Origin of the sequence: Arthrobacter caoxuetaonis (genome assembly GCF_023921125.1) — a bacterium.
In the GTDB taxonomy this organism is placed as follows: Bacteria; Actinomycetota; Actinomycetes; order Actinomycetales; family Micrococcaceae; genus Arthrobacter_B; species Arthrobacter_B caoxuetaonis.
The window spans coordinates 1,889,570-1,946,565 of the sequence record NZ_CP099466.1; the positions used below are offsets into that span (position 1 = coordinate 1,889,570).

The window sequence follows — 56,996 nt, forward strand, 5'->3', positions numbered from 1 at the left end:
GCGCCAGGTGCCGACCGGTATGTCGGTCCTGGAAGCCCGGCGGATCGCCGCGGAGGCAGGGACCGGCACCGCACTGGTGGTGACTGCCGCAACCGGCAGGCCGGAAGCCGTCGTCGACAGCGGCGCACTCTTCGCCGTGCCGGCGGAATATGCCGCCGGGACACCGGTGGATGCTGCGGCACGCGCACTGGCTCCCGGTGCCTACATACCGAACGCGGCTACGGGCCAGGAACTCATCCAGTACCTCTCCAAGCTCTCCGGCAGCGAGTACGCCGTCATCGACAAGGAAGGAACGGTGGTGGGACTGCTCCGGCAGGCCACCGTCGTTGCCGCCATTACCGGGCGCCGGCCGAAAACCGTCCGGCCCTAAGACTCCGGGCGGAACAGCACGCTGACTCCGCCGAGACTATCGACCAGCCACACACGAAGGACAGTGACAGATGAACAACCCGGGTACCCCCGCCTCCTCCGCAGCACACGGAGCGGACATGCGCCGCGGCCCCCTGCGTCCGGGCGAGCGCGTCCAGCTCACCGATGAAAAGGGGCGCCGGAACACGATCACCCTTACGGAAGGTGGTGCCTTCCACACGCACCGGGGCTACCTTCCGCACGAAAGCATCATCGGAGTTCCCGAGGGCACGATCGTCACCAATACCACCGGGCACCAGTACCAGGTCCTGCGCCCGCTGCTGTCCGACTTCGTGCTGTCCATGCCGCGCGGTGCCGCCGTCGTCTATCCCAAGGACGCCGGACAGATTGTCACCATGGCGGACATCTACCCCGGCGCCCGGGTGGTGGAAGCGGGAGTTGGCTCCGGTGCCCTGAGCATTTCCCTGCTGCGCGCCGTGGGGGACAAGGGTTCCCTGCATTCCTACGAACGCCGCGCGGAGTTCGCGGACATTGCCCGCGGCAATGTCGAGACCTTCTTCGGCGGCCCGCACCCCGCATGGGACATCACCCTGGGTGATTTCCAGGACGAAGTCGTCAAGAACCAGGAGCCCGGAAGCGTCGACCGGGTAGTGCTGGACATGCTGGCGCCCTGGGAATGCGCTGACGCCGTGGCCACGGTACTGGCACCGGGAGGCGTGTGGATCTCCTATGTCGCCACCGTCACCCAGCTTTCGCGCACGGCGGAAGCCATCCGGGCAGATGGCCGTTTCACCGAACCCGAAGGCTGGGAGTCGATGGTCCGCGGCTGGCACCTGGAAGGACTGGCTGTCCGGCCCGACCATCGGATGGTTGCGCACACCGGTTTCCTGCTGTCCGCCCGCCGGCTTGCCGAAGGCGCCACCGGACTGGTGGCCAAGCGCCGGGCCTCAAAGACTGACTTCAGCCAGGAGGATCTCAACGCCTGGACACCCGCTGCAGTGGGGGAACGCGAAGTCTCGGACAAGAAACTCCGCCGGGCGGCCAAGGATGCCAGCTCCACCGTGCAGCGCGGTGCCCTGCTCAATGCCGAGCGTTTCCAGGAAGAGCACGGGCCGGAGTAAGACCCATAATGCCCTAGCCGCAAAACACAAGACTCCTGGCCCGGTGTATTGCTGGCCCCGCTACGTTATCGTCAAACGAAGGGACCTTAGCAGTGAAGGTGGTCAGAGAATGGTTGACGCGGAAAACACCAGTGGAACCGGGGTTGAAGGTACCCGCAGCGAGTACGGAACAGCCAGCGCGGAATCGCGGCAGCTCAATGTCCTGAGGGACAAGCTGCGCAACGTTGACCGCCAGCTGGCGGCCCTAACCCACAACAACGCCCGGCTGGTTGCCATGCTGGAAACGGCCAGGGCGGAGATCATCAGGCTCAAGGACGCACTGGAGAAGGAAGGCGCGACTCCGTTCAGCTTCGGAACAGTGCTCGCCGTTAACAGCCGGACCGAACCCGAGCCCGGGGTTTCCACCACGGCCACCGTCCAGGAGAGCGTGGACATCATCCAGTCGGGACGGAAGCTCCGCGTTGCGGTGAGTCCGTTGCTGGACCTCGGGCAGATCGTGCCCGGCCAGGAAGTCCTGCTGAACGAATCACTCACGGTGGTTGCGGGCCTCGGCTTCGAGAAGGCAGGGGAGCTCTTCACCGTCCAGGAACTCCTGGACGGTGACCGGGCGCTGGTGGTGGGCCGGGCCGACGACGAGCGGGTGGTCCGGCTCAACGGCCCCCTGGTCGAAGAGAAGGTCCGGGTCGGAGACGCCCTCACGGTGGATACGCGGATCGGCTATGCACTGGAGAAAATTCCCCGCAGCGAGGTCGAGAACCTTGTCCTCGAGGAAGTTCCGGACATCTCCTATTCCGATATTGGCGGGCTGGGGCCGCAGATCGAAGCGATCCGCGACGCCGTCGAACTGCCCTTCATGCATCCGGACCTCTACCGCGAACACGGGTTGAAGGCTCCGAAGGGAATCCTGCTCTACGGCCCTCCAGGCTGCGGCAAGACCCTCATTGCCAAGGCAGTGGCCCATTCGCTGGCCGCACGGGTCATGGAACAGACCGGCATCTCGGGAACCCGCAGCTACTTCCTGAACATCAAAGGCCCGGAGCTGCTGGACAAGTACGTCGGCGAGACCGAACGGCACATCCGGCTCATCTTCGCCCGGGCACGGGAGAAGGGATCCGACGGCAGCCCCGTCGTGGTCTTTTTCGACGAAATGGACTCACTGTTCCGCACCCGCGGCACAGGTGTCTCCTCCGACGTCGAAACCACCATCGTTCCGCAGCTGCTGAGCGAGATCGACGGAGTCGAGAAACTTGAGAACGTGATTGTCATCGGCGCCTCGAACCGCGAGGACATGATCGATCCCGCCATCCTGCGGCCCGGACGCCTCGACGTGAAGATCAAGATCATGCGCCCGGATGCCGAGGGCGCTGCCGAGATCTTCGCCAAATACCTCACACCGGATCTCCCTCTGCACCGGGATGACCTGGCAGAGCACGGCTACGATCCGGTAGCCACGGTCCGGGAGATGATCCGGCGGACCGTGGAAAAGATGTACGCCGAGGACAAGTCCAACGAGTACCTCGAGGTGACCTATGCCAACGGTGACACAGAGATGCTCTATTTCAAGGACTTCAACTCCGGCGCGGTCATCCAGAACGTCGTGGACCGCGCGAAGAAGTACGCGATCAAGGATTTCCTCACCCTGCGCCAGCGGGGACTGAGGATCGACCACCTGATGCGCGCCGTCGTGGACGAATTCCGCGAGCATGAGGACATGCCCAACACCACGAATCCCGATGACTGGGCACGGATCTCGGGCAAGAAGGGAGAGCGCATCACGTACATCCGCACGATCATCCAGGGCAAGGCCGGTCAGGAGCCGGGCCGTACCATCGAGACCGCGGCGAACCCGGGACAATATCTGTGACGGTCCGACGGGTCATGGGGACGGAGACCGAGTACGGCGTCCTCGCTCCCGCCCTGCCGAACGCCAACGCAACCGTCCTCTCCAGCCAGATCGTCAACGCCTACGCCGCAACCGTGCGTTCGGGAATGGGAAACCTCTCCGGAACCCGGTGGGACTACACGGACGAGGCGCCGCTTAACGATGCCCGCGGGTATACCGTGCCCCGGACTGCGGCGGATCCAACACAGCTGACGGACGCGCCGCCCGTGCTGGACGCCGAGCAGATCGCCATGGAAGGCGGAGGTCCGTCCGCCTTGTACGGCGAGACCCAGGACAGCACCGTGCTCATGAACATGGTGCTGGGAAACGGCGCGCGGCTCTATGTGGACCACGCGCACCCGGAGTATTCCTCGCCTGAGGTAACGAATCCCCATGACGCGGTGCTGTGGGATAAGGCGGGTGACGCCGTCGTGCTGGCGGCCATGCGGCACATTGCGCGCACTCCGGGCTTTGCTCCTGTGCTCCTCTACAAGAACAACACGGACAGCAAGGGTGTCTCCTACGGCGCCCATGAGAACTACCTGGTCCCGCGAAGCGTCCCGTTTGGCCGGCTGGTATCGGGGCTCCTCCCGTTTTTCGCCTCGCGCCAGGTGATCTGCGGTTCCGGGCGCGTCGGGATTGGCACCAGCAACCAGCGGCAGGGCTACCAGCTGAGTCAGCGGGCCGACTTCTTCGAGACCGAAGTCGGACTGGAGACGACGATCCGCCGTCCGATCGTCAACACCCGGGACGAGCCCCATGCCGTAGCGGAGAAGTACCGGAGGCTGCATGTCATCATCGGCGACGCCAACCTCAGCGAAGTTTCCGCCCTGCTCAAGGTGGGAACGACGTCGGCGGTCCTGTCCCTGATCGAAGCGGACGCCGTGCCGGCGGTCGAACTGCGTGATCCGGTGGGTGCCCTGCAGCTCATCAGCCACGATCCCTCACTGACGCAGCTCGTTGAGCTGAAGGACGGCCGGATGGTGACCGGACTGGACCTCCAGGAGATGTATCTCGAAGCTGCAGCGGCCCATGCCCGGACGGGCGGGGGCGCCGACGCCGCGACCGAGGACATCCTGAACCGGTGGATGTCTGTGGTCGGCATGCTTAAAAGGGACCCGATGGCGGCGTCGGCCCAGGTGGACTGGGTGGCCAAGCTCAAACTCCTGCAGGCCTACCGGGACCGGGACGGGTTGGCCTGGAATGATGCACGGCTGAACCTGATCGACCTGCAGTACTCCGACATGCGGCCGGAGAAGGGGCTCTACTACCGGCTCGCCGCCCGCGGCCAGATGGAACGGATCCTGACCGATGAGCAGATCGCAGCGGCGGTAACCCAGCCGCCCGAAGACACCCGTGCCTATTTCCGCGGCCGGTGCATTACCAGGTTCCCCGACGAGGTGATTGGTGCCAGCTGGGATTCCATCATCTTTGAGCTTCCCTCCCGGCGCAGGCTCCAGCGCATTCCCACCCGTGAGCCGCTGCGCGGAACGAAGGCGCTCACCGGGGAGCTTTTCGACGTTTCTGCCGATGCGGAGGATTTTGTGGCCAGGCTCCTGACCGGTCCGGAACCTACCGTGGCACCATAGGACGTAGGACACATCTACCTAGCTGGAAAGGGCAGCGTCATGGCAACCCAGGACAGAAAGAGCACCGGATCCCGCCCCCAGGATCAGGAAGAAATTGATGAGGTGACACCGCCGCCGGCAGCCGAACCTGCCGAACAGTCGACGGCCAACACCGAAGGTGTGGACGACCTTCTTGACGAGATTGACGGCGTTCTGGAGAACAACGCAGAAGAGTTTGTCCGCGGCTTTATCCAGAAGGGCGGTCAGTAGCGGATGACTCAACCGGACCCGGCACAGGCGGTCGCGGCGGCAGCCGGCTCATCGTTCAGTGAGCACTTGAGCCGCCACCATCCCGACCTGCTTCCGTCGGCGCGGCGGCTGGGGTCCGTACCTGCAGGATCGGCAGCCGGAGCCGCCCCGCAGGCCACGACCATCGTGTCGCTGACCTACGCCGGCGGCGTCCTGATGGCGGGGGACCGGAGGGCAACCATGGGTAACATGATCGCCAGCCGCCATATCCGCAAAGTCTTTCCGGCGGACAATTACTCCGTGCTCGGCATCGCCGGGACGGCAGGGATCGCGCTGGACATGATCCGGTTGTTCCAGGTGGAGCTGGAGCACTACGACAAGATCGAGGGCACTCCCATGAGCCTGGACGGCAAGTCCAACCGGCTCGCGGCCATGGTCCGCCAGAACCTTCCGCTGGCACTGCAGGGCCTGGCGGTCATTCCCCTTTTCGCCGGATACGACACCGACCGTCACGAGGGCCGGATCTTCTCCTACGACGTCACCGGCGGACGGTACGAGGAATACGAGCACCACAGTGTGGGCTCGGGTTCCGTCTTTGCACGCGGGGCCCTGAAGAAGCTCTGGCGGCCTGGCCTGGATGAAGAGGAGGCCGTGCGTGTTGCCGTAGAGTCCCTCTACGATGCCGCCGACGACGACTCCGCGACCGGAGGCCCGGACCTGGTCCGGAAGCTGTGGCCCGTGGTGTACATCGTTAATGCCGCAGGAATCCGCGAGATTCCCGAGCGGGAACTGCACCAGATGGCCGAAGAGCTCGTGGCACGGCGTTCAGTCGCCGGGCTGGAGGCATAGGCGATGACACAGCAGTTCTACGTATCGCCCGAGCAACTCATGAAGGACCGGGCGGATTTCGCCCGGAAAGGCATCGCCCGCGGCCGTTCCGTGGTGGTGCTCACCTGCCGTGACGGCATAGCTCTCGTCGCCGAGAACCCGTCGCCCTCCCTCCACAAGCTCGGCGAGATCTACGACCGGATCGGTTTTGCGGCGGTGGGAAAGTACAACGAGTTCGAAAGCCTCCGGCAGGCCGGAGTCCGCTACGCCGACGTGCGGGGATATTCCTATGCCCGGGAGGACGTTTCCGCTCGGGGACTGGCCAGCGTCTATGCCCAGAGCCTCGGTTCGGTTTTCACCACCGAAGGCAAGCCGTTCGAAGTTGAACTCGCGGTCGCCGAAGTAGGGACCGAACCGTACAGCGACCACCTTTACCGCCTGACATTTGACGGTTCGATCGCGGACGAGAGCAACTACGTGGTCATGGGCGGGCAGGCGGACATCGTCAACGATTCACTGGCCCGGACCTGGTCTCCGGACACGTCCTTCAGCCAGGCCATCGAAGTGGCCGTGAAGGCGCTCTCTTCCACCCGGGTTGCTCCAGAAGCGGGATCCAACGGCGAACCGCCGGCGTCCCCGCCCGAGCTGCTGGGGGCCGGCCTTCTGGAGGTCGCCGTCCTGGACCGTGATCCGCTCTCTACCCGGGGGACTGTCCGGGCTTTCCGCAGGATTGGAACCGTTGAGCTGGACCGCTTGCTGGCCGGCGCGGAAGGAGACTGATGGACCGCAGGATCTTCGGTGTGGAAACTGAATTCGGGATCGCCTACTCGGGACCGGATTCGCGGCCTCTTTCACCGGAAGAAGTGGCGCGTTACCTCTTCCGCAAGGTAGTCAGCTGGGGAAGGTCATCGAACGTCTTCCTGACCAACGGATCCCGGCTCTACCTCGACGTCGGATCGCATCCCGAATACGCCACGGCGGAATGTGACGACCTGGCTCAGCTGATCGCCCATGACCGGGCCGGTGAACTGATCCTCGACGACCTCGTAGACGAAGCGGAGGAACGGCTGCAGGCAGAAGGATTCAACGGGAGCGTCTACCTCTTCAAGAACAACACTGACTCCGCAGGTAACTCCTACGGCAGCCACGAGAACTACCTCATTCCCCGCCGCCTGGAATTCTCCCGCCTGGCCGACATCCTGATCCCGTTCCTGGTCACCCGGCAGCTGCTTGTTGGGGCCGGAAAGGTCCTGAAGACACAGTCGGGTTCCCTGTACGCGTTCTCCCAGCGCGCCGACCACATCTGGGAAGGCGTGTCCTCCGCAACGACCCGTTCGCGCCCGATCATCAATACCCGCGATGAACCCCACGCCGACGCCGAGCATTACCGCCGCCTGCACGTCATTGCGGGCGACTCCAACATGTCCGAGACCACCTCGATGCTCAAGGTCGGGACAGTGGACCTGATGCTGCGGATGATCGAGGCAGGCGTGATCATGCGCGACCTCAGGCTGGAGAATCCGATCCGCAGCATCCGGGAAATTTCCCACGACCTCACCGGATCGGCCCCGCTGAAACTGGCCAACGGGTCCAGCATGACCGCCCTGGAGCTGCAGCACATCTATCTGGAGCGTGCTGCGGACTTCGTGGACGCGAACGGTGCGCACAACCGGTATGTTCCGCGCATCCTCGACCTGTGGGGCCGCGCCCTGGACGCTGTCGAAACCGGCGACATCTCAGGGATCGACACCGAAATCGACTGGGCCATCAAGAAGAAGATCGTTGACCGCTACGCCGAGCGCTCAGGGTTGGACATGGGATCCCCGCGCCTGGCCCAGATCGACCTCACGTACCACGACATCTCCCGCAAGCGCGGACTGTTCTACCTCCTGCAGTCCCGCGGAGAAACCGCGCGCGTGGTCGACGACAGTGACATCAAGGAAGCGGTGGATGTCCCGCCGCAAAGCACCCGGGCCAAACTGCGCGGCGACTTTGTCCGCCGGGCGAAAGCTGCCAACCGTGATTTCACCGTCGACTGGGTGCACCTGAAGCTCAATGACCGCGCCCAGCAGACAGTGCTGTGCAAGGATCCGTTCGCCGCCGTGGATGAGCGGGTGGAAGCGCTGCTGTCCACCCTCTGACCCGCGGCACCCCTGCTTTCCGGAGCTCAGGCGCCACTGTCCTAGGCTCCTCTCAGGTGTACGCGTTAGGGTGGGACATGCTGTCCGGATGCGCATGCACCGCTGCGGCGCCCGCTTCCGGGAACAGTCACATTGTCCGCCACTGAAAGAAGTACTGTGCGAAAAGTACTAGCTATACTCCTGCCCGCCCTCCTCCTGCTGACCGCCTGCTCGGGCGATGACAGCAGCGGTCCACTGTCCTCAGTCAAGGTCAGCTCCAACGGCGACGGCAGCGTCCCCACCGTGGAGTTCGACACGCCGCTGACCGTTGATGAGCCCACGCTGGTGCGGGTGAACGACGGCGACGGGGAGGAACTCACCGAAGGCCAGACGGCATCCGTCCGCCTTGTGGTCCTTGACCCCGAGAACGGGGAAGCAGGCCAGGAGACATACACGGCCGAGACGGCCGAGGACATCGCCGTGGACGAGTCCCTCAAGCAGGGCAATGAGCAGATGTACAGCGCCCTGGTTGGTGCGCCTGTCGGCTCCGACTTCGCCTACTACGTTCCCGGCAGCGAAGACTCCGGAACGCAGAACCAGTTCATCGTGTTCACGTTGACCGATGCCCGCGACATTCCGACGCGTGCCTGGGGCACCGACGTCGATCCCGTCGAAGGCCAGCCGGCCGTGACCCTGGATGACGACGGCAAGCCCACGATCACCGTGCCGGAGGCAGACGCACCCACCGAACTCATCGCCCAGGACCTGAAGAAGGGCGACGGGGCTGTCGTTGAAGCTGATGACACCGTCACGGTGCAGTACCACGGCGTGAAGTGGTCCGACGGTTCCGTCTTCGACTCCAGCTGGGAGCGGGGAACGACCATGTCCTTCGGCCTGGATCAGGTGGTTTCTGCCTGGACCGAGGGACTGGCCGGAAAGACAGTTGGCTCCCAGGTGCTGATTGTGGCACCTCCCGCCACGGCCTACGGCTCTCAGGAGGGCCACGAGCTCCAGAACGAAACCCTCGTGTTCGTCGTGGATATCCTCGAGGCGAAGTAGCCGTTTTAGCCGGATAAGATTGCAGGCAGTCCCAAACGAAGGAGTTCCATGTCATTCGGAAAGCGCGAGTACGACCGGCAGAAGCCGGAAATCGATTTCCCGGAGCACGATGCCCCGACAGACCTCGTCATCGAGGACATCGTTGTTGGTGACGGTGCCGAGGCAAAGCCCGGGGACACCGTCTCCACCCACTATGTCGGCGTAGCGTTCTCCACCGGGGAAGAGTTTGATGCCTCCTGGAACCGCGGTGCCCCGCTGGACTTCAAGGTCGGAATCGGCCAGGTCATCCAGGGATGGGACCAGGGCCTGCTGGGAATGAAGGTCGGCGGACGCCGCCGCCTCGAGATTCCCGCACACCTTGCGTACGGTGACCGGGGCGCCGGCTCTGCCATCGCCCCGGGGGAGTCCCTGATCTTCGTCGTGGATCTGCTCGGCGTCCGCTAAGGACGCAGCAGCTCCCTCCGCATCCAAGGGCGGACAGGCGGGCGTCGTTCAGACGCCGCTTGTCCGCCCTTGGCGTGTTTGACGCCGCACGGGCGGTAGATTAGCCGTGTGTCCCAGCAACCTGCCGAAAAACGCACTGAACGCCTGCTCAACCTGGTCATAGCCATGCTCTCCAGCCGGCGTGGCTTCACCAAGCATGAGCTGTTTGAAGAAATCGAACTCTACTCTGAAGCCGCCTCCACGGAAGCCCGCGAAAAGCTCTTCGACCGGGACAAGGCCTTCCTGCGCGAGCAGGGCATTCCGGTGGAGTCCTACAGCGACGACGCCCTCTTCGAGGGGGACAACACCGTCCAGCGCTACCGGATCCGCAGCGAGGAGTACCGGCTGCCCGAGGTGACTTTCAGCAGCGCCGAATCAGCCGTGCTCGCCCTGGCCGCCCAGATGTGGGAACAGGCAGCGCTGGGTTCCGCAGCGGCCCGCGCAGTGCGCAAGCTCCGGGCACGCGGCGTGATTGCCGAGGATGCGGCTGCCAGTCCCATCCAGCCCGGGATCCGGACCAGCGATCCAACCTTTTCGGCCGTGTTCCGTGCCACGGCCGGCCGCGTGCCCATCACCTTCGGCTACCGGGCAACAGGCGGCACGGAAGCCACCCGGCATCTTGAGCCGTGGGGAATGGGCTCGCGCTACGGGCATTGGTACGTCGTCGGCTGGGACAGGGACCGGCAAGCCGAGCGCTACTTCCGCCTCTCCCGAATGACGACGGCGGTCAAGACCGGCCGCGGTACCTACACAGTTCCTGCACACTTTGACATCCATGCCTCCCTCGCATCACTCGATGCGGTTTTTCCGGCGCAGAGGGCAGTGGTCGACGTGCGTTCCGGAGCCGGCGCCGAACTGCGGCTGCGCGCCGGAACAGCAAACGCAACCGGCCCGGAGCCGGAAGGACTCAGCGCGCCGGCAGCCGGAAAAGACCGGATCAGCCTCACGGTCACCGATCTTGACGGGCTCGCCGCGGACGTTGCGGCGCTGGGGCCGGCTGCCGAGGCAGTCCATCCTCCCGAGCTGCGCAGCATGGTGCAGGCCGCTCTGATGGCCGCCCGGGAGAGACAGCTGGAACCCGTTCCGGAGTTCCCCGAGCCCGCAGCGCCCCGGACCAGGGCACCGAAGGCCGCTGGGGCGCAGGAGCGGCTCAGCCGGCTGCTGGACCTGGTCCCGTACATCCTCGCCAACCAGGGCGCGGACCTGGAGGAAACCGCCGGCAGGTTCGGCGTGAGCGCGGAGCAGCTCGCTGCGGACCTGAACCTCTTGTTCGTCAGCGGTCCGCGCTACTACCCCAACGGGCTCATGGACGTGGATTTCGAGACGGGCGAGATCTTCATCGACAACGCCGACAACCTCTCCCAGCCCGTCCGGCTGTCCATGGATGAGGCCGCCGCCCTCATTGTCGGCCTCGACACCCTGGCCGCCCTGCCGGGTGCTGCCCCCACTGACGCCGTCGCCAGTGCCCATGCCAAGCTCAGCGAGGCGGCCGGAACCGCCGGGACCGCCGGGTCCGCCATAGCCGCCGCGGTCCTCCCATCGGGGGCCGCACCGGCCCTCCTTGAGGACCTGCGCCGGAGCGTCAGCGACAAGCGCCGGCTCTCGATCCGGTACGTGGTGCCCAGCCGCGACGAGGTTTCGGAGCGGGTCATCGATCCCCGCCGCATTTTCTCCGAGAACGACACGTGGTACTTAGACGCCTGGTGCCACCGGGCCGAAGCGACCCGGTTTTTCCGGATAGACCGGATCGTGGACTGGGAGGACGCCGGCGCCGTTCCCCCGGACACCCCGGAACCCGTCCAGCAGTTCCCTGCCAGCCTGTTCACCGCGGGGGAGGCCGATGAGTCCGTCACAATCCGCCTTCTGCCCGACGCGTCCTGGGTAGCAGAAGCGTATTCGGCAGAGCTCAGCACCGCACTGCCGGACGGCAGCCAGGTTGTTGTCCTGCGAACTCCTGCCACGGGCTGGATTCCGGGATTCATCGGGCGTCTGGGCGGAGCGGCGTCCGTAGCGGCACCCGAGGAACTGCGGAGCGCCACAGCGGCCTGGCTCGATGCTGCCCTGGAAAACTACGCGTGAACTGCTCATGACACCCCGCGTGCCGGAAACCGCAGCGGCATAGGGTGCTTGCCACGCTCCACTATGCTGGGACCATGCCTTGGTGGTCGTGGATCGTTATATGGGTTGCCGTTACGGCGGTTGCCCTGCTGCTGTATGTGCTGATCGGCATCCGGCTCTTCCGCAAGTTCATGGCGGTGCTGGGCGAAGTGCAATCAGCCGGGTCCCGGTTGTCCTTTGCGCCTCCTGCCCCCTCGCCGGTAGCTGCGGACTCACTGCCGGCGGTGTTCCTCGATCCTGCCGCTGCGAGGCGCCGGTACGAGGACGGCAAGGCAGAACGGAAAGAGGCCCGGCGCGAACGCCGGGTCGAGCGGCGGCACCTCCGCGGGCAACCGCGGGCGTGGCGCGATATCCCCGGGCTCTGACATAAAATGGCTTGTAACGAAAGGACACCGGCATGCGCCTAGAAGGCTGGCATATTGTCATCATCATTGTTATTGCGATCCTCCTCTTTGGAGCTCCCAAGCTCCCGGGACTGGCACGCAGCGTTGGACAGTCCCTGCGGATCTTCAAGTCCGAGGTACGCCAGATGAAGGACGAGAACACGTCCGGAACAGCTGACGGCGAGCCCATGGAAGGCCGTGTCGTCAATAACCCGGCCAACCCGGCGCACCCTTCTGCCACGCCCAACCAGGGGCCGGCACCGACGCAGACACCGCCGCCGGGATCCACTCCCGGCACCGGTAATCCGCACACCACCCCGTAGCGGCAGTGGCGCTGAACCGAGGGCGCAAATCCAACCCTGAAGGGCGGATGGCCCTCAAGGAACACCTGAGGGAATTCCGCAACCGGCTGTTCAAGGCGGCAATCGCCGTCGTGCTGGGCACGGTGGGGGGATTCTTCCTCTACATGCCCGTCTTCAATGAACTGACTCGTCCTGTCCGGGAACTTTCGGAGCAGGAGGGGCGGCTCGCGACGATCAACTTCGACGGCGTCGCGACCTCCTTCGACCAGATGATCCAGGTCTCGGTCTTCATTGGCGTGCTGGTATCCAGTCCCTTCTGGCTCTACCAGCTGTGGGCGTTCATCACGCCCGGCCTGCGGACCAAGGAGCGCCGGGCCGCGCTGGGGTTCCTGGCTGCCGCCGTTCCGCTGTTCCTGGCAGGGGTGGGGCTCGCTTGGCTGATCCTTCCGAATGCCGTCGGTGTCCTCACTGACTTCACCCCCGAAGGCGCAGCCAACGTCATTACCGCCTCGGTGTATCTCGCCTTTGTCCTTCGGCTGCTGCTCGCCTTTGGCATTGCCTTCCTGATCCCCGTTGTCATGGTCGGGCTGAACCTGCTGGGGCTGCTCCCGGCGAGGACCATAGTCAAGTACTGGCGGATCACGGTCTTCATCATCTGCCTCTTCGCCGCCATGGCGGCCCCCGGCGGCGATGCCCTGAGCATGTTCTACCTTGCCGCACCGCTGCTGGTGCTCTTCGCCGTCGCCGTCGGCCTCTGCTTCCTTAACGACAAGCGCCGCACCCGCCGCAACGCAGCCAGGGAAGCCGCTGTGGACGCTGAGGCAGACAAGGCATCGACCCTCGAGGACATCTAGCCCTGCCCGAACACCGTTTAGGCTGGAGATATGACTTCCCCGTCTGAGCGGTACCAGGCCGCCAAAGAACGCACCGGACACGCACGGACCCGTCTGGCAGTCTTCGAGCAGTCCCTGGGCTTCGATCTCGACCCTTTCCAGATCGAAGCCTGCCGCTCGGTGGAGGCGGGACGCGGCGTGCTCGTGGCAGCACCGACCGGCGCCGGCAAGACGGTCGTGGGGGAGTTCGCCGTCTACATGGCGCTCGAACGGGGCCTCAAGGCTTTCTACACGACGCCGATCAAAGCGCTCAGTAACCAGAAGTACGTGGAGCTTTCGGCGTCTTACGGGCCGGAGAACGTTGGCCTGCTCACGGGGGACACCAGCATCAACCCCGACGCTTCAGTGGTCGTAATGACGACTGAAGTCCTGCGCAACATGCTGTACTCCAATTCCGCGACGCTGGATGACCTTGGCTACGTGGTCATGGATGAGGTCCATTACCTCGCCGACCGTTTCCGCGGTGCGGTCTGGGAAGAAGTCATCATCCACCTGCGCTCTGACGTGCAGCTGGTGTCACTGAGCGCGACGGTGTCCAATGCCGAGGAGTTCGGAGCATGGCTGGACACGGTCCGCGGGGATACCGACGTCGTCGTCACCGAGCACCGGCCGGTACCGCTGTGGCAGCACGTCATGGTGGGCCGGGACATCGTTGACCTCTTCGCCACCGATGTGTCCTTTGACGAAGCTGCGGACGATTCCGAGCGTCCGGCCGGCATTCAGGAAAAGGTGAAGGTCAACCCGGAACTGCTCGACCTGGCACGCAACGAATCCCGGCTGAACCAGCGCTCCCGCTGGGGTTCACAGCGGCCCGGCTCTGGCGGCCGCAAATACGAGCGGGGCCGCGGCAGTTCCGCTCCCGCCGCGCCGCAGACGCGCACCCCCCGGGCTTCCCGCCCGCAGGTCATCAGCCAGCTGGACAAGCGCGGACTGCTTCCGGCGATCACGTTCATTTTTTCGCGCAACGGCTGCGACGCCGCAGTCCGGCAGTGCGTCGACTCCGGACTGGCCCTGACCACGGAAGCTGAACGCCGGGTCATCGCGGCAATGGTGGATGAAGCCAGCCGGGACATTCCCGAAGACGACCTGGAGGTGCTGGGATTCTGGACCTGGCGCGAGGGGCTGGTCCGCGGCTTCGCGGCCCACCACGCCGGCATGCTGCCCACGTTCAAGGAAGTCGTGGAGAAGCTGTTCGCCGCCGGCCTGGTCCGCGCGGTGTTCGCCACGGAGACCCTCGCCCTGGGCGTCAACATGCCGGCACGCTCCGTGGTCTTGGAAAAGCTGGACAAGTTCAACGGTGAAGCCCACGTAGACATCACGGCGGGGGAGTACACGCAGCTGACCGGCCGCGCAGGACGCCGCGGAATCGATGTCGAAGGCCATGCCGTGGTCCTCTGGCAGCCCGGCACCGACCCCGCGGCGGTTGCAGGCCTCGCCTCGCGGCGCACCTATCCGCTGAACTCATCGTTCCGGCCGACCTACAACATGAGCATCAACCTCATCGCACAGTTCGGCCGCGACCGTGCCAGGGAAATCCTCGAGTCCTCCTTCGCCCAGTTCCAGGCGGACCGGTCCGTGGTTGGGCTGGCACGGCAGGTGCGTTCCCGGGAGGAATCCCTCACCGGGTACGAGAAGGCGATGACCTGCCATCTGGGGGACTTTTCCGAGTACTCGGCCATGCGCCGGAAACTTTCCGACCTGGAGCAGTCGGCCTCCAAGTCGAAGGCCCGCAGCCGCCGCAGCGCGGCCGCCGCTTCCTTGGAAACCCTGCGTCCCGGGGACGTCATCGATGTACCGGGCGGGCGCAGTCCCGGCTACGCAGTGGTCCTGACGCCGGACACCAGTGCGCGTGAACCCCGGCCAACCATCCTCACCGAAGACAAGCAGATCCGGCGCCTGAACGTGGGGGACCTGGATGGGCCCCTGGATGTGGTCTCGCAGATCCGGATCCCGAAATCCTTCAACGCCCGGACGCCCAAGGACCGGCGTGACCTGGCTTCATCGCTGCGCAACGCCTTGCGCGAACACCGCCCGCCCCGGCCCGCCGGCGGGCGCGGTGCCTCGCTGCATGCAACGGGTACCGAGCGGCAGGAGCAGGCGATTGCCGAACTGCGCCGTAAACTGCGTGCCCATCCGTGCCACGGCTGCAGCGAACGGGAAGACCATGCCCGCTGGGCCGAGCGCTGGTGGAAGCTGCGCCGGGAGACCGACAACCTGACCGCCCAGATCCGGGGCCGCACGAATACCATCGCCAAGACATTCGACCGTGTCAGCTCGGTATTGGAGCATTACGGATATGTCGCTCCGGATGCCGACGGAGTACCGCAGGTCACGCCTGCAGGCAGCAAGCTTCGCCGGATTTACGGTGAGCGGGACCTGCTGGCGGCGCTGGGCCTGGAACACGGGGCGTTCGACGATCTCGACGCCGTCGAACTGGCCTGCCTCGCCACGGCACTGGTCTACCAGCCCAAACGCGAAGAGCGCGGGCTGCGCCCGCGGATGCCCAGCGCCGTGCTCGACGGCGCCGTCGACATCCTGATCCGGCAATGGTCCGAGCTGACGGACCTCGAGGAAGCGGAGAAGCTGCCCCTGACCGGTGAACCTGAACTGGGCCTGGTCTGGCCGATGTACAAGTGGGTGCAGGGCAAGCACCTCCAGGTGGCCCTCAACGGCACCGAACTGGCGGCCGGCGACTTTGTCCGCTGGTCCAAGCAGGTGATCGACCTGATCGACCAGCTGGCCAAGGTGCCCGAGCTGCAGCCTGACCTGCGCCGGCGCTGCCGTGAGGCCATAGACCTGATCCGCCGCGGCGTCGTGGCCTACTCCGCCGTCAGCGAATAGCCGCCCGCCGGGCGGCCGCTTCCGGCTACGGTCAATTCTGTCGTCCCGCCGCGGACGGTTTAGCGCAGCAACTACGAAGAACAGGTGAGTCCTTGAACAGCACGGCCCCGGCGAATGAGCTGGTCCTTTACCGCAACGGTTCGGTTTACAGCTCGGCCGATCCTTTTGCGACCGCCATGCTCGTGGACGGCGGCACCGTCGCCTGGGTCGGTTCCGAGCAGGCGGCCACCTCGATCCAGGACTCCAAGATGCGGGTCGTGGATCTTCAGGGTGCCCTCGCTGCACCCGGCTTCGTCGACTCGCACGTCCACCTCACGGAGACCGGCCTGGCCGAATCTTCGCTGGACCTCTCCGGCGTCCGCTCCCTGGCAGAGCTGCTCAGCACTGTTGCCGCTGCAGCCGGTGAGTCCTCCGGGCTTCTGCTCGGGCACGGCTGGGATGAATCGGGCTGGCCCGAAGCGCGGATTCCCACTGCGGCAGAGCTGGATGCGGCCTCCGGAAACCGGCGGGTCTATCTGGCCCGCGCAGACGTGCACTGCGCCGTCGTTTCGGGGACCCTGGCAGCCGAACTCGGCCTGTCCGGCATGGATGGCTGGGACAACGGCTTTGTGACCCGCGGTGCCCATGAGGCTGCCCGCACCGCATCCCGCAATCTGAGCCTTCAGGAACGTGCCCGCTTCCAGCGTGCCGCCTTGGACCTGGCTGCCTCCCGGGGAATCGTAGCAGTGGCCGAAATGGCGGCTCCCCATATTGCTCCACCGGAGGACCTGCGCCAGCTCCTGGGCCTTGAAGGCACACTCGGTTCCGTTCCCGGCCCGCAGGTCCTGCCGTACTGGGGCCAGCTGGCAACCACTGAACAGGACCTGGCAGACCTGCGGGAAGCGTTTGGCGGTAAACTCCTGGGCCTTGCCGGAGACTTGAACATTGACGGTTCCTTCGGCGCCCGGACAGCGGCGGTGCGGCTCCCGTATGCGGATGCTCCGGAGACTTCGGGAAGCCTCTACCTGGGCGAGGAAGAGGCAGCCCGGCACCTTGAACTGGCCACCCGCGCCGGCCTCCAGGCCGGTTTCCACGTCATCGGCGACGCAGGGCTGGACACAGTGCTGGCAGCACTGCGCCGCGCAGCGGAGGCCGTGGGGGAGCAGAAGCTCCGCGCGGCGCACCACCGCCTGGAGCATGTGGAACTGACTGACGACGGCGCCATCGCTGAACTGGTCCGCTTTGGGGTCACTGCCAGCATGCAGCCGTCCTTCGACGCCGCCTGGGGCGGCGGCAGCGGCATGTACAGCCAGCGGCTGGGCAGCCGGAGCAGTTCCATGAACCGCTTCGCGTCGCTGCTTTCCGCCGGGGTTCCCGTAGTCTTCGGTTCTGACGCACCCGTTACCGCGCTTGATCCCTGGCGAACGGTCCAGGCGGCCGTGTCCCATTCCAACCCCCAGGAGCGCATCTCCGCCCGGGCCGCGTTTATTGCCCATACCCGGGCAGGCTGGCGTGCCGCCGGGACCGGCAATCCGATGCTGGGCCAGCTTGCACCCGGAACCCCGGCCTCGTTTGCTGTCTGGGAGGCCGACGAGCTGATGGTGCAGACTCCCGACTCGTCCGTAGCGTCCTGGAGCACCGATCCCCGGGCAGGAACACCGTTGCTTCCCGCCTTGGACACCGGTTCACTTCCGCGCTGTCTGCAGACCGTGCACCTCGGTACGGAACTGTACCGCGCACCGGATTTCAATTAGGGGTCCGAATATTCCCCTTGGAACTTCTCTGGAAACCCCCTCTGACCTGCAATTACGTAGAAGTCGCCTAGTCAGCATTGTGTTGACACTCTCCGCTCAGCACGTAGGCTAAGGGGACTGCGGACCGGAGACGCCTTGTGCCGATGCCAGTCCGTGAGGCCCGTGCACACGTGCGTGGGGGGTGGTGGTTCGTCCACCAGAAATGTGTTCGGCCACCAGCAGCAACGCATTGGGGTGGGTTCATCCGTCAGTAGAAAACAGGTCCGGCTTGCCCGGGACTGGCCCGAAGACGGCGGAACCCGCCCCTCTGTGCGCCTGCGCATCCAACGTACCCGCACGGGCGTCTGCCCGGACGCGTCCCATATACTGGGAGACCTGCCTATCGGCAGTACCCCTCCGGGCCGCGATCAGCGCGGCTCGTGTTTGTTGAAAGGCCATGCGTGCGCGTCCTCACCATCATCCCCACCTACAACGAGATCGAGTCGCTACCCAAGACCCTGGCACGGCTGCGGGCCGCTGTACCTGACTCGGACGTGCTGATTGCGGACGACAACAGCCCCGATGGTACAGGCGCCTTCGCCGACGAACAGGCAGCCCGCGATCCGCAGGTCCATGTCCTGCACCGCAAGGGCAAGGAAGGGCTTGGCGCTGCCTACATCGCAGGCTTCCGCTGGGGTCTGGACAAGGGTTACGACATCCTCGTGGAGATGGACGCCGACGGCTCCCACAAGCCCGAGCAGCTGCCGCTCCTCCTCGACGCCTCGAAGGAAGGGGCTGACCTGGTCATCGGTTCCCGCTGGGTACCGGGCGGGTCGGTTGTGAACTGGCCACTGCACCGCAAGCTGCTTTCCCGCGCGGGGAGCACGTATTCACGGTTCATGCTGGGAATCCCGGTCCGCGATATCACGGCCGGGTACCGCGCCTTCCGCCGCACCACCCTGGAGAAACTGGACCTCTCCGCCGTTGAATCCGTGGGCTACGGCTTCCAGGTGGACATGACGTTCCGGGTAGCGCGGCTGGGCCTGACCATCAAGGAAGTTCCCATCACCTTCGTCGAGCGAGAGTTTGGCGCGTCGAAGATGAGCGGCAACATTGTTTTTGAAGCGATTGGGAACGTGACCAAGTGGGGCCTGGGCGCCCGCTGGGAGAAACTAACCCGCCGGGGCTGAGCCCCCGGACAGACACACCGGGTACGGCAAAGGCCGGCTGCCGTTACGGCAGCCGGCCTTTGTACGTCCGGAGCGGGTCCTGCCGGCGTCTACCGGAAGGCAGGGAGACAGCTGCTAGGAAGCAGCACGCTCCCCGCGGCGTTCGCGCAGCTTGTCCAGGCGATCTTGGAGGATGACCTCAAGCTCTTCGATGCTGCGGCGTTCGAGCAGCATGTCCCAGTGCGTACGTACAGGCTTGTCGTTGCTGGTGTCCGGCTTCTCGCCGTCAACCAGCAGGGCTTCCTTACCGGTCTTGGAAACCCATACCGGAGGAACCTCGGCTTCAGCGGCAAAGGTCACGAACACCCGTTCGCCGTCCTCGCACCGGTATTCGACACGCTGGCGGGGAGCCGGCTCCACACCGGATTCCGTCTCCATGCTCTGCGCACCCAGTCGCATACCCCGCAGGCTACGATCGCTCATTATCTCTCCCTCAATCAGTTTTCGAAGGACCGCTGGGGTCCATCTTTAGTGCTCGCTGCGCCGAAGGGGCAGCCCCCCGTGCTCTGTGCAGCACCAAACGGTTCGTCTGGTAGAACGCCGCAGCCGCAAATCCTGTTCCCGGCAGAGCTGACTTACAGCCCATACCCCGGCAAACAACCAATTATACCGGCAGCCGGGCAGCGGCACGTACCGGGTCTAAGGAGCCTGTTCCCCGGAGCCGACCGGAACACCGGTGCCGGTGCCTGCAGCGGAGCCAGGCGCAGCGACGGGGGAGGAGGGACCGGGCTTCACATCGGGAAGGAAATCTCCCAGTGCTGATCCCACGCCCCGCAGTGCCTCGCCCAGCTCGCTCGGGATGATCCACAGCTTGTTGGCGCTTCCCTCTGCCAGCTTCGGCAGGGTCTGCAGGTACTGGTAGGCAAGCAGCTTCTGGTCCGGGTTGCCCTTGTGGATCGCATCGAAGACCTTCTGGATGGCCTGTGATTCACCGTCTGCCCGGAGAATCGCTGCCTTGGCGTCACCCTCAGCCGCCAGGATCGCAGCCTGCCGACGGCCTTCTGCGGTAAGGATCTGGGACTGCTTGGTACCTTCGGCGGTCAGGATGGTTGCACGGCGTTCACGCTCGGCACGCATCTGCTTTTCCATGGAGTCCTGGATGGACAGGGGCGGCTCAATCGCCTTGAGCTCAACCCGGGAGACCCGGATGCCCCAGCGGCCGGTGGCTTCATCGAGGACCCCGCGCAGCTGGCCGTTGATCCTGTCGCGGGAGGTGAGCGCTTCCTCGAGGTTCAGCCCGCCGACGACGTTTCGCAGCGTGGTGGTGGTGAGCTGCTCGACGGCGTGGATGTAGTTCGCGATTTCATACGTTGCGGCCCGGGCATCCGTGACCTGGAAGTACACGACAGTATCGATGGAGACCACGAGGCTGTCCTCGGTGATCACCTGCTGCGGCGGGAAGGAAACGACCTGCTCACGCAGGTCAAGCAGCGGCAGGAGCCGGTCGACGAATGGAATGAGGATGTTCAGTCCAGGGTCCAGCGTCCTCAGGTACTTGCCGAGCCTTTCCACCACGCCGGCCCGCGCCTGGGGGATAATCCGGACGGATTTGACCAGGACGACCAAGACGAAGATGACCAGGACGGCCAAAACGATAAGCACTACGGTGGTTTCCATATTCCCCCTTGAAAGGTGGCCGGTGCCTGGGTGGTCCGGCCTCTGTCTGCCCCCGTTCCAGCGGAGGACTGTGGCCTTCGGGCGGAGCCGTCGGGCCAAGGATTCGGTTCGGTACTACCGGCCGGAAAGCCCGTCGCCGCTGCCCGGCTCCACGCCCCTGCCGCGGCCGGGCTTCAGCGGTTCGACGACCGCCGTCGCGCCCTCAATGCGGGTGACGGATACTTCTTCGCCTGCGGGAAGCAGGGATCCATCACCGGACCGGGCGGTCCAGGTGTCACCGGCGAGCTTCACGGTGCCGGTGCGCGAGCCGACGGGTTCCAGGGTGAGCGCAGCTTCGCCGATCAGGCGGTCAATGTTGGACCGGTGCTCTTTGGTGCCCATCTTCAGGTGCTTGAGGCCGATGGGCCGGACGACCACGATCATCAGCAGGGCCACAACACAGAACAGGACTACCTGAAGGAACAACGGAGCGGCAAGGACAGCGGCAAGCATCGCGGCGAGGGCACCTGCGGACAGCATGGCGAAGAAGAGATCCAGCGTCAGTGTCTCTATGGCAGCAAAGCCGAGAAAGAGCACCAGCCAGACAACCCAGCTGTAATTGACGAGCCAATCGAACAGTTCCTGCATGATGCTTCCCTCCGGCTCAGTCCGGTCGGTGTTTGGGCGGCGGGCTGAGAAAGTTTGCTGGTCCTTGGGCACATTCTGCCTGACTTTCCGTGCTTAACCTAGGCGTCCGCGGAGCCCGGGCGCGCCCCGCGGGCGGCGCTGCGCACCCGGCGGGCTAGACGGCGGCGAAACGGGAAACAGAAAAAGCCGCGCTTACGGACAGGGGAAATGACGCTGAGTCCAGCGTGTGCTCCAGGCCTGCCCGGTCGAGATGGTGGGCCGAAGGCCCCATCAGTGCGGCGTTCATTGTGTCAGTGCGGCTGAGGTCCATGCTGTATTCGACGCGCCGGGAGGCTTCCAGCGTGAAGCCCGGGCCGAGTGCCTGCGCGACGTGCTCATCCTTCCCGGCGCCGATGCCCAGCAGCCCGGCTATCGCACGGAGTTCGCGCAGATGGGACGGCAGGGGCGTGACCACTACCAGCGCCCCGCCGGGAACAAGGACGCGCCGGAACTCCTGCGGATTCCGGGGGGCGAAGACATTCAGCACAAGATCTGCCGCTCCGTCAGCCAGCGGCAGCGGCCGCCAGACATCCCAGACGAGCGCAAAGCCGGACGGCAGCGCCCGGGCGGCGCGGCGGAGAGCGTACTTGGAAATATCAAGGGCAACCACCTCGGAGGCATCCAGTGCCTTTGAGACTTCGGCGAGGTAGTACCCGGTGCCGGCACCGGCATCAAGGATGACTGGATTCGCAGCTGCCGTTGTACCCAGATCTGTCAGTGCCTGTGCCAGGGGGGCATAGTGTCCTGCACCCAGGAAATCGGCCCTCGCCTGGACCATGTCGGCCGTATCCGCCTGGAACTTGGTTCCGGCTCCTGTCAGCAGATTGAAATAGCCCTGCTTTGCGGCGTCGAACCCGTGTCCCTGAGGACAGCCCAGCCGGCGGCGCCCGGCGTCCGCAAGCAGTTTCTCCCCGCAGGCGGGGCAGACCAGCAGCGGCCGGGATTCGATGGGCATACCTCCCATCCTAGGCGGCCGCGGCTGGCCGGCGCCTGCCGATCAGAGTGAGCCGGGACACCTTGCTAAGCTCGGTTCCGTGAAACCCAGTGACCTTCCCTTCCTGAATTCCGTATCCGAACCCACCCTGCACCCGGACGCCAGCCGTGCCGTCGTCTCCGTGCAGCGCCCTGATTTTGCTGCCGATGCCTATGTGGGCCAGCTGTGGAATATTCCCCTGGACGGCGGAACACCCTCCCGCCTGACCCGCGGTTTCAGCGATACCGCTCCGCAGTTCTCGCCGGATGGGAGCACACTGGTCTTCCTTCGCTCCCATGCCGGAGGCCGCCCGCAGCTGTTCGCCATGCCGGCTCCCGGCGGCGAACCCGTGCAGCTGACTGACCGGTTGCTGGGCGTGTCCTGGTTCCGGTTCGCACCCGATTCCACGCGCCTGGTCTTCTCCTCCCGGGAACCTGAGCAGGGCCGGTACGGAACGGTCGACGGCGTAGGCCCCGGTGCCGAGGACCCGCGCCTGATCACAACACTGAAGTACCGGATGAACGGGCTGGGATACTCCGGCGACAAACACGCCCAGGCTTTTGTCCTCGCCCTTCCCGATCCCGGCGGCGAACCTTTTATCCGTCCGGTGGGGCGGGCAGCGGTGGACAACGGCGGCGCCGCCGCCGACGGGCTTCCCGAGGCACGGCAGCTCACCCGCTGCGGAACGGATGTCCAGAACCCGGTCTTCAGCGCGGACGGAACACGTGTCCTCTTCACCGCTGCGCTGCATGAAGGCGCAGATGCTGACCTGGTGACCGACGTCTACGAGGTCAGCGCTGACGGACCGGGGGAGGAGCCGCGCAGGCTTACCAATCTGGCCGGCGGTCCCCGCCTTGGCGCCAGCTACCCGGTCCAAAGCCCGGACGGAGCGTGGCTGTACTACTTGGCGCAGGACCTTTCGGATACCGGACGGGACTTCGTGGCACGCAACACCGCCCTGTACGCCGCCCCGGCCGGCAACCCCGCCAACGCCGTCCGCCTCACCGATCCCGAGACCGTTGACCTCGCAGGGGGAGGGATCGTTCCCGAGCACGGTGCCGTCCTGGTTTTCAACCTCCACCGCGGGGCAACCCAGCTGCTCCGCGTTGATGCAGCCGGAACCATCGACACTCTCGTCGCGGGTCCGCGCGTAGTCACGGGTGCGGCGTCCGCGGCAGGAACCGTCGTCGTCTCCTTCACTGATCCCGGTACTGCGGGAGACGTAGCGGCCGTGGACAGCGAAGCCCCGGACAACATCCGGGTGCTGAGCGACTTCTCCGCCGATTTCCGTGCCTCCGCCGGCGTGCTCGAACTCCGGGAAGAAACGCATCCCTCTGCCGACGGCTATCCGGTCCATGGCTGGGTTGTCCTGCCGGAGGGCGAAGGACCGCACCCGGTCCTGCTGAACATCCACGGCGGACCGTTCTCGCAGTACGGCTGGGGCCTCTTCGACGAGGCGCAGACCTATGCTGCGGCCGGGTATGCAGTGCTGATGTGCAACCCGCGCGGCTCCTCAGGGTACGGACAGCAGCACGGCCGTTCTATCCAGGCAGCGATGGGCACGCTGGACCTGCAGGACGTGCTGGGATTCCTGGAGGGCGTCCTGGCCGCACACCCGGACCTCGACGCCGGACGCCTGGGCGTAATGGGCGGTTCCTACGGCGGGTACCTGACGGCATGGACCATTGCGCAGGACCACAGGTTCACTTCCGCCATTGTGGAGCGCGGCTTCCTCGATCCGCTGTCCTTCATTGGATCCTCGGACATCGGATGGTTCTTTGCGGAGGCCTACACGGGATCTGATCCCCAACACATCCTCACGCAGAGCCCCTTTGCCCAGGTGGACAAGGTCCGCACACCCGCCCTGGTGATCCACTCCGAGGAGGACCTGCGCTGCCCGGTTGAACAGGCACAGCGCTATTACACAGCCCTGAAGCTGCGCGATGTCCCCACCGAACTGCTCCTGTTCCCGGGCGAGAACCATGAGCTGTCGCGGACAGGAACGCCCTGGCACCGCCGCCAGCGCTTCGAGCACATCCTGCGGTGGTGGGCCAAGTGGCTGCCGACAAGCCAGAACCCGGCTGCGGAAGAAGCCGGCGAAGCCGAAGACAACACCGGGGCACGGGTACCGGCACCCCAGGCGTAGGAAGTCTCAGCGGGCTGCGGACGCCCGGCGTACCTGGACTCAGAACCCCAGGATGCGCCGGGCGTCGTCGATTCCGGGTGCAGCCCAGCGCACGAATTCGGAGTTGGAACTCAGTGATCGGGTTAGTGCCTTGTCCACGTAGACAATGCCGTTGAGGTGGTCTGTTTCGTGCTGGACGATCCGTGCCGGCCAGCCGTGGAACTCCCGCCGCCGCGCGATGCCTGCCTCGTCGTCGTAATCCAGCCCCACCGAACGGTGGCGGATGACGACGCCCTGATAGCCCTCGAAGGACAGGCAGCCTTCGTAGAAGGCTGCGGTCTGCTCATCCAGCGGCTCATAGCGCGGATTCATGATCGTAAAGAAGGGCAGCGGTGAGCGTTCGCGCAGTTCCGCTGCTTCCGGTTCGGGGGCGTAATTGTCCTCCAGGACTGCGATCCGCAGCGGAATGCCGATCTGCGGCGCGGCCAGTCCCACCCCGGGCGCATCGTGCATGACGCGCCGCATGAGGGCAATCAGCGCAGCCAGCTCGTCATCGTTGAGCTGGCCGTCAAACGGCACGGCCGGGCGGCGGAGGGCGGGGTGCCCCAACTGCACGATCGGCACCAGCTCAGATTCGAGCATGGGCAGGACAAGTTCGCGGATGGCCGTGGACGATTCCGCTGAGGAGGGTTCGTAGATCACGCGTTAATCCTAGTGGGCGGCAGTGCCAATGCCGGATCCAGCCCTTACCTGCTCCTTTGCCGCCGGGCATGCTCCGGGCATAAGAAAGGCCTGAGGCATCGCTGCCTCAGGCCGGACTTTTTTTGCACGCGGGTGCAGGGGAGTGGCTGCTAGCCTTCGCAGTCCACGCAGTACTTGTCGCCGTTCTTCTCCCGTGCAACCTGGGAACGGTGGCGAACGAGGAAGCAGGACATGCAGGTGAACTCATCAGCCTGGGCCGGAACAACCTTGATCAGCAGTTCCTCACCGGAGAGATCCGCGCCGGGCAGGTCGAACCCGTCGATGGCGTCGGACTCCTCGACATCGATAACCGCTGTCATCGCTCCGCCGCGCTGCTGTGCCTTCAGGCCCTCCAGCGAGTCGGTGGGCTGGTCTTCTTCCTTGACGCGCGGGGCATCGTAATCGGTAGCCATGTGTAGTGCTGTACTCCTGAATTTGTGGGGGGGTTCGAGCGTAGATCATATAGCTGAAGCAGCCGATCACACCAAACGGCCGCCGCTTGGGTCGGAATGAGGCGTCCGGGGAGTCCGAATGGTCAGTTCCCTTCCTGAAGAAGCCGACACGGCCTGCGGCCCGGAGTGCCTGATGGGTCTTCCTGCAGACAATCCCCTTGCATTTACAGGTCGACGCCCGTACAACGACGCTTCCCCTGGAAATGTTCCCGGACGATCAGCGATGCGTTATGTCAACCCGTTCCAGGGCAGGCGAGGCTTCACGGGGGATTATGTCAACCAGAAATGGGCCGCCCAACAAACGCCAACATGACGAGAAACACGCAAGGACCTTTTACAATCCGGGAGTTCCGAGTCTGGTGTTACAAGAGTGGCCGGGCACGGAGCTTCAGCCGGGGCGCTGTTGAATGCCGCAGACGGGCCGGCGAGCCGCTTGGTACAAACGGCGGCAATAATGTGAGGCAGGCCACTTTCAGGCCCTGTTCTTTAACGCCGATAATCTACATTATGTCAACTAGAAGACGGCACATTCCAGGAAAGTGCGAATAGGCCGGTCCGCTGACACCTGCCCCGTTTGGCGCGTGAATCCGGGGAACAAGGCGTAATGACAGCCCGAAGAAGAACGCTGGATGATTCTTCATCCACGCGGGCGGCCTGCCCAAACCGGCGTCTGACTAGGCGTTTTAGTACGACGATTGACCAAGTTCGCATAATATGCGAAAGTTTCGCACATGACGCAGAGACGAACATGACGGGTTTACCGCCCGGGGTTGTCCCCCTTCAGCTGGCCCAGGGCCTGCCCGTACTCCATCCCGAGGAACTTGTGTGGGTGGAGATGCTCAATGGATGGTGCAACCAGCAGCTCGGCCGCAACCTGTCCTTCACGACAATCGACCAGCGAATCGCGAACATCGAACGGTTCAGGCGGTTCACGGAAAAGTACCCGTGGCACTGGGAGGTGACAGACATGGATGACTTCTCCCTGGAACTTCGCGGGGTCCGCGGTGTTAGCCACTCGACGATGCTCAACTATCAAGGATCGGTCCGGCTCTTCATGGAGTATGTGACTGATTCAAGTTACGGCTGGGCTGAAGAGTGCCTGAAGCGGTTCGGAACCCATCCTGCGCAAATAGCCTTCGAATGGAACACGGCAAGGCATCGCGAAGACTCTATGGGCGGTCCGAAGAAGCGCCCCTACACCCGGGAAGAATTGCAGGTCCTCTTCGACTGCGCGGACAACCATGTCGTGGCTGCCCAGCGGTCCGGCCACAAAGGCTGGGCGGCCTGGTTCAGGCTCGCAACGATGATGAAAACTGCCTACGCATGGGGACTGAGACGCAATGAGGTCCGGCAACTGGAGCTGGCGGACTTCGGGCGCAACCCGGCCGCCAAAAGCTTCCGGGGTTTCGGGATGGTTTACGTGCGCCATGGGAAAGCCAAGGCCGGATCGCCGCCCAAGCACCGAACGGTCGTCACCGTGCCCCAAGCCGATTGGGCAGTCGACTGTCTCCGGGACTGGATCGATGACATCCGGCCCCGAATCGGCTCAGCGCAGACCAACGACTACGTATTCCCATCCGAGCGCAACGGAGCGATGACGGCTGATGCCCTCAGCCGGGCATTCACCGTCATCCGGAGAGAAGCAGGCCTTGGCGACGGCCTGGACTTCCACTCACTGCGCCGCTCCTACGTCACACACCTTATCGAGGACGGATACGACGCGTTCTTCGTGCAGCAACAGGTCGGGCATGAACATGGTTCCACCACGTCGATCTACACTGGCGTATCCCCCGATTACCGGAACCGTGTGGTGCAGCAAGCCTTCAACCAAATGGCTGCCGAACTAGGCCAGACAGCGGAATGAGAGGCAGAGAATGAATCGGCGTATCGAACACAAATGGCGGCTCCGGGAGATCATGGCAGCCAGAGGCCTGAACAACATTTCAGACCTGCTCCCCTTGCTCACCGACCGCGGCATCACCTTGTCGGACTCACAGATATACCGGCTGGTAGGGCAGAAGCCGGAACGTATGTCATTGGCGCTGCTGGGTGCGATTACCGACGCCCTGGAATGCTCCGTCGAGGATCTCTGCCACTTCGAAGCGGTATCATCCAACAGCCGGCTTCGACGGACCGTTGGCAGCACGGCCGAGCCCATATCGCTGAATGAAACCATCCGGCCACGGCGTGCCCGGATCCGCCCCACCGACCGATGAACAGCAGTCCCCGGACCTGCGCCCGCTGCACCCGCACAGGTGTGAAGTTTGCCGTCACGTGGCCGGAAGGCAGCATCTGCCGGCGCTGTCATCAGCGGATCACTCGCATCCACGGGGTCTGCCCCGGCTGCGGGGAACAGCGGCTCCTGCCCGGCCTCTCCCCTTCCGGGGAGACTGTTTGCGTGGATTGCGCCCAAATTCCGGCAAACTTCCACTGCACCAGGTGTGGAGTTGAGGATGAGCCGGTCCGGACGGGTCTCTGCGCGCGTTGCTGCCTGAAAGATGACCTCGGAGATCTGCTGCGCGATGAGCACGGCGGCATCGCTGAGCATATGCTCCCGCTTTATCGGGCACTAACAACACAAGCGAACGCGCGCAGTGCCAGGGTCTGGATGATTACCAATAAGCCGGCGAAAGAGCTGCTGCGCGCCCTGGGGACCGGCTCAGCCTCCCTCACACACGAAACATTTACTCAGCACCCGACACCGGGAAAAGTTCAGCATCTGCGCAAACTGATGATGAGTTTGGAAATGATCGAGGAACGCAACGGGCGCATCGAACGGTTTGAAATCTGGCTCGACCAGAAGTTGCTGAAAGTCCCCTCCCCGAAGCGCAAGCGGCTAATCGCGCAATTCGCGAGGTTCGTCCACTTGAACCGGATGCGCCATCTGGCCAGCCACAACAGCCTCAAGGAAGGCACCCTGCTGAGTGCTCGTCAGTCCACCTCGACGGCCATCGAGTTCCTCGAGTTCTTGGACGGGCGCGGAAAGGACCCTGGTGAATGCACCCAGGAGGACATCAACGATTGGCTGGCGGGAGGGCCAACAACCCGAAGCCTCGCCCGCACGTTCGCCAGATGGGCCATGGGAGCCCGGCACATCCCTAAACTCGACTTCCCGTACCGCGTAGCCAAGACGCTTCCCCGACTTAGCCAAGACCGTCGTCTGGAGTTGATTCGCCGTGCTCTAGACGATGATGAACTTGACTCCGGCGACCGCGCTGCATGCCTACTCATGCTCCTCTTCGGCCAGCCCCTCACGCGAGTCGCCGCCATGAAGATGGAGCAGTTTTTGCACTCCGACGACGGTGGTTTGCAGGTCGTTTTCGGCGAGGACCCGATCGAAGTCCCAGCCGTTTTCAGCCCAGTCTTCAAGGACTACCTCGCCAACCGGCCAAATACGAATACCGCCTCCAACCCAGGCTCGCCCTGGTGCTTTCCCGGATTCAGCCCGGGCGAGCACATTAGCGCGAACCGCCTCATGATTCGATTGCGTGAGGTGGGAATCGATTTGCAGGGAGCAAAGAATGCAACCCTCCAGGAACTTGTCCTGTTGATACCGCCGGCCATTGCAGCCGATGCCTTGGGCTACAGCTATCAGGTGATGGACATCCACGAACAACGCGCTGGTGCCCGCTGGAAGGCGTACCCCGAACTTGTGAGATCCCAAAGCAAGGACTAATCAGGGATGGCGGCCCCAGCCACCCTGACACGCGCCGGAACCGAAGAATCGGCCCGAAGTGGTAGGAATTGGCCGGTTAGGCAAATGCCGGGTTACCAGTAGGCCAGTACCACTTAGCCCCTATCCGGAGGAGTTTCCGACACGGCCTTTTTAAATCCGAGCCAGGAATGCAGATGCTGCGGCCGCCGTGAAGGCGCGACGAATTGCGGTAACTACCATGTATCCCCCTAGGTATGGCTGCCAAAGTCGGCAGGTGCGGCAGAGTCTACGTAAAAAATGGCTACGATATTCGGACCGATGAAAGGGGTGTAAAATACTCGATTCCAGAAACCGAGCCCCAGGGCTCAATGAATGGTGCGTTCTACCTGCCAAAGGATGCTCCGGCGTCAGGCGAGGTGAGCATTATGGGTACTGTCGATGGCAATTGCGGGACGGCCACCCTCACCGGCGCCGGTAAGAGCTTTTTCACTGCATACGCCATAAAGCCGTGGTTCGGTGCGGCGTTCAAACACACTTGGCGAGTTGCCGTGTCATCATCGTCGGGTTATCAGGTCTACAACCTTGACGGGTTCGCACCTCTAATTGGCAACTGGTCCACCAGCCGCTCCATCTCGTTCGCCGGCAAACCCTACAACGGGTGGGTCTCCACCGGCACCGTGACCACCCGGATTGGTGCTGTCTGCGGTTCGATGACGCCCGGGGACCTCTGGTACTCGTAAAGACGGCACAGAGGCCCCGATTGGAGAGGACATTTCCGATCGGGGCCTCTGGCTTGAAGCGAACCATTTACTGAAGGCAAGCCGAATGCGATGCTGGGCACCATCGACCAGTCTCGGTCCGTCCGACAAAGGAAGGAGTCGCTATGCGGGGAATAAGGCATAAACGGGGGACTGTTTGGCCAGAGGATATGGCCATCCGGATTGACGACCACGCGCAGAATCTGAAGATGCTGCTCTTCATCCGGCAGGCCTGGATGATCGCCCAGCACATCGAGATCCCGGAACTCAGCCCTGTGCCTTCGATAGGTGCATCTAAGATCCCGGAGTCCGCACGCCGCGAGGTGTGGGACGAACGCTGGAAGCAGGAATGGGGCCGCAGCTGGGCCTGGTTCAATGTGAGCAGGGTTCAAGATGCGCCACTCTCACAGGAAGAGATGCAGAATCTCTCCAGTCCTGGGCAGGGGCTGCACCCGATTGTGCCACCGTTCTGGCCAGTCGAATACGGCGAAGACGGGTTAGACCTGGTGGCCTTCAGCGCCTGGGACAGACAGACAATGCCGGACTTCCCTTCCAGCTCCGAACAAGATAGCCTTCCGGCGCTGGTCAAGGCATGGCAAGACGGGCTTACGACAATCATCGTGCTCCCCTATTTGGGGTACTTCGCTCAGCGTCTAAACGACAGCCACCTAGTCGTCTCAGCTGAGACAAGGAATGACCCGGAGCTCTACACTCGTGCGCTCCAAACTCGCCGCTGATGCCGAGTAATGCGCAGCCACCAGAGAGTATCGGGCTACTTGTACGGGCCCGGCACCCCGCGCCGGCCGCAAGTCCCGGCGCGGGCAGGAGAGCGCGGCTGCCGCTAGTGCCCCATGCTGCCGCCGCCGTCGCCGTCGACGGGGATGACAGCTCCGGAGATGTAAGGGGCTTCATCGGAGGATAGCCAGCGGATCACCCGGGCGATCTCTTCCGGCTCAGCAAAGCGTCCCGCCGGGATTCCTTCGAGATAGTGGGCCTGCATCTCGTCGGAGACTTCGTTGAACATGTCGGTCTTCACGAAGCCGGGCATGATGACGTTCGCAGTGATCCCCCTGGACCCCAGCTCCCGCGTCAGGGACCGTGCGATGCCGATGAGCCCGGCCTTGGACGCTGAGTAGTTGATCTGGCCGGCGGCGCCGTAGATAGCGGACACGGATGAGACCAGGACGATGCGCCCGCTGCGCTTTTCATCATGCCCTTGGACGCGCGCTTCACGGCACGGAAAGCGCCGGTGAGGTTGGTGTCGACGACGGAGGTGAAGTCCTCCTCGCAAATGCGCAGGAGCAGCTTGTCGTTGGCGATTCCGGCGTTGGCCACCAGGACGTCCACGGGGCCATGGGCTGCTTCGACTTCCTTGAAGGCTTCGTCGATGCTTTCTGAGTCCGTGACATCAGCCCGGACGGCCAGGATGCCTTCGGGCAGGTCGGCGTCGGACCGCCGGCCATTGCAGCCGATGCCTTGGGCTACAGCTATCAGGTGATGGACATCCACGAACAACGCGCTGGTGCCCGCTGGAAGGCGTACCCCGAACTTGTGAGATCCCAAAGCAAGGACTAATCAGGGATGGCGGCCCCAGCCACCCTGACACGCGCCGGAACCGAAGAATCGGCCCGAAGTGGTAGGAATTGGCCGGTTAGGCACATGCCGGGTTACCAGTAGTAGTCTGCGTATCGCATCAAATGAATCATTCGTGTGGGTCGGCGTCGCTCCCCTCCAATGGTCGCGGAAAGGTGTGCTGACCTGCGAGAATGCAGGACCTTGTGGGCCGGTGGTGTGCGCATCAAGCGTCAGGGTGATGTTGGCGATCACCAAACCTTCATCCGCAAGGGGTTCCACCGGAGTTCCTTCGATCAGGAAGTAGTAGCAGTTTACTACTGGTTCGCCACCCGGGTGATAGTGTTCTACTACCACTCGCGGAGGTGACAATGGAAGGCAAGCGCTCTAGTTGCCCCATCAATCGGGGTGTTGAGTTCCTCGGAGATCGGTGGAGTCTGCTGATCCTTCGGGACATGGCGTTCGTGGGTTCGCACGGTTTCCGTGAGTTGCTGGCAAGTTCACAGGAGGGCATCTCGCCCTCGACGCTGTCTGCGCGGCTGAAGTCACTGGAATGGTCTGGGCTGGTCAGCAAGATCGGAGCTCCTCGAGGACACCAAGGCTCCTACACCCTCACCGAGGAGGGCATCCAACTCGTTCCCCTACTGTTCGAACTGGCCCACATCGGATCAATGCTCGACCCGACAACCAGGTCGACGGAACCGCGATTCCAAGGCTGGTATGGAGACGCTGAGAAGATCGCGGCGTACATGGATGAGCTTCGAGAGCGCGAAGGCCTCACCCCCAGCACGAACGCAGCGGTTGAGTCTCCCCAGGAGCCGCCCCCGACCAGCCGAATGGAACGTCAGGGCTCGCGTGACTTGGATCGGGCGCGAGAGAAATGACGACCTATACCAAGCTCGCCGAGATCCTCGACACCCTCGACGAAGAGGCCGACCCTGAAGCACGCCAAGCGATGGGTGACCAGTACGGGATCCACGCCGGAAGCTCCTATGGGGTTCCAATGCGGCGGTTGTTGGAGATCGCCAAGGCCACAGGAATCGACCACGATCTCGCCCTCGCACTATGGGATCAGGGGTCATACGAGGCGCAAACCCTTGCAGCCATGGTGGATGACCCCGGCCAAGTCACCAGAGACCAAATGCAGCGCTGGTGCGAGGACTTCGACAACTGGGCAGTCGTCGACACTGTGTGCTTTCGACTGTTCGACAAGTGCACGCATGCCTGGACGATGGTCGACTGCTGGGTCGCCGATGACCGCCTGTTTGTGCGACGAGCCGGTTTCGCCCTCATCTGGGCCTTGGCCCTTCATGACCGAGCCGCGCCCGATCACCAATTTCTAAAGGCACTCGACTACGCCCAGGCGGCCAGCCGGGATCAGCGGCCTCTGGTCGGGAAGTCGATCACGATGGCGATGCGAGCCATCGCCACCAAGCGACCAACGCTGCTCACCGATGTCGTCACCATTGCCAACCGACTCTGCGACGATGGCGATCCTGCAGCGCGACGCGTGGGAAGGCCGATCCAGCGAAGTTTCGGTACCCGCACATCAGCAGGTAAGTGACCGATCGCGCTTCGTCCCAGTTGCGGAATCTCAACGGGAAACCGTTGATCGGCTTGCCGGCCAGGCGCCATTGCGTCCCGTAAGACCTGTCCGGCTCTATGTCCGGGTCGGGTTCCCCGTGCAACCAAACACCTGGCCGCCCGACCTGCCCATTACCACCGTCGATTTTGACGCCAATTCGCCGAGTCTTGATACGCAGAGTGTCCAATAGACGTGAGATAGGAGTCCCCCGGGCACTGCCCGCCCGGAAGGCTGTGCGCGGACCGGCCCGGCGGGCGTAGATTAATAACCATGACACGCACATACATCGTTACGGGATCCGCCTCCGGCATCGGCGCAGCAACCGCTGAGCTCCTGAAGGAACGCGGCAACACAGTGATCGGCGTTGACCTTCGCAATGCCGACGTCGAGGCGGATCTGAGCACACCCGAGGGCCGGCAGATCGCCGCAGACCGGGCCGTGGAGCTCGCCGGCGGCTCGGTAGACGCCGTGATCGCCTGCGCGGGCATTTCCGCACCCATCCCCCTCACCGTCTCGGTCAACTTCTTCGGCGTCACGGAGTTCCTGGACCGGCTGGCACCGGTACTGGCAGGAAGCGAAGCGCCGCGCGCCGTCGTCGTCAGTTCCATGGCATCCCTGCAGCCCAACTCCCCCGAGCTCGTCGACGCCATGCTTGCCGGGGATGAAGCGCTGGCCCGCCAGATCGGCCAGAAACTCGCTGACCAGGGCCCGCAGATCGGCTACCTGAACTACCCCTCCAGCAAGCGCGCCCTGAGCCGCTGGGTACGCCGGGAGTCGGTCAGCGACCGCTACGCCGGCAACGGCATCCCGCTCAACGCTGTTGCCCCGGGAACCGTCCTCACGGCGATGACGAAGGAACTCCTGGCCACGCCGGAGGGCGTGAAGATGGTGGACGAGAACGTGCCCATGCCCCTAAACGGCCACTCGGAGCCCGTAGTGATTGCACGGCTGCTGGCCTGGCTCGCCAGCGAAGAAAACTCACACCTGGCCGGCCAGACGATCTACTGCGACGGCGGAGCAGACGCGACCCTGCGCGGGGACGACATCTGGGGCTAGGAACGCCGGTCCGGCAGGAACGCACGCTGTAAGGCAGCGTGGCTGCCGGACCGGACCGCTGCCTGGGGCAACGACCAGGCAGCGGCCAGGCAGCGGCTAGGCGGTGGCCTCCAGGTCGGAACGGACGGGGACCGAGTGTGAACCCGTCACAGCATCCAGGAAGTTGAGCGTCTCCGCCAGCACCATCCGGGCGTCCTTGTGCTGGAGCTTGAACTGGTATTCGTGGCCCAGTGCAGGCCTGTGGTCGCGGTCCCAGAAACGCCGCACCACCGGGACGCCAAGTTCCTCCAGCTTCGCAGCCAGCGGCTTGGATTGCTGCTCGGTGAGGTAATCCGCGTTCCCGCCGGAAATGAATGACGGCGGGAAGTTCTCCCCCACGTGTTCCAGAATGGACATGTGTTCCGCTGCCGGGGTGCTGGCCCAGTCTTTGGAGCCGGTGTAGGCCCACAGCGCCGTCCGGAATCCCCAGCCGAGCGGACCGGTGAGCCTGGACATGGTCTTCAGGTCGTAGACGCCGCAGAACAGCAGCATGCCGCGCACATGCTCGCGTGCCGCAGCAGGTTCCACCCCGGTACGCCGGGCATAGTCCGGGTCAGTGATGATGAGCGCCAGCTGCGCAGCCAGCTGGGCGCCGGCAGAATCTCCGGCAAGCACGATGCGTTCCGGATCCAGGTTGTACTCCGCGGCGTGTTCGCGCAGATAGCCCAGGGCACTGTTGAGTTCAGTGACGGCCTGGGGATAGTTTGCCTCGGGCGAGATCGTGTAGCCGGCACCGACGACGGCGAATCCATTCGATGCGAGAATCTCCAGGTACGGAGCGATGTTCTCCTTGCATCCGGAGATCCATGCCCCTCCGTGGACCCACACCACGACGGGCAGCGGGCCTACTCCGGCATCCTCAGGCAGGAAGACATCCAGCGCCGGGCCCTTGGGAGCGCCAATATAAGGAAGGCTCCTGTGCGCCCTTACTGCCCCGGCAGGTACGTGCTTGCGGAGTTTACGGAGCTGGACTTTGCCGCCGCTGGAAAAGACACCCCGGATGAACAGGGCCGACGGCCTCGGATCTTTTTGGATGACGGTGGCGGCAAGCGTGCCGGCTGTTGCTGCGGCTCCAGCCATGAAACCCGCTGCCGCAAGGGGCAGGATCTTCATTTTTTCAGGTTAGGACCGGCGCATGGACGCCTTCGGAGCCACTCCCCCGCATCTAAGCGGCACACCGGTTTCCCGGGTGCTCGAATTCATACCGTTCTGTGCCGGGCTGAACAGCTGAATGTGAGCATCCGCGGCTCCCGTGTTCCCTCGGCCACCGGCTCTAGTCGGCAAGCTCATGGCGCCGCAGGTGGAACCCCGGCGCGGGTCTGGAACAAACTGAAAGCACCATGTCAAGGCCCCTCGGGACTAAGGATTCTGAACCATGAGAAAAATCAACGCCGGAAGAAACTGGCTCATCCACCGCGTTCCGGCCGGCCACTTCGGACAGGCCGCCCGCCTGGCGCGTCCGGTCCAGTACCTGCTGCTGGCCCTGCTGGCCGGTGCTGCCGCTGTGCTGGAGCTTCTCTGACCGGTTCCGGCCGGGCCAAAAGCGCGGACACCCTTCTTGCGGCTTGCTGAAGTCGCTAGCGTTGGCACTTCGGAACGCAGCCAGAGAAGTCCGGCCCAAGGAGCGCAATCATGGAACCCATCCCCGGCATCGCCCCAGGCGTTCCGCCCAGCGGCACTGGATGTGTGGAGTGCCTCCTGCAGCAGGGCTGGTGGCTGCATCTGCGCCGCTGCACCGAGTGCGGGCACATCGGCTGCTGCGACACGTCCCCCGGACAGCACGCGACTGCCCACGGGAGGTCCACAGGGCATCCGGTCATCCGCAGTTTCGAACCCGGCGAGGACTGGTTCTACAGCTATCTTGATGAGGCAACTTTCCAGGGCCCTGTGCTTGCTCCGCCGCAGGCGCATCCCGTGAGCCAGCCTGTTCCAGGTCCTGCAGGCCTGGTGCCTCCGGACTGGCGGAACCTTCTCCACTAGCTTTACTCAGAGCGCTGGCGGCCGCCCGTGCCGGGAGGTGCCGGATGCCTTGGGGCACCTGAATGCCTCCGGAGCACACCCACCCGGAGAGACAGCCATGCCAGTCCGCCCACAGGGATGGGCAGCCAGAAGTTGGCGATCCGCCAGGACAGAACCCCCAGGACAGCGGCTGGGTTGGCGGCGCCGAACCCCACCAGGGTGGGGACCATCACTCCTTCCACAAGCCCCAGCCCGCCCGGCGTGAGCGGAGCAAGCGCCACGAGGTTGCCCAAGCCGTAGGCAACGAGCAGCTCCCCCGGATTCAGGGCATGCCCAAAGGCAGCAACGAACGTCCACAGGCAAGCGGCATCGAACAGCCAGTAGCAGACGGACAGGAGCAGCGCCTGGGCCAGCCGGGCCGGCTCCTGGCGGAACATTTCGGTCTCCGCAGCCATGGTGCGGACGAAGCGTTCCGCCGACTCCGGTTTAACCACCCGCACCCAGGACGCGATCCGCCGGGCGGCATGCACTGCACCCTCCAAGTGCCGGTCCAGGACAGAGAGAGCGGCGCCGCTCAGCAGGAGAAGGACCAGCACGACGGCGCCGGCCGTCACGAAATATTGGTTTCCCCGCACCTGTCCAAGGGCGGCAAGCAGACCCACCGCGAACAGGACGCCCAGGACGAGGTTGGCGCCAACCACCTGGACCATGGCAGCGCTCAGCGCATCCTGCGGCCGGACGCCTGCCTGGGTGAGCAGCTTGTAGCGCACGGCCGCCGAGGTCGTTCCGCCTCCGGGGACAACATGGTTCACCGCCTGGTCGGCCAAGTCGATCCGGAGCAGGGTGAAATATCCCGGACGGCGGCTGCCGGGCAGGACTGCCCGGGTCAGGGCGCTGTAACAGCACAGGGACGCCGCCTCCAAAGCCGCGGCGGCAGCAAGCAAGACGGGTGAAAGACCGCCCAGCGCCCGCAGCACGTTGTCCGATCCGACCAGCTGCGGCAACACGATGTACTCAAAGATCAGGAGCAGGACCGCCAGCGCGAAGATCCAGCGGACCGCCCGTGAGCCGCGCAGATAAGCGAAGACCCTCCGGAGCACGTGCATGTTCCCAGCACAGCAGAGCGGCCATCCGGTAACTAGGCACTCCCCCGGATCACGGGCGGCAAGCCTGCAGGAATTGGTATCAGCCTTATTTCCTGACATGATGTTGGTATGTTACTGACGACTTGTCGGCAACCTTAGATACCCAGACAACCCGAGGGGTAACAGATGTTCCTAGCTCTGCGCGAGCTGCGTTTTGCACGGGCCAGATTCGGATTAATGGGTGGCGTTATCGCCCTCATCGCCGTCCTGATGGTCCTGCTGTCCGGCCTTTCCTCAGGCCTCGTTAATGACGGTGTTTCCGGCCTGAAGGGCATGCCGGCGACCCATATTGCTTTCAACGAAGGCACCAAAACCGACAACGCCTTCTCACGCAGCGTTGTCGACCCGTCCCAGGCTGAGGCCTGGAGCACCCAGCCCGGAGTCGAGGAAGTCACCCTGATGGGGTCGGCCATGATGAACGCCGTAACGGATGACGGCACCCAGGTCGATCTGTCCCTCTTCGGCATCGACACCGGATCGTTCCTGGCTCCGGCAATCGGCGAAGGACGCGGGATTGAAGCCGTCAACGAGATGGTCGTCTCCCCCACCGCCGAAGACGAAGGAGTCGAGATCGGCTCCGTCGTCACGCTCGACCGGATCGACGTCGCACTCACTGTGGTCGGTTACACCGAGGACCAGGCAACGTTCGGCCACGTCAGCATGGCCTACCTTCCCCTGGAAACCTGGCAGCTGATTGCCAGCGGCCAGTCACAGCCGGGCGAACCGACGGAAACCGCCATCGCGGCGGTGGACTTCGACACGGCCAGCTCCATTGCGATCAAGGCTGAGAACGGCGCTTCGCTGGACCTCGCCGCCGGCGATGCAGCAGCCGGAACGGTCACTTCGACCCTGGAAGATTCCTTCGACGCTTCCCCGGGCTACACGGCCGAGACGCTGACACTGGAAATGATCCAGATTTTCCTATACGCCATCTGTGCGCTCGTCGTCGGTGCGTTCTTCACCGTCTGGACGATCCAGCGCAAGCACGAACTGGCAGTCCTGCGGGCGATCGGCGCATCCACCGGTTACCTGCTGCGGGACGGCATCTTCCAGGCTGTCGTCATCCTGACTCTCTCCACCGCAGCCGGCCTGGCGGCAGGCCTCGGAATGGGTGCCTGGATGTCAGGCACCGCGATGCCTTTCGCACTGGAAGCCGGACCCATTTCGATCGCGACGGCGCTGACCATCCTGATGGGTGTGCTGGGCGCCGCCGTAGCCATCGTCCGCATTTCCAGGGTTGACCCCCTGGCTGCCCTTGGAGGACAGCGATGAGTACGCAAACTAGCAACGCAGCCCAGACCGTAACCACGCGCGGACTGTTCATCCAGAACGCCAACCTCGCACTGGGAGACGGTTCCAGCACCGTGCAGGCCCTGGACAACGTCAGCCTCAGCGTCGAACCCGGCGAACTCGTCGCCGTCGTTGGTCCATCCGGAGCCGGCAAGTCATCGCTCCTGGCCGTGGCCGGCGCCCTGGCAACTCCCGACTCCGGCCTCGTCACCGTCAACGGCACCGACCTCAGCACCCTCGGCAAGGCGGCCAAGGCAAGGTTCCGACTGAAGAACATCGGCTTTGTCTTCCAGTCAGGGAACCTGATTCCGGCACTGAACGCTGCCGAACAGCTGGAGCTGGTGCACCGCATGGCCAAGATGGGCGGCACGTTCAACCCGCATGACCTGCTCGACGCCGTTGGCATGGGCCACAAGCTCAAGAGCCGCCCCGACCAGCTCTCCGGCGGTGAGCGCCAGCGCGTGGGGATCGCCCGCGCACTGGTCTCGAAGCCGACGCTGCTGCTCGTGGACGAACCGACTGCGGCGCTGGACCGGAAACGGAGCCAGGACGTAGTGGAGCTCCTGGCGAAGGAAACGCATGAACAGGGCGTTGCTACAGTTATGGTGACCCACGATCACGATGTCCTTCATCATTGCGACCGGGTCGTAGAGATGGTGGACGGCCGGCTGGCCGGATAACGAAGCAGGACAGGAGGGCTCTTTGCCCCGCATTACCGCCCCCACGGTTGCAGAGCACCGTGCGGCACAGCAGAGGGCCCTCCTGGACGCTGCCAAGACGCTGCTCGCGAAGACCGGCGAGGCTCCCAGCATGGCCGAAGTAGCCGCCCTCGCAGGCCTTGCCCGCCCCAGCGCCTACCAGTACTACAAGTCCCGCACGGACCTCCTGAACGCCCTGGTTCTCGACGTCTTTCCCCGATGGGCGCGCAGGGTCGAAGACGCCATGGCGGCAGAGGAACTGCCGGCAGACCGGATCCTGGCCTACGTCATGACCAACATCACGCTGGTCGCCGAGGGGGAGCACGCCGTGGGCAGTGCACTGGCAGCCGTGGCACCGGGCGAAGAACTGGATACGCAGAGCAACCGCATGCATCAGGCGCTGCTTGATCCCCTGGTCGGCGCCCTGACGGAGATGGGATCGGCGGACCCTGCAAGCACGGCCGAACTCATTAATGCCATAGTGCACAGCGGGACCAGGCTCCTCGAGTCCGGCAAGACCCTGCAGGACGTCCACGAGCTGGTCCGCGAGCTCCTCGGTCCCTTCGTCCGCGAACACGGCGGCAAGAGCAGAGCCGGCGCCCGGTGAGCACCCGCCGCTTCTGGCCCGCCTTCCTGGCCGCCGACGTCGTCCTCATCCTTGTTTTCGCGGCGCTTGGCCGCGACACGCATGCCCATGGCCTGGACCCGGCGGGCGTCGCCGTGACGGCGTCCCCGTTCATCGCGGCCTGCCTCGCCGGCTGGCTGCTGCTCCGGGCGTGGCACCGCCCGTATGCACTGTGGCCCACCGGAATCCTGCTCTGGCTGATCACGGCGGGGGCAGGCCTGGCCATCCGTGCGGTGGCCGGCGGCGGTACGGCGCTCAGCTTCCAGCTGGTGACGTTCGGCGTGCTGGGAGCCTTCCTCCTTGTTCCGCGGCTCGCGGCGGCGGTCATGCACGGGCGCGCCGGGCGCAATTCCACTAGGCTCGGAGACAGGGCCTGACCCGGCCCGAGCCCTCAGCAGGACACGAAAGGCAAGCCATGATCACCGCTTTTGTACTCATCCAGACCGACTCGGCCCGGATCCCCGAGTGCGCAGAGGAAATCTCCGAGATCGAGGGCATCAGCGAGGTCTACTCCGTGACCGGCGAATGGGACCTCATCGCGATTGCCCGGGTTCGACGCCACGAGGATCTCGCTGACACCATCGCGAACAGGCTTTCCAAGGTCCAGGGTGTGATTGGAACCACCACCCAGATTGCCTTCCGGGCTTACTCCAAGCACGACCTGGATGCCGCTTTTTCGCTGGGCTTCGACAGCTAGTTAGGCCGGCAAAACAGGTATTTTGCTGCCCTAAGGGCGCCTGCAAGGACATTTTGGGCGGCGAACTACGGTGTGATTCTGACCAAAACAGCACACGAAGAGGGAGGCGGACCAGTGCTGGTCCGCCTCCCTCTTTTTTGTGCTTTTTGCGCAGTCACGGCGCAGAAAATTGCATTACTGCGTGACCTCAACCCAGCGGTCAAGTGCCCGGCGCGCGTTGCCGGTGTCCACCGACGCTTCAGCACGCCTCAAGCCAGCCGCCAGCCGCTCCATAAGTGTTCCCTCCGCCCCGGTATCCAGAGCCACCAGTGCAGCAGCGGCATTGAGCAGCACGGCGTCCCTGACAGGCCCTTTCTCGCCCGCCAGGACGCTCCGGACCACGGCGGCGTTGGCCGCAGCGTCCCCGCCGCGCAGGTCGTCCAGAGTGGCCCTGGGGATCCCCAGATCCATCGGGTCCACTGCTGAGCGCTCCACGGTGCCGTTACGGACCTCCCACACCGTAGAGGCACCCGTGGTGGTCAGTTCATCGAGCCCGTCGCCGCCGCGGAAGACCAGTGCCCGGACTCCCCTGGCCGCCAGCACTCCGGCGATGAGGGGTGCCAGCCGTTCATCGGCAACGCCGATCGCCGAGGCGGACGGGCGGGCGGGATTCGTCAGCGGGCCCATGAAGTTGAACGCTGTGGCAACGCCCATGTCGCGGCGGGCGACGGCGGCAAACCGCATCGAGGGGTGAAAGACCTGTGCGAAGCAAAAGGTGATGCCGGCGCGCACTGCGGCGTCCGCGACCCTCTCAACGGGCAGGTCAAGCCGGACGCCCAGGGCTTCAATCACGTCGGCCGAGCCCGAGGAGGAGGAAGCGGCCCGGTTGCCGTGCTTGACCACCCTCGCTCCGGCACCGGCGCAGACCAGCGCAGCCATCGAGGAAATATTAACGGTGTTATGCCTGTCACCGCCTGTGCCCACGATGTCCAGTGTTTCTCCCGGGATGTCGATGGGCCGGGCGTTTTCGAGCATGGCCTCAACCAGGCCTGCCAGCTCCTGGACGCTCTCGCCCTTCGCCCGCAGGGCCACCAGGAACCCGGCAATCTGGGCATCCGAGGCGTCTCCGGCCATGATCGTGTTCATGGCCCACCGGGTCTGTTGGGTGCTCAGGTCCTCCCCCGCGATGAGTGCGGTAATCAGCGACGGCCAGGTGTGCTCGGAACTCGGAAACGTACTCACACGCCCTAGGTTATCTACGAATCGTAGAAAATGCTGATTTGTTTCCGGAGAGCAACTTCCGCGCCGTTGCTGGGAAGTGAGCGGTTTGGGAACGATCCGGACGCGCCGTTCGTACAGTTCTGTTGGTGAAAGGGAGAGTTTTACCGCCATAATGTCTATGTGACAACAGCGACCCATGCCCCCAGTACCCCGGCTCACCCCACGCTGAACCGCCCCAATATGGTCTCCGTAGGGACCGTGGTGTGGCTCTCCAGCGAACTCATGTTTTTTGCTGCGCTCTTCGCGATGTACTTCACTCTCCGCTCCACCTCGGGCGAGATGTGGGAGATCGAGACGGCCAAGCTGAACGTGCCTTTCGCGTTTGTGAACACGGTGATCCTTGTTTCCAGCTCCTTTAGCTGCCAGTTCGGTGTCTTTGCCGCCGAGCGGCTCCAGCCCCGCCGTACCGGCGGCTTCTTCCAGATTGCACGATGGGGAATGGTCGAGTGGTTCTTCCTGACCTTCATCCTCGGCGCCATCTTTGTTGCCGTTCAGGCCTACGAATACGCAGAACTCGTGTCCCACGGGATCTCGCTGTCTTCCAACGCGTACGGCTCCTCGTTCTACATCACCACCGGCTTCCACGGCCTGCACGTTGCCGGCGGCCTGATTGCATTCCTGTTCATCATCGGACGCGCCTACGCCGCGAAGCGGTTCGGCCACTTCGAGGCGACCTCCGCGATCGTGACGTCGTACTACTGGCACTTCGTTGACGTGGTCTGGATTGCCCTCTTCGTCATCATCTACTTCCTGAAGTAGTCACGCCCTCCACGGGCACCCCAGCAATATCCACGTGGCACGAGCAACCAAAAGACCACATAAGTTAGGAACCACTAAGTGAAGGCACTATCGCAAAGGCGACGTCATCCCCTGGCAGCAGTAGTACTGCTGCTTCTGGGCCTCATCGTTACCGGCGGCATCTACGCAGCTGCTTCCGGAGCGAATGAAGCCCAGGCCGCCACCACCTACACTGCCGATGATGTGCAGCAGGGCGAGAAGCTCTTCATTGCCAACTGCGCCACCTGCCACGGCATGGAAGCCAGCGGCACCGAGAACGGTCCCTCCCTCGTAGGCGTTGGCGCAGCCTCCGTCGACTTCCAGGTAGGAACCGGCCGCATGCCCATGGCGATGCAGGGCCCGCAGGCCCAGCAGAAGCCGGCACAGTTCAACGAAGAACAGACCGCCCAGATGGCCGCCTACGTGGCGTCCCTGGGAGCCGGCCCCGCACTGCCGGAGGAAGAGTACCTCGAGACCACCGGCGACGCCGCTGCCGGCGGCGAGCTGTTCCGCGTCAACTGCGCCATGTGCCACAACGCGGCCGGTGCCGGCGGCGCACTGACCCGCGGAAAGTTCGCTCCTGCCCTTGAAGGCGTTTCCGAGAAGCACATCTACGAAGCCATGGTCACAGGCCCGCAGAACATGCCCGTCTTCTCCGACGCCAACCTCTCCCCCGAGGAGAAGCAGGACGTCATCACCTTCCTGAAGAACATCGAAGCCAATGGTTCCCCCGGTGGAGCCGAGCTCGGTTCACTGGGCCCGGTTTCCGAAGGTCTGTTCATCTGGACCGCAGGCCTTGGCCTCATCATCGCTTTCACCATCTGGTTGACCTCCCGGTCTTCCTAGTCAGTCATCACCGCGCTCACCCCCCGGGGTGACATCACAGTTACACATAGGTCTACTAATGCAGTTTCAAGAGAAGGATGAGGGGGATCATGGGCGACCATAGTCACGGCAGTCCGAACACCTCGGGCACCGTCGCTACGGCTGGCCAGGGCGAAGAAGGGGAATTCCAGAATCCTGGACTTCCCCCGCACCGTCCTCGCCTGGCCGATACGGATCCCCGGGCTGAGAAGCGCTCCGAGAAGCAGGTGGCGATCCTGTTCGCCATCTCCGTACTCGGTACGCTCCTCTTTTTCTACGGGTATTTCTTTATTCGCCTGGACGAGAGCATCGGCACCCTTCGGGTGCAGAACCTCTTCCTGGGCCTGGGCACCGCATTCGCGATGCTCGGAATCGGTGTCGGAATCGTTCACTGGGCCAAGACGCTCATGCCCGATCATGAGGTCATCGAAGAGCGCCACGAGATCCGTCCCGAAGAGGATCGCGTCATCGCCGAAAAGATGATCGGCGACATCATCGAGGAAACCGGCATCAAGCGCCGTCCGCTGATCCGCAACACCCTCCTGGGTGCTGTGGCACTGGCTCCGCTGCCGGCTATCGTCATGTTCCGCGACCTGGGTCCGCTTCCCGGCAACGTCCTGCGCCACACCATGTGGGACAACGGCGTCCGCCTGACCCGCGATCCGAGCGGCACTCCGATCAAGGCCTCCGACGTCACCCTCGGTTCCGCATTCCACGTGATTCCGGAAGGCCTGAACGACGCCGAGCACAAGCTGGAGGAGAAGGCCAAGGCCGTCGTCCTGCTGATGCGCCTGGATCCTTCGGAGCTGAACCCCTCCCCCGGGCGTGAAGACTGGTCCGTAGACGGCATTGTCGCCTACTCCAAGATCTGCACCCACGTTGGCTGCCCCGTGGCACTCTACGAACAGCACACGCACCACCTGCTGTGCCCGTGCCACCAGTCCACGTTCGACCTGACGCAGGAATGCGCAGTCATCTTCGGGCCGGCCGTTCGTCCTCTGCCTCAGCTGCCGATCGCCGTCGACGACGAGGGCTACCTCATCGCCACCAGCGACTTCACTGAACCCGTTGGACCGAGCTACTGGGAGCGTGGCTAACCATGAGTGCTACCTCTGCAACCGGAACCTACGAGCCGAAGACCAAGCTCGGGCGCATCACCAACTTCGTCGACACCCGCGTCAGCGGATCGATGATGGTCAAGGAGTTCGGCCGCAAGGTCTTCCCTGACCACTGGTCCTTCATGTTCGGTGAAGTGGCGCTCTACAGCTTCGTCATCCTGCTGCTGTCCGGAACGTTCCTGACGTTCTTCTTCGATCCGTCCATGGCGGAGACGCACTATGAGGGCAGCTACGTGCCGCTCAAGGGCGTCGAAATGTCCGTAGCCTACGCGTCGTCGCTGGATATTTCCTTCGACATCCGCGGCGGTCTGTTTATGCGCCAGGTGCACCACTGGTCGGCACTGCTGTTCGTGGCCTCGGTCTCCGTTCACATGCTGCGCGTCTTCTTCACGGGCGCGTTCCGCAAGCCCCGTGAACTGAACTGGGTTGTCGGCGGCGTTCTGCTGATCCTGGCCCTTGCTGCCGGCTTCACCGGTTACTCCCTCCCCGACGATCTGCTCTCCGGCAACGGCCTGCGGATCATCGACGGCGTCATCAAGGCCGTTCCGGTTGTTGGTACCTACATCAGCTTCTTCCTGTTCGGCGGAGAGTTCCCCGGAACTGCCGTGATCGGCCGGCTGTACGTACTGCACATCCTGCTGGTCCCTGCCCTGATCCTGCTGATGATCGCCATCCACCTGTTCATGGTTGTCATCCACAAGCACACCCAGTGGCGCGGCCCGGGACGCACCAACACCAACGTTGTCGGCTTCCCGGTCGGCCCGGTCTACGCTGCCAAGGCCGGTGGATTCTTCTTCATCGTCTTCGGCATCGTCGCTTTCATCTCAGCGGTGTTCACGATCAACCCGATCTGGAACTACGGCCCGTATGACCCCTCCCCCGTGTCCGCAGGCACCCAGCCTGACTGGTACATCGGCTGGGTCGACGGCGCGCTGCGCCTGATGCCGGGCTGGCTGTTCGGTATGCCGTTCGAATGGAACATCCCGTTCCCCTGGGGCGTCAACACGCTGTCCCTGAACGTGCTGCTGCCGGCCCTGGTTCCCGCTGGAATCGTCTTCGGCCTCCTCTTCGCGTGGCCGTGGATCGAAGCCTGGGTTACCAAGGACAAGCGCATCCACAACCTGCTGGACCGTCCGCGCAACGCTCCGACCCGCACCGCCATCGGTGTTGCCGGCGTCATCTTCTACTGCGTTATGTGGGCAGCCGCCAGCTCCGACCTCATCGCCACGCACTTCATGGTGTCGCTGAACGACGTAACCTACTGGCTGCGCTTCCTGTTCTTCTTCGGTCCGGTCATCGGCTTCATCGTGGCCCGCCGCATCGCCCTGGCGCTGCAGCGCAAGGACCGCGAGATTGTTCTCCACGGTGTGGAAAGCGGCCGAATTGTCCGCCTCCCGCACGGCGAGTACATCGAAGTCCACGAACCGCTGGACGAGTACAAGCGCTACAAGCTCGTTGCGTTCGATTCCCCCGAGGTTACGCCGGCCCAGCCGGATGCCAAGGGCAAGATCAGCCGCAGCGAAAAGCGCCGCGGCGCACTGTCACGGTTCTTCTTCGAAGACCGCGTTGCTCCGGTAACGCCGGCCGAACTCGAGGCAGCTCACCACCATGAGTCGCCTACCGAGGTTGAGGCACGTGAAGAGGACAGGGCTCCAGAGTCCATCGAGAAGCACTAGCTCCTAGATACAAGAAACCCCCGGCCAGCATTTGCTGGCCGGGGGTTTTCTGTATCCCCCGCCGGTGAGCCGGGCAGCACCATCCGCCGCAGGCCTTCTCCGGGGTCCTAGAGTTCGAAGGGGACCTTGGAGGGCAGCGGATACTTCCTGACGGGATGCTCCAAGTCAGCGAACGGTGCTGTGCCAATGCTCAGCTTGGTGAAGTCCAGGCGGCTTTCCCTGATGACCACCTGGATTCCCCGGACCGCGAGCTTCACATCGGGGACCAGGCAGAGGATGTTCAGCTTGTAGGGGCTAAAACCGGTCTCCTCCACAGAACCGAGTCCACGCCAGGCGAAATAGGTTCCGATTGCGGTGGACGCCTTGTGCTCCAGGTAGCGGTCACGTTCGGTTCCGTCCTTCGACTTCAGGGCGTACTGCGCGATGACCCAGTGCTGTTCCTCCTCGGGGATCTCTGCGAAGCCCTCCCCCTCGGCAGCAGCCGCGAATTCCTCGAGCAGCTGCTCGGCTTTGCCGGCATCCACGTTCTCACGGACGGAAACCCTGCCCTCATTCCCGACCCGGCCCTTCGTCACCATGAGCGTACGATCTTCGGGCTCATAGACCGCTTCCTTGAAGAGCATCCCGCGGGGCGGGTCCTGCTTGTACATCCTCAGGATCTCCATTCGGCGATCCCTCCATTCTTGGTTCAGGTCGCCTGGTGGCGTCCGGGGTGATAGGTACGTGGAGTTCTGATGCCCGGCCGCTGAAGCGGTACCCAGAGCTTGTAGCGGTCAGCGCGGTAGTAGGACACCGAGTAGTCGACCATGGACCGCGAAACATAGGCATGGCGCTGGATCTTCAACAGCGGTGCACCCAGCTCAACGTTGAGCAGGCGTGCGATTGAGGCTGATGCAGCAGTGGCTTCTATGGTGTCCTCGCCCCATTCAATGACCATGCCGTACCGCTCGCTGAGCACTCGGTAGAGGGACGTGGGAGGATCCTCCTCGAGCATCCCGGGGACGTGCCAGGCCGGAATGAAGTTTTCATCGACGCTCATCGGTTCGCCGTCTGCCAGCAGCTGCCGGCGGAAGCGCACCACCGGCTGTCCGGGTTCGATCTGCAGCTCCCTGGCCACCAGGTGGGACGCGCCAACCTGTTCAAAGGTCAGGACACGCGCATCGGGGACCATGCCGCGGCGGTGCATTTCTTCGCTGTAGGAGGTGAGCTTGATCTGCAGGTCCATCTTCGGCCGGGCTACAAACGTGCCAACCCCGACGATGCGTTCAAGGACTTCGTCGGCCACGAGTGTGTCGATGGCCTGGCGGACCGTCATGCGGGCCACACCAAAGTGTTCCGCCAACTCGCGCTCCGAGGGCACTGCTGCCCCGGCAGGGGCGTGCTGCTCCACGAAGCGGCGGAGGATCCCCTCCAGCTGCCGGTGTTTGGAGACCCCCGACGCCGGATCGATGCTCTCCGGGAAATCGCGCAGGGCACGCTTGATCACGGCAGGCCGGGGCAGGCAGGCGTAACGGGCATACGGACGGGACCCTTCAGAAGGAGTGCGGCAGTATCTCTAGGATACCGGCCCCGCTACCCCTCCAGGGGCCAGTTGCGCCTGCTGCCGGCAGCAACTGCCTCCCAGCCGCAAGAGGCGGGGAACGCACAAAAAAGGAAGGACCCGCAGTTTCCTGCGGGTCCTTCCTTTGTGCAAGCCGTCAGGCGGTTAGCCTAGTGCGCGTGGTTGCCGCGGCTGTATTCGAAAACCCAGCCGATGAGGGCGACGACGGCGAGGCCGGCGCTGATGTACAGCACCCACCAGCCCACTGCCAGGCCGAGGAAACCTCCGGCGCAGGCAGTTGCCAGCACCAGGGGCCACCAGCTCCACGGGCTGAAGAAGCCCTGTTCGCCGGATCCTTCATGGATTTCCGCGTCGAGGCGGTCCTCCGGGCGCATGCCGATCCGGCGTGCGGTGAAGGCCAGGTAATAGCCGACCATGAGGGACATGCCGGCCGTCAGGAAGAGAGCCAGGTAGCCTACCGGTTCCATCCAGTCCACGAGGTAGCCGTAGACAACGCCAACCACTGCGAAGAACGGAGCCATCAGCAGGAAGAGATTGGACTCGATTTTCACTTGGTGGCCTCCTTGCGGTCAGCGGAACCGTACACCTTGCCCGGTGCAGACTCGTTGGTCACGGTCTGCTGGAGTTCGGGGTGGTGCAGGTCCAGTGCCGGACGCTCGGACCGGATGCGCGGCAGCGAGGTGAAGTTGTGGCGCGGCGGCGGGCAGGACGTAGCCCACTCGAGCGATGCTCCGAAGCCCCAGGGGTCATCAACTTCGACCTTCTTGCCGTGGCGCCAGGTGATGTACACGTTCCAGAAGAACGGAATCAGGGAGGCACCCAGGACGAAGGAGGCAATTGTGGAGAACTGGTTCATCACGGTGAAGTTGTCCTCCACCAGGTAGTCCGCGTAACGGCGCGGCATGCCGATGACGCCCAGCCAGTGCTGGATCATGAACGTGCCGTGGAAGCCCAGGAACAGCAGCCAGAAGTGGATCTTGCCGAGGCGCTCGTTGAGCATCTTGCCGGTCCACTTGGGCCACCAGAAGTAGAATCCAGCGAACATCGCGAAGACGACGGTTCCGAAGACAACGTAGTGGAAGTGCGCTACCACGAAGTAGGTGTCCGAGACGTGGAAGTCCAGCGGCGGGGCGGACAGGATGATGCCGGTCAGGCCACCGAAGAGGAAGGTGATCAGGAAGCCAATGCTCCAGAGCATCGGGGTTTCAAAGGTGATCGATCCGCGCCACATGGTGCCGATCCAGTTGAAGAACTTCACACCGGTTGGAACTGCGATGAGCATGGTCATGAAGGCGAAGAACGGCAGCATGACAGCGCCGGTCACGTACATGTGGTGGGCCCACACGGTGACGGACAGGGCAGCAATGGCGATCGTTGCGTAGACCAGGCCCTTGTAGCCGAAGATCGGCTTGCGGCTGAAGACCGGGAAGATCTCCGAGACGATGCCGAAGAACGGCAGGGCGATGATGTACACCTCGGGGTGGCCGAAGAACCAGAACAGGTGCTGCCAGAGGACAGCGCCGCCGTTTTCCGGATCGAAGATGTGGGCACCAAAACGGCGGTCTGCACCGAGGGCGAAGAGAGCTGCTGCCAGCGGCGGGAAGGCCATCAGGATCAGGATGCCGGTAACCAGCGTGTTCCAGGTGAAGATCGGCATACGCCACATGGTCATGCCCGGGGCACGCATGCAGATGATCGTCGTAATGAAGTTCACGGCGCCGAGAATGGTGCCGAAGCCGGAGAGTGCAAGGCCGAAGACCCATAGGTCACCGCCGACACCTGGCGAGAACGTTGTATTCGACAACGGTGCATAGGCGAACCAGCCAAAGGACGCGGCGCCCTGGGGGGTGATGAAGCCGGAGACGGCGATGATGCTGCCGAACAGGAAGAACCAGAAGGCCAGTGCGTTCAGCCGCGGGAAGGCGACGTCGGGTGCACCGATCTGGAGGGGCATGATCACATTCGCGAAGCCCGAGAAGAGCGGCGTGGCGAACATCAGGAGCATGACAGTGCCGTGCATGGTGAACAGCTGGTTGTACTGTTCCTTGGTCTGCAGGATCTGCATACCGGGTTCAAACAGCTCGGCACGGATGACCAGGGCCATCACGCCGCCAAGGCAGAAGAAAATGAATGACGCAATCAGGTACATGTACCCGATGGTCTTGTGGTCAGTGGAGGTGATCCAATTGACGACGATGCGTCCCTTGGAGACTGGCACGACGCGCGGGGCGACCCGTGTGCCTGATTCCTCCGAAGTGTATTCCAGGGTAGTCATAGCTTTCCTCCTACCTCCTTACTTCGTCGGATTCAGGTTGGTGTTGCGGTCGTATTCCGCGCCCAGCTGGCCATCGTTGAGCGTTGCAACGTAGGCCTCGTACTCGGCCTCGGAGACGACCTTCACGTTGAAGAGCATTTCGGAGTGGTACTCGCCGCAGAGTTCGGCACACTTACCTTCGAAGGTGCCTTCCTGCTGCGGGGTGAGGGTGATGTAGTTGGTGCGGCCGGGGATCATGTCCCGCTTCTGCAGGAACGCAGGCACCCAGAATGAGTGGATGACGTCGCGGGCGTTCAACTGCAGTTCAACAGACTTGTTGACCGGAAGGTACAGGGTCGGGAACTCGTCCTGGGACTTTTCCTCGCCGTCCAGGTTCACCTGGACACCGCTGTAGTACTTGTCTTCCTTGACATAGTTGAAGTCCCACGCCCACTGCTTGCCCCGGACATCGACAATGACATCGGGATCGTCTACGCGGGCGTCAAGGGCGCGGATATCGCGGTCGGTGAAGAAGAAGAGCACCAGAACCATGAACAGCGGAATAGCCGTGTAGAAGATTTCCAGCGGCAGGTTGTAGCTGAGCTGGCGCGGGTAGCCGGTCTCATTCTTGCGCCGGCGGTAGGCGATGATGCACCAGAGGATCAGACCCCAGGTGAGGATGCCCACTGCCAGCGCTGCGATCCATGAATTGACCCAGAGGTCCATGATGCGGCCGGTGTGATTGGTCGTGTCGCGTTCCGTGGGCAACCAGCCCTTTTGGACATCTGACGAACAACCCGATAAAAACAACGCGCCGGCCGACGTTACGGCTGAGATCTTTAAGATCCTGGCGCGTCGGCTGCTGGTTCGGTCCTGCGAACTCACAGACGGCCCTTCCTCTTGTTACGTGCAAGTGCGGCACAGCGGACAGAAAAATCCCCCAGCTGCGCACGATAGTTTTACTACTACGTGTAGAGCTTACCCTGCACGCGGTGCTGTCCAGTGACAGACCGCACCGCGTGCCGGTCAAAAAGCGCTCTGTTACGGCCCGGAAGCCGTGCCTTCAAACCTAGTGGAAGGAGTCTCCACAGGCACAGGATCCGCCGGCATTTGGATTGTCGATGGTGAAACCCTGCTTGGAAATCGTATCTTCGAAGTCGATGGATGCTCCCGAGAGATACGGAACGCTCATCTTGTCGACGATGACCTCGACGCCGTCGAAGTCGCGCACTGCGTCCCCGTCCAGCACGCGCTCGTCGAAGTAGAGCTGGTAGATCAGACCCGAGCAGCCTCCGGGCTGGACGGCGACACGGAGCCTGAGATCCGTGCGTCCCTCCTGCTCGAGGAGGGAGCGGACCTTGCCGGCAGCTACGTCGGACAGCGTCACGTCGTGGGTGGGCAGTTCTTCGGCGGCTTCGGTTCCGGCCAGGCCGGCGGCGTTCTCACTCGTGGAAGTGCTCATTGCTTCTCTCTTTCCATCCGGGCTACCCCTTCGGCCGCACTGCGGCTGCCTGAAGCGGTGCCAGTTCACTCAATGGTACGTCGGCGCACCCCTGCTTAGGTAACGGACTAGGGGGTTTCAGGCATTCCCAGACGGGCCAGGACAAGTGCTTCCGCGAGGATTGCCTTTTCGAAGTCACCGAGGTCCAGGGACTCGTTGGCGGAGTGCGCCCGTGAGTCAGGGTCTTCGACGCCTGTGACCAGGATCTGGGCGGACGGGAAGACTTCCACGAGGTCGGCGATGAACGGTATGGAACCGCCGACTCCCATTTCGACGGGAGGTGTCCCCCAAGCCCTTTCCAGGGCCCAGAGTGCAGTCTGTGCGGCCGGTGCGGAGGTGTCCGTCGCGAAGGCGTTGCCTCGCTCCCCCGGTGTGAAGACAACCTCCGCACCGAACGGGCGGTTGGCTTCCAGGTGGCGGGCAACCGCCTCCTCAGCGGCTGCGGGATCTTGTCCCGGTGCGAGCCGGAGGCTGAACTTGGCGCGGGCCACGGGCTGGATCGTGTTGGACGACATCGCAACGGACGGAACGTCAATGCCAATGATTGACAGGGCGGGCTTGGTCCAGAGCCGGGACGCAATGGACCCGGTGCCGGCCAGCTGCACGGAATCGAGCACAGAGGAGTCCTCGCGGAAGTCCTGCTCCGGGTAGTCCACCTGCGCCTCGTCGAACCCGACCAGGCCTTCGATGGCGAGATTGCCCTGGCTGTCGTGGAGGGTGCTGATCAGCCGGGCCAGCAGGGTTGGGGCATCCAGCACCGGGCCGCCGAACATGCCCGAGTGCACGGCGTGTCCCAGGACCCGCACCTCGAAGGTGCCGTCCACCAGGCCGCGCAGGCTCGTGGTCAGCGCCGGTGTCCCCACCTTCCAGTTTCCGGAATCTGCGACCACGATGACATCCGCCTTCAACAGCTCCCTGTGGGTCTCAAGGAAGGTACGGAATGTCGGCGAACCCGCTTCTTCCTCGCCTTCAATGAAGAACGTGATTCCGACGCCGGAACCTGCACCGAGCACCTCATCCAATGCGCGCAGTGCGCCGATGTGGACCATGATGCCCGCCTTGTCATCCGCCGCACCCCGGCCGTACAACCGGCCGTTGCGCTCGGTCGCCGTGAACGGCTCCGTCTCCCAAAGCTCCGGATCACCGGGCGGCTGTACGTCATGGTGGGCGTACAGCAGCACCGTCGGCATGCCCTCCTTGGCCGGCCTGCGGGCGACGACGGCGGGGCCGCCGGGCTTGCCGTTGTTGTCAACGCGCAGGATCTGCACCTCGTCCAGGCCTGTGCCGCGGAGCAACGCGGCCACTGCCTCTGCAGAGCGGTCCAGGTTGGCAACGTCGAAGGAATCCCAGGCGATGCCGGGAATGGCCACCAGGTCCTTGAGGTCTTGCAGTGTTCGGGGGAAACCCGCCGACACGCTGGCGCGCAGGGCGGCTTCTTCCGGCAGGCTGCCGGCAGTTTCGGAAGTCGTTGTCATAGCCCAAACCCTACAACTCTGTCCGCCCTGCCTGCAGGGCAGAGTTGTCAGGGGCCTGCTCCCCCGGCCCTTCAGCCGGCGCGCTTCACAACCCGCCGAACGCGAACAGCAGAGCCGGGCTTCGGGTATCCTTGATGAGTGTTCGGACGAAAGAAAGAAGCGCCCACCGCGCAGGAAACTGTGGACCACGCATCCTCGGCCCAAGCGGAAGAGGCGCGCAAGGCTGCCCAGGCAGGCAAAGGCGCACCGACGCCCCGGCGCAAGGACCAGGTAGCCGCGCGCCAGCGCCCCCTGGTTCCCAACGACCGCAAGGCTGCCCGCGAAGCCAACCGTGCCGCCATGCGCGAAGAGCGGCTGAAGACCCGCGCAGCACTCGATACCGGTGACGAGCGCTACCTCCCCCTGCGGGACAAGGGACCGAACCGCCGCTTTGTCCGCGACGTCGTCGACGCCCGCTGGAATGTCGGCGAGTTCGTCATGATCGCCGCCGCCGTGTTCGTGGTGGCAAGCTTCATCCAGAACCTCACCGTGCAGAGCTTCATCCTCATGGCCTTCTGGGCCCTGATCGTCCTGGTGATCATCGACAGCTTCCGGATCCGCATGGTTCTCCGCCGCAAGCTCACCGCCAAGTTCGGTGCCCCGAACCAGGGCGACGTCTGGTACGGCATTTCCCGCGCGCTCCAGCTGCGCCGGTTCCGTCTGCCCAAGCCCCAGGTACGCCGCGGTGACAAGGTTTCCTAGTTCCGGCTGACTTATGACTAAAAAGGGAGGGACCCGCGGGTCCCTCCCTTTTTAGTTGCCCGGCGGGGAAAGACTCCTACCGGCGGCGCTGGAGTTTCTGCAGCCGGCGGTTGATTCGAGCCGCCCAGAACGGGCCCTCATAGAGGAAGGCCGTGTATCCCTGGACCAGGTTCGCCCCGGCGTCGAGGCGCTGCTGGACGTCATCCCCCGTCTCGACCCCTCCGACAGAGATGATGACCGGTCCCTCGCCGAGGGCGGCACGCAGCCGGCGCAGCACTTCAAGGGAGCGCTCCTTCAGCGGCGCTCCGCTGAGTCCACCGACCCCGGCGGCAATCACGGTCTCCGGGTCAGTCACCAGGCCTGAACGCTGCACCGTGGTGTTGGTGGCCACCACACCGTCCAGCTTCAGGTCGAGTGCCAGGCGGGCGACGTCGTCGATGTCTTCATCGGTGAGGTCCGGCGCGATCTTGACGAGCAGGGGAACATGGCGGCCCGCAGTCTCGTCCGCTGTTTCGCCGACCGCCTGCAGCAGCGGCCGCAGCGAGTCGATGTCCTGCAGCTGCCGCAGTCCGGGCGTGTTGGGCGAACTGACGTTGACCACCAGGTAGTCGGCGCCGGCGGCAAGCAGCCGGGTGCTGGCCAGGTAATCTTCGACGGCGTCGGCGAGGTCGACCTTCTTCGTCTTGCCGATGTTCACGCCCACGATCGGCCGGTTCCGGCCCCAGCGGCGGTACAAGCCGTCGACGGCCTTCCGCACCCGCGGGGCCACTGCTGCGGCGCCGTCGTTGTTGAAGCCCATGCGGTTGATGACTGCACGGTCCTCGACCAGGCGGAAGAGCCGGGGCTTGGCGTTGCCCGGCTGGGCCTGGGCGGTGACGGTCCCAACCTCCACGTGGCCGAACCCGAGGTTGGTCAGGGCGACAACGGCGGACGCTTCCTTGTCGAAGCCGGCGGCCAGGCCAAACGGCGAGGGGAAGGTGAGTCCCAGCGCTTCGGTGGCCAGTTCCGGGGCCGGCCGCATCACGGCACGCATCAGCGGTGCCGCGGGTGTGCAGGCAACGGCACGGATGGCTTCGTAACCGATCTTGTGGGCTTTTTCGGGATCCATTCCGGAGAACACGATCCGGAAGAACGTGGGGTAGACGCGCATACTTTAATGCTTCCACTACGCGGGTCCGCTGCCAAATCCCGGCCCGGATAAGGCACGATGTTCGCGTATTGTCGATATATGGTGCAAAACTGGCAGCCGGACACGCTCGGCGACGGGTACCGTTACTTGACCTTGGACCTCGGTGCCGATGAGGAAGGTCCGCTTCAGGCCACCTTGGTCTCCTATACCCCCAAGCCGCCCCCGCCGCCGTCGTTCCTGGGCCGCGTCCGCGAAGCCGTTTCCCGCTTCCGCGTACCCGTGGAGCCGGAGGCAGTCCATGCCGTAATTTACATTCACGGCTGGGCGGACTATTTCTTCCAAACCGAGCTGGCCGCATTCTGGGCGGAGCGCGGTGTCGCGTTCTACGCACTGGACCTGCGCAAGTATGGACGGAGCCTGCGGCCGGGCCAGTCCGAAGGTTTCGTCACGGACCTTTCAGACTACGACGCCGACATCGAGGCAGCGCTGGAGGCCGTCGCGGTGGATGTACATGCGGCACGGGGCGAGGACACACCGGTCCGGATTTCCCTCATGGCGCACTCCACCGGCGGCCTGGTGGCCTCACTGTGGGCGAACCGGAACCCCGGCCGGATCGAGGCACTGATGCTGAACAGCCCCTGGCTGGAACTGCGCGGGAGCTCACTGGCACGCAACGCCGCTGCGGGACTGCTGGAGCCGCTCGCCCGGACACGGCCGAAGGCGCGCCTGAAAATTCCCGAACTGGACTACTACTGGCGAAGCCTTAGTGCCGATGCTGACGGTGAGTGGGACCTGCATCCCCAGTGGAAGCCGCCGGGCAGCTGGCCGATCCGCGCGGGCTGGGTTTCCGCCGTCCTCGCTGGGCACGCGCAGGTTGCCCGGGGCCTGGACGTCAACGTTCCGATCCTGCTCATGGCTTCGGCCCACTCCACCATCGGTACCACCTGGAACCCGTCCATGATGACTTCCGACAGCGTGCTCGACGTGAACCTCATGGTGCAGCGCGGCCTCCTGCTGGGACCAGCGGTAACGGTCCTCCGCTTCGACGGCGCCCTGCATGACGTGCTGCTGTCCGCAAAGCCGGTCCGGAGGCAGGTCTACGCCGGGCTGGACCGGTGGGCTGCGGCGTACCTGTTGACGCAGCGGGCCTAGCTGCCTGCAGCGGCCTGGTCCACCGCTCCCCCGTACCGGCGGTCGCGGCGAGCGTAGATCTCCACGGCTTCCCACAGGGTGCGCCGGTCCACATCTGGCCAGAGCGTGTCCATGAACACCATCTCCGCGTACGCGGACTGCCACAGCATGAAGTTGGAGAGACGCTGCTCTCCAGACGTGCGCAGGAAGAGGTCGACGTCGGGCAGATCCGGCTCGTCCAGGTAGCGCTGGATCGTCTTTTCCGAGATGCTGCCGGGCCGGAGTTTGCCGTCCTTCACATCCTGGGCTATCGCACTGACGGCGTCGGTGATTTCTGCCCGTCCGCCGTAGTTGACGCACATGTTCAGCGTGCAGGTGGAGTTGGCCTTTGTCTGCTCTTCGGCGGTCTCCAACTCCCGGATGACGCTCTGCCACAACCGCGGACGCCGGCCCGACCAGCGGATACGGACACCCCACTCGTCCAGCTGGTCTCGCTGGCGGCGCAGTACGTCCCGGCTGAAGTTCATCAGGAAGCGGACCTCCTCGGGGGACCGCTTCCAGTTTTCCGTCGAGAAGGCATAGACCGAAACATGCTTGATTCCGATTTCGACGGCGCCGGCCATCACGTCCAGCAGGGCCGCTTCACCAGCCCGGTGGCCTTCAGTGCGCGGCAGTCCGCGCTGGTTCGCCCAGCGTCCG

The 56,996-nt window shown here is 64.1% G+C and carries 57 protein-coding genes and 1 pseudogene (2 of these 58 running past the window's edge); 39 read left to right on the forward strand and 19 right to left on the reverse strand.

Annotated features, from left to right (window positions below; translation table 11 throughout):
* The 17 genes from NF551_RS08620 to NF551_RS08700 all read left to right on the forward strand — a co-directional run.
* On the forward strand, positions 1-370 hold the final stretch of the coding sequence (locus tag NF551_RS08620) for a site-2 protease family protein (protein WP_227896663.1). Its footprint begins 797 nt before the window's first position; the window shows 370 of its 1,167 coding nt (coding positions 798-1,167); its start codon lies off the left edge, out of view; the stop codon is at positions 368-370.
* Between the two features lie 70 nt (positions 371-440).
* On the forward strand, positions 441-1,490 hold the full coding sequence (locus NF551_RS08625; RefSeq protein ID WP_227896662.1) for a tRNA (adenine-N1)-methyltransferase: 1,050 nt from the start codon (positions 441-443) through the stop codon (positions 1,488-1,490).
* Positions 1,491-1,599: 109 nt separating this feature from the next.
* Positions 1,600-3,354, forward strand: a complete 1,755-nt coding sequence (arc, locus tag NF551_RS08630; protein WP_227896661.1) for a proteasome ATPase — start codon at positions 1,600-1,602, stop codon at positions 3,352-3,354.
* A gap of 14 nt (positions 3,355-3,368) precedes the next feature.
* The gene (gene dop / locus NF551_RS08635) at positions 3,369-4,961 is read left to right on the forward strand and encodes a depupylase/deamidase Dop (protein ID WP_227896659.1); all 1,593 of its coding nucleotides are present in this window, start codon (positions 3,369-3,371) and stop codon (positions 4,959-4,961) included.
* Between the two features lie 39 nt (positions 4,962-5,000).
* Positions 5,001-5,210 (forward strand): ubiquitin-like protein Pup, encoded by a 210-nt coding sequence (locus NF551_RS08640; protein ID WP_227896658.1) that lies wholly within the window; start codon positions 5,001-5,003, stop codon positions 5,208-5,210.
* Between the two features lie 3 nt (positions 5,211-5,213).
* Positions 5,214-6,038: a proteasome subunit beta gene (prcB, locus tag NF551_RS08645; protein WP_227896657.1), complete on the forward strand. Its 825-nt coding sequence runs from the start codon at positions 5,214-5,216 to the stop codon at positions 6,036-6,038.
* Between the two features lie 3 nt (positions 6,039-6,041).
* On the forward strand, positions 6,042-6,797 hold the full coding sequence (gene prcA, locus NF551_RS08650; RefSeq protein WP_227896656.1) for a proteasome subunit alpha: 756 nt from the start codon (positions 6,042-6,044) through the stop codon (positions 6,795-6,797).
* On the forward strand, positions 6,797-8,158 hold the full coding sequence (pafA, locus tag NF551_RS08655) for a Pup--protein ligase (protein WP_227896655.1): 1,362 nt from the start codon (positions 6,797-6,799) through the stop codon (positions 8,156-8,158). The genes prcA and pafA overlap by 1 nt, the downstream gene beginning before the upstream one ends.
* Positions 8,159-8,314: 156 nt before the next feature.
* A complete protein-coding gene (locus NF551_RS08660; protein ID WP_227896652.1) occupies positions 8,315-9,196 on the forward strand; it encodes an FKBP-type peptidyl-prolyl cis-trans isomerase in 882 nt (293 codons plus the stop codon).
* A 48-nt stretch (positions 9,197-9,244) separates the two neighbouring features.
* Entirely contained in the window at positions 9,245-9,640 is a 396-nt protein-coding gene (locus NF551_RS08665) for an FKBP-type peptidyl-prolyl cis-trans isomerase (protein WP_227896651.1), read from the forward strand.
* A 108-nt stretch (positions 9,641-9,748) separates the two neighbouring features.
* The gene (locus tag NF551_RS08670) at positions 9,749-11,758 is read left to right on the forward strand and encodes a helix-turn-helix transcriptional regulator (protein WP_227896650.1); all 2,010 of its coding nucleotides are present in this window, start codon (positions 9,749-9,751) and stop codon (positions 11,756-11,758) included.
* 74 nt (positions 11,759-11,832) lie between these two features.
* On the forward strand, positions 11,833-12,162 hold the full coding sequence (locus tag NF551_RS08675; protein ID WP_227896649.1) for a hypothetical protein: 330 nt from the start codon (positions 11,833-11,835) through the stop codon (positions 12,160-12,162).
* Positions 12,163-12,194: 32 nt separating this feature from the next.
* Positions 12,195-12,503: a Sec-independent protein translocase subunit TatA gene (tatA, locus tag NF551_RS08680; RefSeq protein WP_227896648.1), complete on the forward strand. Its 309-nt coding sequence runs from the start codon at positions 12,195-12,197 to the stop codon at positions 12,501-12,503.
* A gap of 47 nt (positions 12,504-12,550) precedes the next feature.
* Positions 12,551-13,336 (forward strand): twin-arginine translocase subunit TatC, encoded by a 786-nt coding sequence (gene tatC, locus NF551_RS08685; protein WP_227896647.1) that lies wholly within the window; start codon positions 12,551-12,553, stop codon positions 13,334-13,336.
* 30 nt (positions 13,337-13,366) lie between these two features.
* Positions 13,367-16,216, forward strand: coding sequence for a DEAD/DEAH box helicase (locus tag NF551_RS08690; protein ID WP_227896646.1), 2,850 nt, complete (start codon positions 13,367-13,369; stop codon positions 16,214-16,216).
* Between the two features lie 92 nt (positions 16,217-16,308).
* Positions 16,309-17,949: an amidohydrolase gene (locus tag NF551_RS08695; protein WP_227896645.1), complete on the forward strand. Its 1,641-nt coding sequence runs from the start codon at positions 16,309-16,311 to the stop codon at positions 17,947-17,949.
* 440 nt (positions 17,950-18,389) lie between these two features.
* Positions 18,390-19,118, forward strand: a complete 729-nt coding sequence (locus tag NF551_RS08700) for a polyprenol monophosphomannose synthase (protein WP_227896644.1) — start codon at positions 18,390-18,392, stop codon at positions 19,116-19,118.
* 114 nt (positions 19,119-19,232) lie between these two features.
* On the opposite strand, the gene NF551_RS08705 is transcribed toward NF551_RS08700, so the two are convergent.
* The 4 genes from NF551_RS08705 to NF551_RS08720 form a co-directional block, all read right to left on the reverse strand.
* Positions 19,233-19,580 (reverse strand): RNA polymerase-binding protein RbpA, encoded by a 348-nt coding sequence (locus NF551_RS08705; RefSeq protein WP_091604785.1) that lies wholly within the window; start codon positions 19,578-19,580, stop codon positions 19,233-19,235.
* Between the two features lie 216 nt (positions 19,581-19,796).
* Positions 19,797-20,774: an SPFH domain-containing protein gene (locus NF551_RS08710; protein ID WP_227896643.1), complete on the reverse strand. Its 978-nt coding sequence runs from the start codon at positions 20,772-20,774 to the stop codon at positions 19,797-19,799.
* 114 nt (positions 20,775-20,888) lie between these two features.
* Positions 20,889-21,401 (reverse strand): NfeD family protein, encoded by a 513-nt coding sequence (locus NF551_RS08715; protein WP_331460419.1) that lies wholly within the window; start codon positions 21,399-21,401, stop codon positions 20,889-20,891.
* A gap of 154 nt (positions 21,402-21,555) precedes the next feature.
* Positions 21,556-22,395: a methyltransferase domain-containing protein gene (locus tag NF551_RS08720; protein WP_227896642.1), complete on the reverse strand. Its 840-nt coding sequence runs from the start codon at positions 22,393-22,395 to the stop codon at positions 21,556-21,558.
* A gap of 79 nt (positions 22,396-22,474) precedes the next feature.
* Between NF551_RS08720 and NF551_RS08725 the strand changes: the two genes are divergently transcribed.
* On the forward strand, positions 22,475-24,559 hold the full coding sequence (locus NF551_RS08725; protein ID WP_227896641.1) for a S9 family peptidase: 2,085 nt from the start codon (positions 22,475-22,477) through the stop codon (positions 24,557-24,559).
* A 39-nt stretch (positions 24,560-24,598) separates the two neighbouring features.
* On the opposite strand, the gene NF551_RS08730 is transcribed toward NF551_RS08725, so the two are convergent.
* Positions 24,599-25,240 carry a peptide deformylase gene (locus NF551_RS08730; protein ID WP_423722025.1) on the reverse strand — a complete coding sequence of 214 codons (642 nt, stop codon included), beginning with the start codon at positions 25,238-25,240 and terminating at the stop codon, positions 24,599-24,601.
* A gap of 149 nt (positions 25,241-25,389) precedes the next feature.
* On the reverse strand, positions 25,390-25,692 hold the full coding sequence (locus tag NF551_RS08735) for a DUF4193 domain-containing protein (protein ID WP_191746586.1): 303 nt from the start codon (positions 25,690-25,692) through the stop codon (positions 25,390-25,392).
* Positions 25,693-26,566: 874 nt separating this feature from the next.
* Between NF551_RS08735 and NF551_RS08740 the strand changes: the two genes are divergently transcribed.
* The 5 genes from NF551_RS08740 (at position 26,567) to NF551_RS08760 (ending at position 30,881) form a co-directional block, all read left to right on the forward strand.
* Positions 26,567-27,595, forward strand: a complete 1,029-nt coding sequence (locus NF551_RS08740; RefSeq protein ID WP_227896917.1) for a tyrosine-type recombinase/integrase — start codon at positions 26,567-26,569, stop codon at positions 27,593-27,595.
* A 52-nt stretch (positions 27,596-27,647) separates the two neighbouring features.
* Complete coding sequence (locus NF551_RS08745) at positions 27,648-27,947, forward strand: helix-turn-helix domain-containing protein (RefSeq protein ID WP_252604959.1); 300 nt, start codon at positions 27,648-27,650, stop codon at positions 27,945-27,947.
* Positions 27,948-28,129: 182 nt separating this feature from the next.
* Positions 28,130-29,407: a hypothetical protein gene (locus tag NF551_RS08750; protein ID WP_227896639.1), complete on the forward strand. Its 1,278-nt coding sequence runs from the start codon at positions 28,130-28,132 to the stop codon at positions 29,405-29,407.
* Between the two features lie 233 nt (positions 29,408-29,640).
* The gene (locus NF551_RS08755; RefSeq protein ID WP_227895816.1) at positions 29,641-30,126 is read left to right on the forward strand and encodes a hypothetical protein; all 486 of its coding nucleotides are present in this window, start codon (positions 29,641-29,643) and stop codon (positions 30,124-30,126) included.
* A gap of 188 nt (positions 30,127-30,314) precedes the next feature.
* Positions 30,315-30,881, forward strand: a complete 567-nt coding sequence (locus NF551_RS08760; protein WP_227895815.1) for a hypothetical protein — start codon at positions 30,315-30,317, stop codon at positions 30,879-30,881.
* 104 nt (positions 30,882-30,985) lie between these two features.
* Here NF551_RS08760 and NF551_RS08765 read toward each other — a convergent pair.
* Positions 30,986-31,599 (reverse strand): annotated as a pseudogene (locus tag NF551_RS08765) (SDR family oxidoreductase); the annotation flags it as partial.
* Between the two features lie 488 nt (positions 31,600-32,087).
* Between NF551_RS08765 and NF551_RS19035 the strand changes: the two are divergent.
* From NF551_RS19035 to NF551_RS08775, 3 genes are all read left to right on the forward strand, one after another.
* Positions 32,088-32,600 carry a winged helix-turn-helix transcriptional regulator gene (locus NF551_RS19035; protein ID WP_227895814.1) on the forward strand — a complete coding sequence of 171 codons (513 nt, stop codon included), beginning with the start codon at positions 32,088-32,090 and terminating at the stop codon, positions 32,598-32,600.
* The gene (locus NF551_RS08770) at positions 32,597-33,280 is read left to right on the forward strand and encodes a DNA alkylation repair protein (RefSeq protein WP_227895813.1); all 684 of its coding nucleotides are present in this window, start codon (positions 32,597-32,599) and stop codon (positions 33,278-33,280) included. The genes NF551_RS19035 and NF551_RS08770 overlap by 4 nt, the downstream gene beginning before the upstream one ends.
* Positions 33,281-33,571: 291 nt before the next feature.
* On the forward strand, positions 33,572-34,357 hold the full coding sequence (locus NF551_RS08775) for an SDR family oxidoreductase (RefSeq protein ID WP_227895812.1): 786 nt from the start codon (positions 33,572-33,574) through the stop codon (positions 34,355-34,357).
* A gap of 96 nt (positions 34,358-34,453) precedes the next feature.
* Here the strand turns inward: NF551_RS08775 and NF551_RS08780 are convergent, their stop codons facing one another.
* Positions 34,454-35,509 carry an alpha/beta hydrolase gene (locus NF551_RS08780; RefSeq protein ID WP_227895811.1) on the reverse strand — a complete coding sequence of 352 codons (1,056 nt, stop codon included), beginning with the start codon at positions 35,507-35,509 and terminating at the stop codon, positions 34,454-34,456.
* 262 nt (positions 35,510-35,771) lie between these two features.
* Between NF551_RS08780 and NF551_RS08785 the strand changes: the two genes are divergently transcribed.
* Entirely contained in the window at positions 35,772-35,918 is a 147-nt protein-coding gene (locus NF551_RS08785) for a hypothetical protein (protein WP_227895810.1), read from the forward strand.
* A gap of 110 nt (positions 35,919-36,028) precedes the next feature.
* Positions 36,029-36,376, forward strand: coding sequence for a UBP-type zinc finger domain-containing protein (locus NF551_RS08790; RefSeq protein ID WP_227895809.1), 348 nt, complete (start codon positions 36,029-36,031; stop codon positions 36,374-36,376).
* Positions 36,377-36,378: 2 nt separating this feature from the next.
* On the opposite strand, the gene NF551_RS08795 is transcribed toward NF551_RS08790, so the two are convergent.
* Entirely contained in the window at positions 36,379-37,461 is a 1,083-nt protein-coding gene (locus NF551_RS08795) for a lysylphosphatidylglycerol synthase transmembrane domain-containing protein (RefSeq protein WP_227895808.1), read from the reverse strand.
* Positions 37,462-37,626: 165 nt separating this feature from the next.
* Here NF551_RS08795 and NF551_RS08800 point away from each other — a divergent pair, with 165 nt between their 5' ends.
* From NF551_RS08800 to NF551_RS08820, 5 genes are read left to right on the forward strand one after another with little or no spacing between them, the layout of a single operon-like run.
* Positions 37,627-38,772 carry an ABC transporter permease gene (locus NF551_RS08800; RefSeq protein WP_227895807.1) on the forward strand — a complete coding sequence of 382 codons (1,146 nt, stop codon included), beginning with the start codon at positions 37,627-37,629 and terminating at the stop codon, positions 38,770-38,772.
* Positions 38,769-39,470 carry an ABC transporter ATP-binding protein gene (locus NF551_RS08805; protein WP_227895806.1) on the forward strand — a complete coding sequence of 234 codons (702 nt, stop codon included), beginning with the start codon at positions 38,769-38,771 and terminating at the stop codon, positions 39,468-39,470. Before NF551_RS08800 ends, NF551_RS08805 begins: the two co-directional genes overlap by 4 nt.
* 22 nt (positions 39,471-39,492) lie before the next feature.
* On the forward strand, positions 39,493-40,095 hold the full coding sequence (locus NF551_RS08810; RefSeq protein ID WP_227895805.1) for a TetR/AcrR family transcriptional regulator: 603 nt from the start codon (positions 39,493-39,495) through the stop codon (positions 40,093-40,095).
* Complete coding sequence (locus NF551_RS08815) at positions 40,092-40,490, forward strand: DUF3054 domain-containing protein (protein WP_227895804.1); 399 nt, start codon at positions 40,092-40,094, stop codon at positions 40,488-40,490. Before NF551_RS08810 ends, NF551_RS08815 begins: the two co-directional genes overlap by 4 nt.
* A gap of 38 nt (positions 40,491-40,528) precedes the next feature.
* Positions 40,529-40,810: an Lrp/AsnC family transcriptional regulator gene (locus tag NF551_RS08820; protein ID WP_227895803.1), complete on the forward strand. Its 282-nt coding sequence runs from the start codon at positions 40,529-40,531 to the stop codon at positions 40,808-40,810.
* A 174-nt stretch (positions 40,811-40,984) separates the two neighbouring features.
* On the opposite strand, the gene trpD is transcribed toward NF551_RS08820, so the two are convergent.
* Complete coding sequence (gene trpD / locus NF551_RS08825) at positions 40,985-42,031, reverse strand: anthranilate phosphoribosyltransferase (RefSeq protein ID WP_227895802.1); 1,047 nt, start codon at positions 42,029-42,031, stop codon at positions 40,985-40,987.
* 159 nt (positions 42,032-42,190) lie between these two features.
* Here trpD and ctaE point away from each other — a divergent pair, with 159 nt between their 5' ends.
* The 4 genes from ctaE to qcrB all read left to right on the forward strand — a co-directional run bounded on the left by ctaE (position 42,191) and on the right by qcrB (position 46,505).
* Positions 42,191-42,829, forward strand: coding sequence for an aa3-type cytochrome oxidase subunit III (gene ctaE, locus NF551_RS08830; RefSeq protein WP_227895801.1), 639 nt, complete (start codon positions 42,191-42,193; stop codon positions 42,827-42,829).
* A gap of 78 nt (positions 42,830-42,907) precedes the next feature.
* The gene (gene qcrC, locus NF551_RS08835) at positions 42,908-43,693 is read left to right on the forward strand and encodes a cytochrome bc1 complex diheme cytochrome c subunit (protein WP_227895800.1); all 786 of its coding nucleotides are present in this window, start codon (positions 42,908-42,910) and stop codon (positions 43,691-43,693) included.
* 89 nt (positions 43,694-43,782) lie between these two features.
* Positions 43,783-44,808 (forward strand): cytochrome bc1 complex Rieske iron-sulfur subunit, encoded by a 1,026-nt coding sequence (qcrA, locus tag NF551_RS08840; protein WP_227895799.1) that lies wholly within the window; start codon positions 43,783-43,785, stop codon positions 44,806-44,808.
* Between the two features lie 2 nt (positions 44,809-44,810).
* Positions 44,811-46,505: a cytochrome bc1 complex cytochrome b subunit gene (gene qcrB, locus NF551_RS08845; protein ID WP_227895798.1), complete on the forward strand. Its 1,695-nt coding sequence runs from the start codon at positions 44,811-44,813 to the stop codon at positions 46,503-46,505.
* Positions 46,506-46,612: 107 nt separating this feature from the next.
* Here the strand turns inward: qcrB and NF551_RS08850 are convergent, their stop codons facing one another.
* The 7 genes from NF551_RS08850 to NF551_RS08880 all read right to left on the reverse strand — a co-directional run bounded on the left by NF551_RS08850 (position 46,613) and on the right by NF551_RS08880 (position 53,296).
* Positions 46,613-47,170, reverse strand: coding sequence for a hypothetical protein (locus NF551_RS08850; protein ID WP_227895797.1), 558 nt, complete (start codon positions 47,168-47,170; stop codon positions 46,613-46,615).
* A 23-nt stretch (positions 47,171-47,193) separates the two neighbouring features.
* On the reverse strand, positions 47,194-47,988 hold the full coding sequence (locus NF551_RS08855; RefSeq protein WP_227895818.1) for a GntR family transcriptional regulator: 795 nt from the start codon (positions 47,986-47,988) through the stop codon (positions 47,194-47,196).
* Positions 47,989-48,215: 227 nt separating this feature from the next.
* Positions 48,216-48,617: a cytochrome c oxidase subunit 4 gene (locus tag NF551_RS08860; protein ID WP_227895796.1), complete on the reverse strand. Its 402-nt coding sequence runs from the start codon at positions 48,615-48,617 to the stop codon at positions 48,216-48,218.
* On the reverse strand, positions 48,614-50,341 hold the full coding sequence (ctaD, locus tag NF551_RS08865; RefSeq protein ID WP_227895795.1) for an aa3-type cytochrome oxidase subunit I: 1,728 nt from the start codon (positions 50,339-50,341) through the stop codon (positions 48,614-48,616). Before ctaD ends, NF551_RS08860 begins: the two co-directional genes overlap by 4 nt.
* Before the next feature lie 18 nt (positions 50,342-50,359).
* Positions 50,360-51,205, reverse strand: a complete 846-nt coding sequence (ctaC, locus tag NF551_RS08870) for an aa3-type cytochrome oxidase subunit II (protein ID WP_227895794.1) — start codon at positions 51,203-51,205, stop codon at positions 50,360-50,362.
* Between the two features lie 184 nt (positions 51,206-51,389).
* A complete protein-coding gene (locus NF551_RS08875; protein WP_227895793.1) occupies positions 51,390-51,782 on the reverse strand; it encodes a HesB/IscA family protein in 393 nt (130 codons plus the stop codon).
* Positions 51,783-51,889: 107 nt separating this feature from the next.
* Positions 51,890-53,296, reverse strand: coding sequence for a dipeptidase (locus NF551_RS08880; RefSeq protein ID WP_227895792.1), 1,407 nt, complete (start codon positions 53,294-53,296; stop codon positions 51,890-51,892).
* 138 nt (positions 53,297-53,434) lie between these two features.
* On the opposite strand from NF551_RS08880, the gene NF551_RS08885 reads away from it, so the two are divergent.
* Positions 53,435-54,037 carry a DUF3043 domain-containing protein gene (locus NF551_RS08885; RefSeq protein WP_227895791.1) on the forward strand — a complete coding sequence of 201 codons (603 nt, stop codon included), beginning with the start codon at positions 53,435-53,437 and terminating at the stop codon, positions 54,035-54,037.
* Positions 54,038-54,113: 76 nt separating this feature from the next.
* Here the strand turns inward: NF551_RS08885 and NF551_RS08890 are convergent, their stop codons facing one another.
* The gene (locus tag NF551_RS08890) at positions 54,114-55,187 is read right to left on the reverse strand and encodes a quinone-dependent dihydroorotate dehydrogenase (protein WP_227895790.1); all 1,074 of its coding nucleotides are present in this window, start codon (positions 55,185-55,187) and stop codon (positions 54,114-54,116) included.
* Between the two features lie 78 nt (positions 55,188-55,265).
* Here NF551_RS08890 and NF551_RS08895 point away from each other — a divergent pair, with 78 nt between their 5' ends.
* A complete protein-coding gene (locus NF551_RS08895) occupies positions 55,266-56,318 on the forward strand; it encodes an alpha/beta hydrolase (RefSeq protein WP_227895789.1) in 1,053 nt (350 codons plus the stop codon).
* On the opposite strand, the gene NF551_RS08900 is transcribed toward NF551_RS08895, so the two are convergent.
* Positions 56,315-56,996, reverse strand: partial view of an isoprenyl transferase gene (locus NF551_RS08900; protein ID WP_227895788.1) — the 3' portion only. It continues 119 nt past the right edge of the window; only the last 682 of its 801 coding nucleotides appear in the window; the start codon falls outside the window, past its right edge; the stop codon is at positions 56,315-56,317. The two genes, NF551_RS08895 and NF551_RS08900, sit on opposite strands and share 4 nt — an antisense overlap.

Bases quoted from the DNA above. Each gene is read 5' to 3' on its own strand.
- NF551_RS08625 (WP_227896662.1), top strand. From the start codon at position 441: ATGAACAACCCGGGTACCCCCGCCTCCTCCGCAGCACACGGAGCGGAC.
- arc (WP_227896661.1), top strand. From the start codon at position 1,600: ATGGTTGACGCGGAAAACACCAGTGGAACCGGGGTTGAAGGTACCCGC.
- dop (WP_227896659.1), top strand. From the start codon at position 3,369: ATGGGGACGGAGACCGAGTACGGCGTCCTCGCTCCCGCCCTGCCGAAC.
- NF551_RS08640 (WP_227896658.1), top strand. From the start codon at position 5,001: ATGGCAACCCAGGACAGAAAGAGCACCGGATCCCGCCCCCAGGATCAG.
- prcB (WP_227896657.1), top strand. From the start codon at position 5,214: ATGACTCAACCGGACCCGGCACAGGCGGTCGCGGCGGCAGCCGGCTCA.
- prcA (WP_227896656.1), top strand. From the start codon at position 6,042: ATGACACAGCAGTTCTACGTATCGCCCGAGCAACTCATGAAGGACCGG.
- pafA (WP_227896655.1), top strand. From the start codon at position 6,797: ATGGACCGCAGGATCTTCGGTGTGGAAACTGAATTCGGGATCGCCTAC.
- NF551_RS08665 (WP_227896651.1), top strand. From the start codon at position 9,245: ATGTCATTCGGAAAGCGCGAGTACGACCGGCAGAAGCCGGAAATCGAT.
- NF551_RS08675 (WP_227896649.1), top strand. From the start codon at position 11,833: ATGCCTTGGTGGTCGTGGATCGTTATATGGGTTGCCGTTACGGCGGTT.
- tatA (WP_227896648.1), top strand. From the start codon at position 12,195: ATGCGCCTAGAAGGCTGGCATATTGTCATCATCATTGTTATTGCGATC.
- tatC (WP_227896647.1), top strand. From the start codon at position 12,551: ATGGCCCTCAAGGAACACCTGAGGGAATTCCGCAACCGGCTGTTCAAG.
- NF551_RS08690 (WP_227896646.1), top strand. From the start codon at position 13,367: ATGACTTCCCCGTCTGAGCGGTACCAGGCCGCCAAAGAACGCACCGGA.
- NF551_RS08705 (WP_091604785.1), bottom strand. From the start codon at position 19,580: ATGAGCGATCGTAGCCTGCGGGGTATGCGACTGGGTGCGCAGAGCATG.
- NF551_RS08710 (WP_227896643.1), bottom strand. From the start codon at position 20,774: ATGGAAACCACCGTAGTGCTTATCGTTTTGGCCGTCCTGGTCATCTTC.
- NF551_RS08715 (WP_331460419.1), bottom strand. From the start codon at position 21,401: ATGCAGGAACTGTTCGATTGGCTCGTCAATTACAGCTGGGTTGTCTGG.
- NF551_RS08720 (WP_227896642.1), bottom strand. From the start codon at position 22,395: ATGCCCATCGAATCCCGGCCGCTGCTGGTCTGCCCCGCCTGCGGGGAG.
- NF551_RS08735 (WP_191746586.1), bottom strand. From the start codon at position 25,692: ATGGCTACCGATTACGATGCCCCGCGCGTCAAGGAAGAAGACCAGCCC.
- NF551_RS08740 (WP_227896917.1), top strand. From the start codon at position 26,567: ATGCTCAATGGATGGTGCAACCAGCAGCTCGGCCGCAACCTGTCCTTC.
- NF551_RS08745 (WP_252604959.1), top strand. From the start codon at position 27,648: ATGGCAGCCAGAGGCCTGAACAACATTTCAGACCTGCTCCCCTTGCTC.
- NF551_RS08755 (WP_227895816.1), top strand. From the start codon at position 29,641: ATGGCTGCCAAAGTCGGCAGGTGCGGCAGAGTCTACGTAAAAAATGGC.
- NF551_RS08760 (WP_227895815.1), top strand. From the start codon at position 30,315: ATGGCCATCCGGATTGACGACCACGCGCAGAATCTGAAGATGCTGCTC.
- NF551_RS19035 (WP_227895814.1), top strand. From the start codon at position 32,088: ATGGAAGGCAAGCGCTCTAGTTGCCCCATCAATCGGGGTGTTGAGTTC.
- NF551_RS08770 (WP_227895813.1), top strand. From the start codon at position 32,597: ATGACGACCTATACCAAGCTCGCCGAGATCCTCGACACCCTCGACGAA.
- NF551_RS08775 (WP_227895812.1), top strand. From the start codon at position 33,572: ATGACACGCACATACATCGTTACGGGATCCGCCTCCGGCATCGGCGCA.
- NF551_RS08780 (WP_227895811.1), bottom strand. From the start codon at position 35,509: ATGAAGATCCTGCCCCTTGCGGCAGCGGGTTTCATGGCTGGAGCCGCA.
- NF551_RS08785 (WP_227895810.1), top strand. From the start codon at position 35,772: ATGAGAAAAATCAACGCCGGAAGAAACTGGCTCATCCACCGCGTTCCG.
- NF551_RS08790 (WP_227895809.1), top strand. From the start codon at position 36,029: ATGGAACCCATCCCCGGCATCGCCCCAGGCGTTCCGCCCAGCGGCACT.
- NF551_RS08795 (WP_227895808.1), bottom strand. From the start codon at position 37,461: ATGCACGTGCTCCGGAGGGTCTTCGCTTATCTGCGCGGCTCACGGGCG.
- NF551_RS08800 (WP_227895807.1), top strand. From the start codon at position 37,627: ATGTTCCTAGCTCTGCGCGAGCTGCGTTTTGCACGGGCCAGATTCGGA.
- NF551_RS08805 (WP_227895806.1), top strand. From the start codon at position 38,769: ATGAGTACGCAAACTAGCAACGCAGCCCAGACCGTAACCACGCGCGGA.
- NF551_RS08820 (WP_227895803.1), top strand. From the start codon at position 40,529: ATGATCACCGCTTTTGTACTCATCCAGACCGACTCGGCCCGGATCCCC.
- qcrA (WP_227895799.1), top strand. From the start codon at position 43,783: ATGGGCGACCATAGTCACGGCAGTCCGAACACCTCGGGCACCGTCGCT.
- qcrB (WP_227895798.1), top strand. From the start codon at position 44,811: ATGAGTGCTACCTCTGCAACCGGAACCTACGAGCCGAAGACCAAGCTC.
- NF551_RS08850 (WP_227895797.1), bottom strand. From the start codon at position 47,170: ATGGAGATCCTGAGGATGTACAAGCAGGACCCGCCCCGCGGGATGCTC.
- ctaD (WP_227895795.1), bottom strand. From the start codon at position 50,341: ATGACTACCCTGGAATACACTTCGGAGGAATCAGGCACACGGGTCGCC.
- NF551_RS08875 (WP_227895793.1), bottom strand. From the start codon at position 51,782: ATGAGCACTTCCACGAGTGAGAACGCCGCCGGCCTGGCCGGAACCGAA.
- NF551_RS08880 (WP_227895792.1), bottom strand. From the start codon at position 53,296: ATGACAACGACTTCCGAAACTGCCGGCAGCCTGCCGGAAGAAGCCGCC.
- NF551_RS08890 (WP_227895790.1), bottom strand. From the start codon at position 55,187: ATGCGCGTCTACCCCACGTTCTTCCGGATCGTGTTCTCCGGAATGGAT.
- NF551_RS08895 (WP_227895789.1), top strand. From the start codon at position 55,266: ATGGTGCAAAACTGGCAGCCGGACACGCTCGGCGACGGGTACCGTTAC.